The following is a 56,812-nucleotide window of genomic DNA, read 5'->3' on the forward strand; positions in this document are numbered from 1 at the left end:
TGATAAAGCGTTGTAAACTCTCACCTTCTTGTTTCATGAGGCGGTTCCAGTCAGCCAGTTGCAGGCGAACTTCCAGCACAAAGTCCCCCTCCTCGCTGAAACCTTCCTGCTCGATACCTTTCAGCCGATAGAGCGCACTGCGCAGTCTGGCGGCGGAAGGGGGCAGTTGCAGGGTGTGATGCACCATGGAGCCGGCCAGCAGTTCGGTCAGTGCCTGGAACAGGTATTCACTACCCTCGCCAGTCTGGGCCGACAACCAGACTCGCACCGGTCGTCCAGCCTCATCCCGTTCAAGACCAGCCGGACGATCTCCCAGCTTGTCGATCTTGTTGCAGATCATCAGCTGGGGACGGTCATCCGCCTCGATCTCGGCCAGCACACGCTGGACCGACTCGATATTCTCCTGCATCTGTTCATCGGCGCAGTCCACCACGTGCAGCAGCAGGTCCGCTTCGCGAGTCTCCTGCAGGGTCGCCTTGAAGGCCGCGACCAGATCATGGGGCAAGTGCCGAATAAATCCAACTGTATCCGCCAGGATCACATCACCCACATCCTGGATCACCAATTTGCGCAGGGTGGGGTCCAGGGTTGCGAACAATTGGTCGGCAGCATACACGCTGGCATCTGTAAGTTGGTTGAACAAAGTGGATTTTCCGGCGTTGGTATACCCCACCAGAGAAACGGTCGGCACTTCGTTGCGGTTGCGGGCACGGCGCCCCTGCTCCCGCTGCTTGGCCACCTTGTCGAGGCGGCGCAAAATGGCCTTGATGCGCTCACGCAGCAGGCGTCGGTCGGTTTCAAGCTGGGTTTCACCCGGGCCGCGCAGACCGATCCCCCCCTTTTGTCGCTCAAGGTGGGTCCAGCCTCGCACCAGACGAGTGGAAAGATGGCGCAACTGGGCCAGTTCGACCTGCAACTTGCCTTCGTGAGTGCGGGCGCGCTGGGCGAAGATATCGAGGATAAGGCCTGTCCTGTCCACGACCCTGCACTGGAACAGACGCTCCAGGTTGCGCTCCTGGGCGGGGGTCAGGGCATGGTTGAAGATGACCACATCGGCATCCAGCATCTGGACCTGGGACGCGATCTCTTCCGCCTTGCCGCTGCCGACAAAAAATTTGGCGCTGGGTGCGCTGCGACTGGTGGTGATCACCCCCAGTGCATTGACTCCGGCCGAGCTCACCAGCATCTTGAGCTCGTCCAGATCCTCCCGCTCGCCCTCATCGCTGAAGTTGACATGTACCAGAACGGCCTGTTCACCAGCTTCGTAACGGTCAAACAAGCGCTTGCTCCTTGACAGGTATCATGATGGATCTGAGTTGGCGAGTGAACTCGCCGCAGGATATCACGCCTCGGCGTCACCCTGCTCTTCACCGGCGGCGCCCGGGGCGTGCTGGTGATGGTTGACGGCACGGGCAGGCACCACGGTGGAAATGGCGTGCTTGTAGACCATCTGGCTCACGGTGTTCTTCAGCAGAATGACAAACTGGTCAAACGATTCGATCTGACCCTGCAGTTTGATGCCGTTCACCAAATAGATAGAAACAGGAATACGCTCACGGCGCAGCGCATTCAAAAACGGGTCTTGGAGAGATTGCCCCTTAGCCATCTTTCTTTTCCTTATAGTTTGTTGTTTTTAAACACCGGATATTCAATATAACAACCTGATTATACAGGAGTGTCAAGCCGGACCAGCTTGGGCGACGACCCTGGCCAGATTGCCAGACTCACCAGATTCCAACCAGGTCACATCAGGCCAACCGCGCAACCAGGTCATCTGACGCTTGGCCAACTGGCGGGTGGCAACAATGCCGCGATAACGCATCTCATCATACTCCACTTCCCCCGCCAGGTAGTCCCACATTTGGCGGTATCCCACGCAGCGAATGGAGGGAAGATCCGGGGTGAGATCCCCCCGCTCGTAAAGCGCCCTGACCTCCTGCTCGAAGCCGCTGCCCAGCATCTTGTCAAACCGCTGTTCGATGCGCTGGTGCAGCACGGCCCGATCCCTCGGCGCGATGGCAAACTGCAGCGCCCGGTAGGGCAGCCCCTCTCCCTGCACCTGGGTCAGCTCGGTGAGGGTCTTGCCGCTGATGCGGTAAACCTCGAGCGCCCGGCACAGGCGCTGGGGATCGTTGGGGTGGATGCGGGCACCGGCCACCGGGTCGATGCGCACCAGCTCGTCGTGCAGCGCCTGCCAGCCGAGGCGGGCAGCCTCTTCCTCGATGCCGGCCCGAATGGCGGGATCGGCGGAAGGCAGCGGAGAAAGCCCCTCCAGCAGCGCCTTGAAATAGAGCATGGTGCCGCCCACCAGCAGCGGAATGCGGCCACGGTCGGCGATCTCTTTCATCTCCCGCAGGGCATCCTTGCAAAAATCCGCCGCCGAATAGCTCATGGCGGGATCCAGGATGTCGATGAGCCGGTGCGGGGCCTGCGCCAGCTCGGCTGGCGTCGGCTTGGCGGTGCCTATGTCCATGCCGCGATAGATGAGCGCGGAGTCCACGCTGATAATGTCGCAGGGCAGGGCCTGGCACAGTTCAATGGCGAGATCCGTCTTGCCGGAGGCCGTCGGCCCCATCAGAAAAATTGCAGTCGGCAAGTCAGCCACGTTAAACACTCCCTTCGGCCGCCCCTTCACGGGCGAGCCGGCATAAAACTGGTCATATGGATGCAACAGACGACGAGACGCCGTCAGTTGCCATCGGCAAACTCGGCCAGCACGTTCGCCAGCGGCAACGGACGCACCATGCGAACGTCTGCCAGTTGGTCACTGAAATCGGCAACAAGTTCCGTCAGCAACCGGGTGGCAGTGGCAAAATCGTATATTTTTTCGCCACTTATGCCTTGTTCCACCAACCACTGGCATAGTACCCCAGCCTGCGCATCGGCATCACTGTCAGATCCGCTCTCGACCAGCTGCAACAATTCGGGTAAGAGACGGGCCAGATCGGTCTGGCGCAGCAGGGCGGGCACCCGAGTCAGGATCATGGTGTCGCGTCCCCCGCTTTTCAACTCCAGCCCCATGCGTTTGAGCAGACGTTCCCGCTCCTCCACCAGGGCGACCAGGTTTTTCGGCAGCTTGAAGGAAACCGGCAGCAACAGAGGCTGGGCCGCCAACCCCTGGCCCCAGGCATCCAGCAGCCAGTGGCGCAACAACAGACGCTCGGCGCGCACCAGGGAGAGCAGCGCCAGCTGCCCCTGACGTTCCATCAGCAGATAGGCCTGCTCGACCAGGCTCAGGGCACGCCACTCCCCCGTTCGGGCAGGCGTCTCGACGGCGTCGTTCTCGGCTACGGGCCGGGATGCCGGCGTCGCCACCTCGGGCAGGGTGGTGAGCAAGGCGCCCATGCCTCGCATGGCGGCCCGGCTCGGGGGTTCGGGAGGCTGGTAGTGTCCTCCCCTGCCACCACTGCCTTCCCGCACGCCGTCGCCATCTCGCGCAGGGGCAGGAGCCCGATAGCCGTGTTCGGCACCGTACCACTCGGTGCGCGGCGCCTGACCCGGATAGGTGACCTCCGGGCTGCCCGGCAGCTCGACCTGGGTCTCGGCCAGGGGGGCATCGGTGGCGCTCCCTGCCCCGTCCTGGCGCAGTGCGGTAAACAGCGCCTGGAAGATGAAATCGTGGATGAGACGCGCCTGATGGAAACGCACTTCGTGCTTGGCCGGATGGACGTTGACATCCACCTGGCGGGGATCAAGCTCGATATAGAGCACATAGGCCGCGAAGCGATCGGCGGGCAGCAGCTCGTCATAGGCCTGGCGAATGGCGTGATTGATGAGCTTGTCCCGCATCATGCGGCCATTGACATAGGTGTATTGCAGGTCGTTCTGCGGCCTGGCTCCTGCCGGGGTGGCCAGCCAGCCCCACAACCGCACGTCGCTGTGTTCGCTCGATACCGCCAGGGCATGGTGCATGAAGGGGGAACCGCAGACGGCGGCGAGGCGGCGCTCCTGCTCCGCCACCGTGTTGGCCGCCTTGTACTGGCGCACCACCTTGCCGTTGTGGCGCAGGATCAGGGTAGCGTCGAAGCGGGAGAGCGCGATGCGGCGCACCAGTTCGTCGATGTGGGCAAATTCGGTCTTTTCGCTGCGCATGAACTTGCGCCGCGCCGGGGTGTTGAAGAAGAGATCCACCACCTCCACCGTGGTGCCCACCGGGTGGGCTGCCGGCTTGACGGTGACGCTCATCTCACGCCCTTCCGCCTGGGCCTGCCAGGCCTCGCTCTGCTCTGCCGTGCGGGAGGTGAAGGTGAGGCGGGAGACGGAGCTGATGGAGGCGAGCGCCTCCCCGCGAAAGCCCAGGCTGTTGATCCCTTCCAGATCGTCCAGGGTCGCCACCTTGGAGGTGGCGTGGCGCGACAGCGCCAGCACCAGCTCATCCCTGGCGACACCGCAGCCGTTGTCACGAATGCGGATAAGCTTGGCGCCTCCCTTGTCGATCTCGATCTCGACCCGGTCAGCCCCCGCATCCAGGCTGTTTTCCACCAGTTCCTTCACCACGGAGGAGGGCCGCTCCACGACCTCACCGGCAGCAATCTGGTTGGCCAGAATCGGCGGCAATATACGGATTGGCATCGCTTGCTCCTGCAGATGAAAAAGGGGAAGAGGTGGACCTGGCGCCATCAATGCTCACCGCCCCTCCCTGCCATCGGCAGAGAAGGGCGGCGTCCTTCAGTCCGCGCTATTTTCGCGGAATATAGAGCACCTGCCCTATCTGGATGTCCCGTGACTTGAGCTTGTTGATCTCCACCAGTCGCGCCTGACTCACCCCATGTTTCTCGGCGAGACGGGAGAGACTCTGGCCGCGGGTGACCACGTGGCGGATCATGTTGGGCTTGTCGTTGCTCTGCACGCTGGCTACCGGCGCACTCGGCTCCTGGGCTGCGACCTTGTAAGGTTTGATCACGCCGGCACCGGAGGCGCTGCCGACGCTGCTGACCGGGGCGCCGCCCTCACCGACGCGATAGGGCTCGCTCGCCGGCATCCGGTTGGTCACGACCTGCTGCGTTGGCTGGGCAACCGGCTTGCTGACGGCGACCGGCTTGCTGGCGGGCGCCTGACGCGGCGGGGCAGCAACCTGGCCCTTGCCGGTGAGCATGGGCCCCTTGGTCGGATGGCTGCGGTAATAGTTGCGGATCCCCTCGAAGATGGCCCGGGCCAGCTGATCCTGATAGCTGGCGGTGGCCAGCAGCTTCTCCTCGGCGTGGTTCGAGATAAAGCCCGTCTCCACCAGTACCGAGGGGATGTCCGGCGCCTTCAGCACCGCCAGACTCGCATGTTCCGGCGCCTTCTTGTGCAATCTGGCCACCCGGCCGAGCGAGCGCAGGATCTGGCGGCTGACGTCATAGCCTTCGGCCCTGGACTTGTCCATGGAGAGATCCAGGAAGGTCTGCGCCAGATAGGGGTTGGGATCGGATTCGGCCAATACCTTGCCAACGCCCCCCAGCAGCTCCCCCTGTTTCTCCTGCTTCTCGAGCCAGCTACCCATCTCGCGGTTGGCGCGGTTGGTCGACAGCACCCAGACGGAGGCGCCGCGAGGAGTCGAGTTGTGGAAGCTGTCGGCATGCACCGACACCAGCAGGTCTGCCTTGGCCTTTCGGGCAATCTCGGAGCGTTTGTTGAGATCGACGAAGTAGTCGCCACGGCGGGTCAGCACGGCTCGCATGCCGGGCTCCCGGTCGATGAGGGCCGCCAGCTTCTGGGAGACCGCCAGGGTCACCCGTTTCTCGTAGGTGCGGCGCGGGCCGATGGAGCCCGGGTCTTCCCCACCGTGACCAGGATCGATGGCGATGACGATGGCCTTGCCGTGTCCCCCGACGGGAGCGGGCTGCGCCGCAGCGCTCCCCTTCTCTTCATAGGGAAGATCGATCACAAGACGGTGGCCATAGGGGCCTGCCGGCGCCAGCGGGAAGACCACCGGCTTGATGGCAGAGCCGAGATCCAGCACCAGTCGCAGGCCGCCCTTCTCCAGCGGCGTGCTCTCGCGGATCTTGCGCACCAGCTCGCTCTTGTTCTCGATGCGCGCCAGGTTGGTGGCGTTGCTCGCCCCTTTCAGGTCGATGACCAGACGGTTCGGACCGGTCAGGGTGAAGTAGTTGAAATTGGGGGCGCTGCTCATGTCGAGCACCACCCGGGTGTTGTCCGGTGATGGCCACACCCGCACACTCTTGAGCTGATTGGCCCAGGTGGGCAATGCCATCAGGGAGAGAACAAAGACAAGGATCACGCGCACTGAGATGACAACCGTTCCAGAATGGCTTCGCCGATAGCAGTGCGGGCATCAATCTGCACCTCGCGCTGCTCGTTTGCATAACTCAGGGTGATCTCGAGATCCGGGGCTGGCAGCCAGCCGTCGCCCTTCTCTGGCCACTCCACCAGGCAGAGGGTATCGGCGGCGAAATAGTCGCGAATGCCCATGAACTCCAGCTCTTCCGGGTCGGCCAGTCGATAGAGATCGAAGTGATAGACCTGCCACTGGGCAAGCTCATAGGGCTCCACCAGGGTATAGGTCGGACTCTTGACCTTGCCCTCATGACCCAGTCCCTGCACCCAGCCTCGGGTCAGGGTGGTTTTGCCGGCCCCGAGGGCACCGTGCAGAAATACCGTGGTGGCCTGTTGGCACGCCTTTGCCAGACGGCCACCCAGCGCCACTGTTGCTGCCTCGTCCGGCAGTGTCATCATCAAGGTTTTTGCCATGTTCTTCTTGTTACTTGTTACTGTGTCGGATTGACCAGACGACGGATCCAGGGCAGCAGATCCGATGCCAGCATGCCCCTCTCACCCTCGGCGGCGGCCAGATCGGCGGCCTCTGCGTGGATCACGGCACCGAGTCGGGTGGCCATGCCCGCAGACCAGCCCTGAGCCAGGAGGGCGGCGATTATACCAGACAAGAGGTCACCCATGCCGCCACTGGCCATGCCGGGGTTGCCCTCGTCGCACAGGGAAATGCGCCTGCCGTCGCAGATGAGCGACCCCGCCCCCTTGAGCAGCACCACACCACCGTAGCGCTGTTGCAGCCGCGAGACGGCCGCAAACCTGTCCTCTTCGACCTCGGCGATGGAGCAACCCAGCAGGCGAGCCGCCTCCCCGGGGTGGGGCGTGAGCACCCAATTATCCTGATGACGGGGGGCCTGCGCCAGCCAATTCAATCCATCGGCGTCCAATACCAGTGGCACGGCGGCTCCGATGCCCTGTTCGAACCGGGCCCGGCCCCACCCATCCTGACCGAGCCCGGGGCCCAGTACCTGCACCGATGCCCACCCTTCATCCATGTCCGCCGGGCATCCCATCAGCTCGGGTTGAATCAGGCTGGCCGCAGGGCAATCCGGGTGCTGGCGCAGGCGTACCAATCCCGCCCCCGCCCGCAGACAGGCCTGACCCGCCAGCAGGATGGCCCCCTGCATGCCGAGGTTCCCCCCCGTCAGCAGTACCTTGCCGCTGTGTCCCTTGTGAGCCGAGCGCCTGCGCGGGGTCAGCAACCCCTTGAGGCTGGGATAATCGATCCGCTCGGCAGCGGGAACCCGTTCCTCCCCCGGCGTCACTCCCAGGGGATCCCGGTCGAGGTGGCCGACTCCGTCCACCCCGTCGGCGGTGAGCATGCCCTGCTTGATGCCGATGAAAGTGAGGGTGCGGGTGGCACGCACCAGTGCGCCCATGGCGCGGCCGGTGTCGGCATTGAGACCGGAGGGGAGATCCACCGCCAGCACGGGCGCGTTCAAGCCATTGATTGTTGCGACGATCTTTGTCATTGACGAGGAGAGGGGAAGCTGGACGCCGGTACCGAGCAGTGCGTCTATGACCAGATCCGGCGGCGGCAGCGTGGCGGGCAGCAGATCCTCGGCCATGGTCACGCTCCCCCCCGATGCGAGCCACTCTTCGGCAGCCCGCCTGGCATCTCCCCTCAGCAGGCCGGGAGCCCGGGCGGCAATCACCAGAGGCTCGAGGCCGATGCGCCGGGCAAGGCGGGCCAACACGTAGCCATCCCCACCGTTGTTGCCAGGGCCGACGAAGATCCACCACTGACGGCTGTCGGGCCAGTGGTGACAGGCATAGTTGCACAGCGCACTCCCTGCCCGCTCCATCAGCACATAGAGGGGCAACCCCTCCTGCTCGGCCCAGCGCCGTTCCATGCTGCGGATCTGCTCGGCCCGCCACAGGGGTTGTGCTAGACTCTCCCACTCATTTTTGCGGATAGCGTCCCCGAACACCTCTACCATGACGGCCCCCACGTTTCATCATCCCATGACCCGGCAACTGGCACACCATATTGCCGCCCTGCGCCTGCCACACTCCTGCAGGCAGAGGGGGGATGCTGCATGACGGCTGCCGAACTTGCGCAACTGGCCCACGATATCAAGCTCTGGGCAAGGGAGCTAGGATTTGACCAGGTCGGCATCGCCGACACCGACCTCACCCTGGAAGAGCCGAAGTTGCAGGCCTGGCTGGATGCCGGTTATCACGGCACCATGGACTACATGGCGCGCCACGGCATGATGAGGGCCCGCCCCCACGAGCTGTTGCCGGGCACCTTGCGGGTCATCTCGGTGCGGATGAACTACCTCCCGTTCGAGGCGGGCTTTGCCGCCACCCTGCGCGATCCCACCCTCGGCTACATCAGCCGCTATGCCCTCGGCCGCGACTACCACAAGGTGCTGCGCAACCGGCTCAAACAGTTGGGGGAGCGCATCGAGCTGCGGTGCGACACCCTGTTGCAGGCAGCGGGACAAACCCTGGGCGAGTGGCGCCCCTTTGTCGACTCGGCCCCTATTCTGGAAAGGCCGCTGGCGGCCAAGGCCGGCCTTGGCTGGGTGGGAAAGCACTCGCTGCTGATCAACGAGTCCGCCGGCTCCTTCTTCTTTCTGGGAGAATTGCTCATCGCCCTGCCGCTGCCCGTGGATGCCCCGGTGGAGAAGGAGCTGTGTGGCAAGTGCGTGGCCTGCATCAACATCTGCCCCACCGGTGCCATCATCGCCCCCTATGTGGTGGACGGACGGCGCTGCATCTCCTATCTCACCATCGAGAATGACGGCCCCATTCCCGAGGAGTTCAGGCCGCTCATGGGCAATCGCATCTATGGCTGTGACGACTGCCAGCTCATCTGCCCATGGAACCGCTATGCCGATGCCAGCCCGGAGCCCGACTTCAGCCCGCGCCCCAATCTGCACCGCCCGCCCCTCTTGACCTTGTGGGGCTGGAGCGAGGCCGAATTTCTCAAACACACGGAAGGCAGCCCCATCCGCCGCATCGGCTATCAGCGCTGGCGCCGCAACCTGGCGGTGGCCCTTGGCAACGGACCGGCCAGCAGCGAGGTCCTGGCCGCCCTGCAACAGGCGCTGCCTGAGGCGGCGCCCATGGTGGCCGAGCATATCGAGTGGGCGCTGGCGACCCTGGCCAGGCGTCAGCAGGAAGAGAATAAAAAGACGCGATTGCTGATCCGCTGCATCGAAAAAGGTCTGCCGGATCACGCATAAGTGATCTGGCACTTGCCGGATCGCAGCCATTTTTTCATGCTCTGCCGACCATTGAACATCGGCACAATAAAAGGAAGATTCTGATGCAGATGCTGGGAGTAGATATTGGGGGGTCCGGGATCAAGGGCTGCCTGGTCGACACCGAAACCGGGGAGCTGATTGGCGAACGCCACCGCATCGCCACACCGCAACCGGCAACCCCGGCCGCCGTGGCACACACCCTCAAGGCGCTGGTCGAGCACTTCCAATGGAAGGGTCCCGTGGGGTGCGGGTTTCCCGCCACCATCCACAACGGCATCGCCAAGAATGCCTCCAACATCGACAAGAGCTGGATTGAGACCGATGCAGCCCACCTGTTTGCCGATGTGACCGGCCTGCCCTGCCATGTCCTGAACGACGCCGATGCGGCCGGTCTGGCGGAGATGCGCTTTGGCACCGGGCAGGATCGCCAGGGGGTCATCATTCTCATCACCGTCGGCACCGGCATCGGTACCGCCGTCTTCGTCAATGGCCAGTTGCTGCCCAATACCGAGCTGGGTCACCTGATGCTGGAAGGCATGGTGGCCGAACACTATTGCTCCGATGCGGTGCGCAAGCGCGAGGATCTTTCCTGGGGCCGCTGGGGCAAACGTTTCAACAAATACCTGGCTCGCCTGGAGTTTCTGTTCTCCCCCGACCTCTTCATCCTGGGGGGCGGCAGCGCCGCCAAGCTCGACAAGTTCATCGACAAGATTGAGACCCGGGCTCCCCTGGTGGCGGCCGCGAACCTCAACCAGGCCGGCATCATAGGCGCCGCCCTCTATGGCGCGGCCCGGCAAGGGGACTGACCGCCAGCAACATCAGAAGACCCGGCCCGTGCCGGGTCTCTCTCATCCGGGCTCAGAGATCGTCGAGGCGATGGGCACCGTGTACCAGACGGGTCAGGCGGGATTGGGCCATGGAGGCCAGGGCTTTCAGCAGCGCCGCCGTGTCGGGCGTGGGGCACTCCCGGGCCAGACGTTCCAGCTCGCCGATGAGCCTCTCCTCCTGGCGTGACACCAGGGCCACTATCTCCGCGGGCTGGGTTGTGGCGGGCAGCGCCAGACGATCCCCCTCGGCCAGCAGATCCTCGCCAAACCCCTGATCCAGCCAGGTCTCCTTCACCGCGCTTCCCATCTGCTCGCGATAATCGTGCAGATGAGCCGCCGCGGCATCCTCCCGCCCTTGCAAATAGGCCAGCAACATCCTGCTGCGCTCAGCATCCACCCGGGGGATCTGGCGCCCGTAAATGTGCCCTTGCCGATGATGAAGCTCCTCGAGATAGAGCATCAGGTCCTTGATCTGTTGGAATCGCATCTCGCCTCCCTCCTGGCATCCACCTGCAGCCAGTATAGGGAGCTGGCATGTCGACACGGCCACGAACTGGTCATTTATTGTTCTGCATCAAGGAGATGGAAAAGAAAGCAGAAAAAGAGACAGCAGGAGGAAGGGGAAACCGGCAGCGATGCTGCCCGGACAACCGGGCACCTTGCCCGAAGGGGAGACATCAAATCGACGACATAAAAGATATTTACCAGCTTATCTTCGGACCAATGTCACAAAATCGGAATCTAATATTGATGCTGGTGGTGATACCTCCACACCATAGTCAAATGGCGGGAATCCTTATCCATTTTTTAGACGTCTAGACGTAAAAACATGCGTTGACACAGCCATCCGGACATCTTAGCATCATCCTCCATGATGACAGAGCTACCCAGTGAAACCTCTGCCCAATTTACCCGCCTGTAGCGCCCTGTGCTTTAAGGCTGTTAGCACGGAAGAATCCATGATTAAGTTGATCGGTCTCAACAAAGTCTACGGTAAAGGCAGTGATGCCGTGCACGCCCTGCGTGACGTGAGCCTGCATGTGCCCCAAGGCAAGATCTTCGGGGTGATCGGTGCCTCCGGTGCCGGCAAGAGTACCCTCATCCGCTGCGTCAACCTGCTGGAGCGCCCCACCGAGGGGCAGGTCATCGTCGATGGCCAGGACCTGGTCGCCCTGAGCGAGCGGGATCTGACTCAGGCTCGCCGCCAGATTGGCATGATCTTCCAGCACTTCAACCTGCTGGCCTCTCGCACCGTCTCCGCCAACATCGCCTTCCCGCTGGAGCTGGCGGGCTGGAGCAAGGACAAGATCCAGAGCCGGGTCAGCGAACTGCTGGCCCTGGTCGGGCTGGAAGCCCGTGCCCACGCCTATCCGTCCGAGCTCTCCGGCGGGCAGAAGCAGCGCGTCGCCATCGCCCGTGCCCTGGCACCGGCTCCCAAGGTCCTGCTGTGTGACGAGGCCACCTCGGCCCTCGACCCCCAGACCACCCGCTCGATCCTGACCCTGCTCAAGGAGATCAACGTCAAGCTGGGGCTCACCATACTGCTCATCACCCACGAAATGGACGTGGTGAAGGGGATCTGTGACGAGGTGGCCATCATCAGCGACGGCCGTCTCATCGAGCAGGGGGAAGTGGCCTGGTTCTTCAGCAATGCCAAGACCCAGCTGGCCCGGGATTTCATCCACTCCACCATCCACCTGGAAGTGCCCCAGGAGTATCAGGATCGGATGAGTAGCGACCGGGTGCCCGGCAGCTATCCCCTGGTGAAGCTCGGCTTTACCGGGACCACGGTGGATTCACCGCTGATTTCCGAGGCGAGCCGCCGTTTCAACATCGACATCAGCATCCTGAGCGCAGACATCGAATACGCCGGTGGCGTCAAGTTCGGCTTCCTGCTGGCGGAACTGTTCGGGGACGAGGCCCAGTGCGAGGCCACCCAACAGTTCCTCATCGACAACCACATTCAGCTGGAGGTAATGGGTTATGTCCGAAGCAATGATTAATCTGCTGATTTCGGCTCTGGGCGACACCCTCATCATGGTGTTTGCCTCCGCCCTGTTCGGCTGCCTGCTCGGCCTGCCGCTCGGCGTGGCGCTGCACGTGACCAAGGCGGGCCAGATCCTGGCCAATCCGCTGCTCAACAAGGTCCTGGGCGTCATCGTCAACGTCGGTCGCTCGGTGCCCTTCATCATTCTGCTGGTCGCCATCATTCCGTTGACCCGCTTCATCGTCGGCACCAGCATCGGTACCATCGCCGCCATCGTGCCGCTGACCGTGGGCTGCATCCCCTTCATCGCCCGCCTGGTGGAAGGGGCCCTGATGGAAGTACCTGACGGCCTGCTGGAAGCGGCCAAGGCCATGGGGGCCAAGCCCCTGCAAATCATCGCCAAGGTGCTGCTGCCCGAGGCCCTGCCGGGGATCCTCAACAGCGTCATCATCACCCTCGTCACCCTGGTGAACTACTCCGCCATGGCAGGTGCCATCGGAGGTGGTGGTCTCGGTGATGTGGGTATTCGCTACGGCTACCAGCGTTTCGATCCCACCGTCATGCTGGTCACCGTGGTCATTCTGGTGGTGCTGGTTCAACTCATCCAGAGCGCGGGTGAGCGCCTGGTCAAACAATGTGATCATCGTTAATCGTCGATTTCTGACAGGAGGTTTTTATGAAATTGGGCATCAAATCCGCAGCCGCTGCGCTGCTGGCAACCCTGGTACTGGTCGGTTGCGGCCAGAAGGAAGAGAACAAGACCCTGAAGGTGGGCGCCATCGCCGGTCCCGAGACCGAGCTGGTTGAGACCGCGGCCAAGGTTGCCAAGGAAAAATACGGCCTGACCGTCGAAGTGGTCACCTTCTCCGACTACGTCACCCCGAACGTGGCCCTGAACGACGGCAGCGTCGACGTCAACGCCTTCCAGCACAAACCCTACCTGGATGCCCAGATCCGTGATCGCGGCTTCAAGCTGGTGCCGGTCGGCAACACCTTCGTCTACCCGATCGCCGGTTACTCCAAGAAGGTCAAGGCCCTGTCCGAGCTGAAAGACGGTGCCCAGATCGCGGTGCCGAACGATCCGACCAACCTGGGTCGTTCCCTGATCCTGCTGGAGAAGCAGGGCCTGCTGAAGCTGAAAGAGGGTGCCGGTCTGGAAGCGACCGTACTGGACATCGCCAGCAACCCGCGCAACTTCAAGATCGTCGAGCTGGAAGCCGCACAACTGCCGCGCTCCCTGGAAGACGTGGATCTGGCCATCATCAACAACACCTTCGCCGGTCAGATTGGTCTGACCCCGACCGAGAACGGCCTGTTTGTCGAAGACAAGGAGTCCCCCTACGTCAACCTGATCGTTGCTCGCGAGAACAACAAGGACGACGAGAAGGTCAAGGAGTTCGTCCAGTCCTTCCAGACCGACGAGGTCTTCAAGAAGGGGACCGAGCTGTTCAAGGGCGGTCTGGTGAAAGGTTGGTAATCACTCACTCTGGAAAAAAGGCCACGTCAAGCGTGGCCTTTTTTTTTACCCCCGTTATGATAGCCGCAAGCACGGCAACACGAAAAACAGAACAACAATGAAGAAATGGTATCTGGCCTACTGCAAACCCAAGGAAGAGGCCCGCGCCCGCGCCCATCTGGCAGCCCAGGGCGTTGAATCCTATTACCCCATGGTCGAGATTGAAAAACTGCGGCGAGGCAAGCGCGTACCCCAGCGCGAGCCCATGTTCCCCAACTATCTCTTCATCTACGTGGATCTGGAAGAGGTCACCCCGGTCACCCTGAAATCGACCCGGGGAATCAGTCGCATCATCCACTTCGGCAAGGAGTGGACCCCCGTCAGCAGCCAGCTGATCTACCGGCTCATGAGCCGGGACGACAGCGACGAGGCGCGCGCCAGCTATGCCCGTCTGCCGACCCAGGGAGACAAGGTACTTATCGAATCCGGTCCCCTCGCCGGGTTTGAAGCCATCTATCTGGAGCCGGATGGCGAAAAGCGGGCCATCCTGCTGGTCAACCTGCTCAACCAGGAGACCTGCAGCAGCTTCGAAAACCAGGCCTTCCGCCGCCTGGAGTGACCCGTCCTACCGGCAGAAAGAGCCACAGGGCAGTACACAAGGCGCCATCCCCCTGCTTCCGAACGGTCAGGACCGCACCTGCGTCGTGCATCCTTCCACCACCAGGTTTTCGGGCCGAAAAAAAACGGGACAGACCCAGAGGTCTGCCCCGTTTTTCTCTCCCTTGCGTCAGGCATCCAGTTCGAAGCGGCTGATGGCCGATGTCAGTCTCCCCGTCTCCCGGGTCAGGCGGGCGGCGATCTGCTCCCCCTGCTGGCCATGCTCGCTGGACTGATGGCTGAGCCCGGCAATCTCCTCCACCGTGCCCGCCACCTCCTGCGCCGCCCTTGACTGCTGCTCGGTGGCGGTGGCGATGGCGGCAAGCTGGCCGCTGAGATCCTGCACCAGCGTCGCCATCGACTCCAGGGTCTCGGTCACCGAGGCCACGGCGCCGCGCCCCTGCTCCACCAGCAGGGTACCGCTGCCCACGGTATCCGCGGTCTCCCGGGTCTGCTGCTGGATGCTGGCAATGGTCTGGTTGATCTCCATGGTCGATGCGCTGGTGCGGCTGGCCAACTGCCTCACTTCATCGGCCACCACGGCAAATCCCCGTCCCTGCTCACCGGCCCGCGCCGCCTCGATGGCCGCATTGAGTGCCAGCAGGTTGGTCTGCTCGGCGATGGTGGCGATCACTTCGGTGACCCTCCCCACCTGCTCGCTCTGGCTGCTGAGCTGCGTCATCGCCTGGTTTGCCTGGGCAATCATGGCACCAATCTGCGCCATGGTGGTCCCCATGCGGACGAGGGCCTGCTCCCCCTCCCTTGCCTGTTGCTCGGTCTGGCGAGCCGCTCCCGCCGCGTCCGCAATGTTGCCCGCCACATCCCGGGTACTGACCGACATCTGCTCGATGGCGGCTGCCACCGCATCGAGCCGCTGATTCTGGCTCGCCAGATCATCCACGATGGCATTGGTGGTCTGGCCCACCTCGCGGCCAGCCCCTTCCACCTGACCGACCGCCCCCTGGATCTCCCCCACCAGCTCGCGCAACTGTGCCGACATCCGGTTGATGGAGCCCGTGAGCCCTCCCAGCTCATCCTGACGAAGCACGGGCAAGGGGGTGACGGGGAGGCGGCCATCGGCCACCAGGCCCGCCCGTTTAACCAGGCTGGCGATGTCCCGGGTCAGGCGCCGGCTGAACAGCAGGGCCACCAGGGTGCCCAGCAGGATGACACTGGTGGTGGCCAGCAGCAGGGTGCGGTGAATGGTCTGACTGGCGGCCGCCATCTCCCCCGCCATCTTGTCCACCTCGGCACGGGTATGGGTCACCTGGGTCGCCAGCTGATCCGCCAGCCGGGTCAGGGCGGGCTCTATCTCGGTGGCCATCAGGTGGTTGGCCCTGTCCCAGTCCGGGGCCTGGCGCTTCTCGATCACCTGGCCGACCAGCTCGGCAAAGGGGGCTGACATCTCTTCAAAGAGCGTCCAGAGCCCCTTTTGTGCCTCGGTGAAGTTGGCCTCCTGCTGTTTCAGCTCGGCCACCCGCTGCTGGTGGAACTGGTAGTAGTCCCGGTACTTGTCCAGGTACTCCTTCTCCCCCGAGATGAGGAAATCCCGCAGGGCGGAGAGCGCATTGCCCAGGCTGTTGTAGGCATCCCCCACCTGCTTGAGCAGCAGGCGCCTGTCACCGGGCAACGTCGCCTGGGGCGTCGCCACCTCTTCATTGGCAAAAGACTGCAACTGATCGAGGGCCGACTCCGCCAGGGGGCCGGCCTCCAGCAGCATCAGGGTGTGGGCGGGCAGGTTCTCTTCGGTGTGAGCCAGGGCCCACACCTGTGACTGTGCCCCCTTGAAATCCTTGAGTGCCCGGGTCAGGTCGGGGGTGAAACGCTGGCGATCGATGGCGTGCCAGGCTTCTTCCCACTCCTGCTTGATGCGATCACCCTGTGCCGGATCCTTGCCGAGGATGAGATAGGCCCGCAGGGATGAAACGGTGGCAATCAGGGCTTTCTGGCTCGCCTCGTCCCGCTGCAGGGCGGGCAGGGCCTGGGCCAGCAAGGCATCTTGCGAGCCTTCGATCCGGCCGAGCTGATGATAGACAAGGGCGGAGGAGAGAATGATGAGCAGGTTGATAAAACAGAAGCTCAACAACAACTTGCTTGATATTTTCATGGCCATCCTTGGAATTCGTCGGGCATCCTGCCCGGGATTAGCGTCTGATGAGCGCGGGCAAACGAGCCTGCCAACCCTGATGCCATCCCATCAGCTCCTCGCGGGGCATGGGACGGGCGGAGAAGAAGCCCTGGCATTGATCGCACCCCAGTTTCGCCAGCAATTGCCAGGTCGCCTCATCTTCGACCCCCTCGGCCACCGATTTCAAGCCCAACTTGCGAGCCAGCTCGATGCTGGACTCGATGATGGCTAGGCGAGAGGGATCTTCATAGCAGCGATCCACGAAGGATCTGTCCAGTTTCAACTCGGTAAAGGGGAGCAGGGCGAGCTGCTGCATGGAGGAGTAGCCGGTCCCGAAATCATCGATGGAGAGACCAAAACCGTGCATCCGCAAGCGGGTCAGCACCTCCAGCGACTTGCCGAGATCCTTGACGAAGGCGCTCTCGGTCACTTCGAGGGTGATGAGCTCGGGGTTGATGCTCCAGCGCTGGCAGTGGCTGAGCAGGGTGTTGCACAGATCCCCCTCGATGAGGGAAGTGGTAGAGAGGTTCATCGACAGGTTCAGGGAAAGCCCTGTCTTCTCCCACAGGTGGCCGTCCCGCAGCGCCTTGCCGATGATCACCTCGGTGAGCGGGTCGATGAGCCCGTTGTGCTCCGCCAGCGGAATGAAACGGGCCGGCGAGATGAGGCCATATTCGGGGTGCTGCCAGCGGGCAAGTGCCTCCATGCCGAGCCACTCCCCGTTGTGAAAACCCACCTTGGGTTGATACCAGGGCAGCAACTGGTCCTGATCCAGCGCCCGGCGCAGCTCATCCAGGGTCAGGTGATAACCATCCTCTTCCTGGCTGCGCACCTGCTGGGGCCGCCAGGCACCGATGAGCTGCGCGATCTGCTGGGGAGACGCGGGTTTCTCGATGCGCCCCAGCACCTGCAGGCCATAGGCCCGGCTCATGCGCAGCACGGCATCGACCACGTCATCCTCCAGGGCGCTGCACAGCACAATGCCGCCGCGGAACCCGCCAAGGGAGAGGCGGCGCAGCAGCGCCATGCCATCCATGCCCGGCATGCGCAGATCGCAGAACAGGATGTCGACCCTGTGGTGCTGGCACTGTGCCAGCGCCTCCTCCCCGTCCTGCGCCTCCAGCAGGTTGCCGTAGCCCAGTCCGCGGATCTGGTGCATCAGGGCCTTGCGCTGGAAGTTGTGATCCTCCACCACCATGATCGCCAACTCATGCCGTGCGCTATTCATCGAGCCATAACCCCGTTTCACCTCTGATAGAGTCCATCAATGCCTGTACCGCCCTGGCCAGGTCATCGAGCTTGTCCAGTTGTTTCAATCTGGCCGCCGCCTCCAGCCGGGCCGCCTCCTCTGCCAATGCCTGCTGTCCTACCATGCGCGCGGCCCCCTTGATGCGATGTGCCGTCTCCACCAGCGCCTGGGTATCCTGGCTGGCCAGCGCCAGCCTCATGTCCTCGCCATCCTGCTCGTTGGCTTCCAGGTATTCGCTGGCCATGCTGCGAGCCACCGCCTCATCCCCGAACAGAGTCAACCAGCTTATGCCTGGCAGCTGAACCCTGGCTTGCCGGGGCGCCTCCGAGGCGAGCTGTTCTTCCTGAGTCGGCAACCAGCGCCCCAGGGTCTGGCTCAGGGCATCCAGGCTGTAGGGCTTGAACAGCATGTCGTTCATGCCGGCATCACGCATCTGCTGGCTCGCCTCCTCAGAGGTATCGGCCGTCACCCCGATAATGGGAGCACTGTCCCCGGCATCCCGCAAGGCTCGCGTGAGGGCATAGCCATCCATCACCGGCATGTGGCAGTCGGTCAGCAGCAGGGCGAAGTCCTGTCCCTGCCAGGCGCGCAGCGCCTCCTCGCCATCTTCCACTACCTCGGATTCGAGCCCCAGGATAGCGAGCTGCCTCGTCAGCAATGCCCGGTTGACGGGGTGATCATCCGCCACCAGCACCCGCCCCCTGAGCTTCTCTCCCTCCATCCCCATCGACTGGCTCGCCTGCTGGTTGAACAGTGACTGGCAGGTTTCCAGCAACAGATCGGGGTAGAGAGGCGATTGTCCCAGTCGCCACCAGGCGTCGCCCCCCATGCGCCCCCGCAGGGCCTCATGGGGAGAGAGTACTATGCCCTTGAGGTTCGAACGCTGCAAACAGGCCAGCCAGTCACTGCCAAGGGCCTGCTCCAGGTGATTCTCCTGCGCCAGCAGATGCCCCTCGAGGGGCTGCTGCCAATGGTGTGCCTCCATGCGAACCAGTCTGGCGCCCAGCCTGGCCATCACCGATTCCAGCCCCTCATCCTCCCCAAACCACCACCATACCTGACCGGTCAGGGGCGGCGCTTCCCACTGGCACTCGGCCAGGGGCAGCGTGAAGGTCACGCAGGTGCCCATTCCGGGGGTACTCTCCAGGGTCAGGCTCCCCCCCATTTTCTGGGTGAGTTGATGACAGATGGCAAGCCCGAGCCCGGTGCCGCCAAACCGGCGATTGGTGTCGGACTCCACCTGCTTGAACGGGATGAAGAGGGTGCGCTGCTGCTCCAGGGCGATGCCGATCCCGGTATCCCGGACCCGGAAGGCCAGCCGGTCGTCTTCATAATCCACCTGGATGGCGATCGCCCCTGCCTCGGTGAACTTCACCGCGTTGTTCAACAGATTGGAGATCACCTGCCCCACCCTTATCCCGTCAATGCAGGCCAGATCCGGCACCGTCTTCCCCCACCGCAGCGTCACGTTGAGCCCCTTGCCATAGGCCAGGGCCGCATGTCCCCGGATGACATCGCAAATCACCGAGGTCAGGCGGCAGTGATGGGGGTGCAGTTGCAACTGCCCGGCTTCCATCTTGGAGAAGTCCAGGATGTCGTTCACCAGATAGAGCAGGTGGTTGGTGGAGGTCGAGATATTGCGCAACATGTAGCGCTGATCGTCGTCCAGCGCGCTCATTTGCAGCAGCTCCAGCATGCCGTGCATGCCGGAGATGGGAGTGCGAAGCTCATGACTCATGGTGGCGAGGAAGCGGCTGCGCGCCTGGGTCGCCTCCTCCGCCACCCGCCTGGCCTGGCGCAGCTCCAGCTCTTGGCGCTTGAGCTTGGTGATGTCCTGCACCACGCCGTTCAATATGACCCCTTCAAGCCCCTCCTGGTGAACGAAGTGACCACGGATCTGCAAATAGCCCGCCTCCCCCTGGCGCCGGATCTCCACCTCGAGATCCAGCGGCTGCATGCTCAGGGCATGACGATCCACCGTGGCCACGAAGTCCTGGTGCGCCTTGCCTGTCAGCCCCAGGATGGAGGCACCGGTGACCGCCATGCCGGCCTGCTCCTCTTCGACCCCCACCATCTCCCTGACCCCTTGCGAGGTGTAGAGGAAGTGCCCCTTGCCCGGCCCAAGCCAGTGATACTGATAGACCAGACCCGGCATGCTGTCGGTGATCTGGGTCAGCCGGGTCTGCGCCTCCTGGGCCGCAAACCGCGCCTGCTCCAGCTCGGTCACGTCGGTCAGCACGGTCAGGATCCCGAGCCGCTTGTCATCGGGCCCCGCAAAGAGCCGCTTGGTGTAGATCATCTGGTGCAGGCGATCGTCATCAAACCGGATCTCGCCCCGGCCATGAAGCTCCTCTCCACTCTCCCAGACGCTGGCATCCTCCTCCATCACCCTGGCGCGGATCGACTCGGGCAATCGATCCTGGAGCAACCGCTCATAGGAGCCCGTCAGGTTCTCCCCGCCGAGGAACATCTGCCGATACGCCCGGTTCGTCATTGCCACTTCATAGCGCTCGTTGGTCAGCACCACCTGGTTGGGCAGGGCATCCAGCATCATCTGGACAAACATCAACTGCTCCTCGAGCCGCCGCTCGGCCTCCCGCCGCTGGCTGATCTGGCGGCGCAACGTCCGGTTCCAGCCCATGAACAGCAGGAGGCAGAGCAGGAAGATGCCGCCGCCGAGGGAGGACCAGAGCAGCACCGTCTTCGGATCCAGTCCCGTCTGTATGGTCAGGGAGAGCCACTTTTTCTCCAGGGCGGAGAGCTCGTCGGGGGGAATGGCGATCAACACCTTGGTGAGGATCTGCTGCAGCATGGGGTCCTGCAACTGGGTCGCCATGGCGATGGGTACCCGCAGGTCGCTGCCGGAGAAGACCACCTGGTAGCGGTCGCTGAATCCCTTTTGCAGCGACTGCTCCAGGGTGGTGGTGCTCATCAGCACATAGTCGACCTTCTGCTGGTCCAGCAGGGGCAGCAATTCGGCATCGCTGGCCACCGGCACGGCGATGGCCCCCACCTCGTTCAGCAAGACCTGCTCCACCGAGCCCCCCACCATGCCCACCCTGTGCCCTTTCAGGGCCCTGGCGGCGGTGAGCTCGGCCATCCCCTGCCTCGCCACGACCACCCGGTTGATCGACGCGTAGTTGGGGGTAAACCGGGCAAACTGCTGACGCTCCGCGGTGGGAGTCATGGCCGGGATGAGATCCAGCTTGCGATCCTGGAAGAGCGCCATGCTCTGGGCCCAGCTCCGGGTCGGCACCAGGGTGAACTGGAGCCCGGCACGCTGGCTCATCAATGTCAGCAGATCGGCAATGAGCCCCTTGAGCCGCCCCCTGTCGTCCACCTCGCTCATCCCTGGCCAATCCGGGGCAACCCCGTAGCGGATGACCGGATGTGCTTGCAACCACGCCTGCTCCTGCGGATTGAAGACGATCTCCCTGCTCCTTTTCACCAGGGCATAGTCGAGGATATCCCCCGCCTCCAGAATGGCGCGACGCTCGAGGGGAGAGATATCCTCGAGGGCCCGCTCCAGCAATCCCTGCAAGACATCATTCCCGGGCGCCACGGCCATGGCGAGGGAGGTATCCCTCATCCAGTCGATCCTGGCCAGCGCCATGCCCGCCATGGCTTGCAGCCGGTTCAGCATGGGCAGCTCGGCCAGATAGGCATCCGCCTTGCCCTCCTTGAGCATGAAGATCGCCTCGTCCCGGCTGTCGGCCGTGATCAGGTTCGAGATCCCCAGGCGCAGCAGCTCATCGCAGGCGCTGACACCGAAGACGCAGACCCAGCGCACCCCATAGGCCTCTTCCAGAGAGAGGCTCTCCCGCCCCCCCGTCAACAGCACGGCCCGGGGCAGTGCCATCAGCTCGGAGGTAAATTGCATCTGCAGGGTGCGGGTCGGGCTCGGAGCCACCCCGATCAACATGTCGACCTTGCCATCCAGCAAGGCCTGCTGGACCGCCGCATTGTTGGCATAGGCACGGTAGCGAAGGCTCACTCCCAGCCTGGCTGCAATCTGGGAGGCGAACTCATCCAGGGGGCCGGTGAAATTGCCGCGCCCATCGGTATAGACATAGGGTGGCCAGGCCGCCGAAGGCATGCCGACAACCAGTTCATCATGGGTGGCAAGCCAGTGCAGTTCGTCCAGGGTGAAGTTGCTCTGGTCCAGTTGCGCCGGCGCAGCCGCAACCATCAGGCTCCAGAAAGCCAGACCACATAGCAGGATGAGACGACAGCAGCGGCGGAACATTATCAACTCCCATACGAAACGGAGGGGGATCATAGAGTGTTTGGCGCAATGTGCGACAACTAAATTGAGACAATGCTCATCAGGAAAGAAAAATGGCAGGCCCAGGCCTGCCATCTACAAGGTTGGGGGCCGGGCCCCCTCCCCTCAGGTTATTCGGTTCCCGAGCCGGAAACCGGTTTGAAACTCCCGCTCACGGATGTGGGCGATCTGCACTTCCTTGCCTTCCAGCCCGATGTCTTTGAGCAGGGCAGGTGAAAGATGCAGGTAGCTGACGCGACGCTCCAGCCGGGTGATCCTTTTTTGAACCAGGGTCTCTACGTGGCGCAGCAGGGCGAGTTCGATAGACATAATATTCTCCAGTTGAACGTGCGGTTCCCCCGGAGAGAGGTGATCACCCTGCGGGACAACCGCGGGTGATGAAAAAAGCAGGTGTTACCTGTCCCCTCCACGCGGCAAATAAAGAGCACGAGTCTTCGCGCTGCCAGAGCAGCGATCGAACGCAACGTTGAACATGGAATGTTGCATGGTCGTCTCCTTACCGTGTGAAAGTTGAACAAGTTGCCGCAGTGTAAAAAAACACCGAATTTTACGCAATATCTCTCCCACCCATATGGGTGGAATGCGGCCAAAAAGAGGTTCAGTCAAATCCCTGACAACAGCCGGAACTCCTCCAGTGCATAGGTATCCGTCATGCCGCTCACATAATCGAGCAGCAGCCGCACCCGGTAGTACCACTCCTGCTCGCTCTCCTTTTCGAAACGGGGATCCCGGCTCGCCACCGCCAGCCGGTACGCCTTGAGGTGGCGGGCAGAGAGGCGGTGGAACAGCCGCCGGGCAAAGAAGAGCTCGCTCCCGCCCTTGCCTGCGAGCAGCCGCTCGAACTGGCTGGCGGGCAGGGCCAGCAGGCAGGCGTAGGTGGAGAGCACCCCGCGCAGGGCGGCATAGCCTTCCAGCTCCAGCGCCTCCACCTCCGGGCGCATGAACACCAGCTCGCGAGCCACCCGCTTGAGGGTATCGAGTACCCGGGCTGCCGGAGCCTGACCGTGCAGCAGCGCCTGGGGATAGGCCCCGCTCAGGATCTGATCGTGCTCGGCCACATAGGTATGGGCGGCCAGCGCCACCAGATCCCGGGTCAGATGCTGGCGAAAATGGGGGAAGAACCCCCGACCGGAGGCAAGCGCCTCATCGAGCAGGTCGGCCATGTAACCGCCCTCGTCCGCCTCGCGCAGGGCTGCCAGCAGCTCACTCTGGGTGAGGATGCGCCTGTCCACCGCATCCTCGAGATCGGCGATGCAGTAAGAGATGTCGTCCGCCGCCTCCATGATGTAGACCAGCGGATGACGGCACCCCTCGGCCAGCCCCAGGCTCTGGCCGAGGGCACGATAGAGGGGTTGTTCGCTGAAGAAGATGCCGCGCTTGCTGGTCCAGCCGTGGTGCTGACCATAGCCCTGGGGATGGTGCAATCCCGGCAGGGGCTGCTGCGGGTATTTGCACAGCGCCGCCAGCTGCCCCAAGGTGAGGTTCAGCTCATGCAGGCTGTGCACCAGTCGCAGGCTCTGGGCATTGCCGTCAAACACCAGCAGATCCTGGCGAAGGGTTGCCCACTGGGCGCTCGGCAACTGGTCGTGGGCACGGGAGAAGAGGCCGTCCAGCTCCTGGGCAAGCCACTGACTCATCACCTGCTCGCCGAAATGGCCAAACGGCGGGTTACCGACATCGTGCAACAGGCAGGACATCTCCACCAGATTGATGAAGGCCCCCTCGCACACCACTCCGGCCGGCAGCGCCGCCAGGATGCGGCGACTGATCTGGCGACCGGTCTCCTGCACCTCCAGCGAATGGGTGAGACGGCTGCGCACCGAGGCTTTCACATCGAGCGGGAAGACCTGGGTCTTCTGCTGCAACCGACGCACCGGCGCCGCCTGCACGATGCGGGTGCGGTCCTGCTCCGTCGCCTCCAGCAGGTCTTCGTCTCCCCAGGGGTGAATGCGCTCGGGGGGGATCAAACGGTCATACATGTCGTGGCTCCTTGCCTGAGGCGTCGTGTCTACGAGAGCAGCCAGCGCCGCAGGCGGGCGATGTCACCCGGGTATTCCCGGCGCAGGGTTTCAATCCAGTCTTCCACGTTCTCCCACCAGGCGGGGTGATCCGGGCTCTGGATAAGCTGGGCCGTCTGCTGCAACCGGCGCAGGCCGATGGAGCCCGCCGCCCCCTTGATCTTGTGGGCCTCCTCCACCACACCGGCCTGATCCCTGGCAATCATGTTGGAGTCGAGCACCGCCATGTAGTCCGGCATCATCTTCTCGAACAGCTCGACGCTGGAGAGCAGCACCGGCTTGCCGACCGTGCTGGCGTAATCGGTTAGGAAGGGCAGATCCAGCAGGGCATCCTGATGGTGGACATCGTCCTGCTCGTCCGCCTCGTCCCCGGCAAGATCCGCAAACAGGTGGCCTATCACCTCCCGCACCGCCTTGGAGCCCAACGGCTTGTTGATCACATCCTGCATGCCGTGATCCCGGTAGTACTGGCGATCGCCGGTGGCGTTGGCGGTGAGCGCCACCATGGGGGGCAGGCTGTCGCCGTAGCGCGCGAGCAGTTGCTCTGCCACATCGAACCCCGTCATGTCCGGCAGCTGGATGTCGAGCAGGATCAAGTCGAAATCATCCGGGTTGGCCATGGCCAGCGCCTCTGCACCATCCCGCGCCACCTTGACCTGATGGCCGAGCTTGTTCAGCAGGGCGCAGGCCACGGTGACGTTCAGCTCCACATCCTCCACCAGCAGGATGTCGAGGGAGGGCATCTCGGGCTCCGGGGCCGCAGCCCTGGGCTCGACGCAGTCCACCTCCAGCTCGGCGGTGAAGCAGGCGCCTTCGCCCGGGTCGCTGTCCACATAGAGTTGACCGCCCATGGCCTGCACCAGCTGGCGGGAGACCGCAAGGCCGATGCCGGTGCCGGTGGCGTGCTTCTTGCCCTGCACCTGATAGTACATGGCGAAGATCTTCTCCTGCTGGGCGCGGGGAATACCCACCCCGGTGTCTTCCACCTCGAAGTGCAGCGCCAGCTTGCCCGGTTCATCAGCGGCGTGGGCGAGACAGCGTATGGTGACGCCCCCTTCATCGGTGAACTTGACCGCATTGCCCACCAGGTTCCACAGCACCTGACGCAGCCGGGTGCCGTCCGCCATCACGAACTGGGGCATGTCGCCGTCCCGGTCGAAGTGCAGGTAGAGCCCCTTCTGCTCCGCCTGGATGCGCGACAGCGTCTCCAGCTCGTCGAGGAAGGCGGGCAAATCCAGCGGAGCCGGCGCAATCTCCAGCCGGCGACGGTCGAGCTTGTCCAGATCGATGATGTCGTTGAAGATGTTGCCGAGCGTCACCGCGCTCAGGTGGATGGTCTTGAGCTGCTGCTGCTGTCTGGCATCGAGGGGCGTATCCATCAGCATCCGGCTCAGGCCGACGATGCCATTGAGCGGGGTGCGCAGCTCGTGGCTGATGGTGGAGATGAAGGTGGTCTTGTCCCGACTCGCCTTCTCCAGCTTGTCCTGGTACTGCTTGCGCTCGGTGATGTCGCGACCAAAGCCGAGCAGGCCGAGCCGCTTGCCGAAGCGGTCGAAGAAGGGCACCTTGCGCAGCTCGAAGTAGGCCTTGCGGCCATCGGGATACTCCAGCCACTGCTCATAGGTGAGCGGCTCGTTCTGGGCGAAGACCTGCTTGTCGGTCTCCACCACCTTGCTGGCGATGTCGTGCTTGTAGACATCGAACGGGGTCAGGCCGATGAGTTCCGCTTCCACCTTGCCGGTGAGCTCCTCCATGGCGCGGTTGCAACCGGAGAACTGCTCGTCCTCGTTGCGGTAATAGACCAGATCGGGGGAGCAGTCGATGAAGGAGCGCAAGAGGGCGGTACGCTCCCCCAGATGCAGCTGGGCCTTCTCCCGCTGGAACACTTCGTTTTCGAGATCCTCGATGGCTTGCTGGCGCAGGGTCTCGGCCCGGTTGGTCTCGGCTATCTGGGCATTGAGGCGGCTGATGTTCTCCTGCAACTGGCTGTTGAGCTCGAGATCCCGCTCGCGCATGTCTTGCAGCTTTCGCACCATGCGGGTCAGCCGCTGGCGGGAGTCCTCCAGCTGATCCACCACGATGGAGAGAAAATAGACGGCCCAGGGGGTCACCAGCAGACCGAAGAAGACAGAGCGCACCAGGTCGACGATGTCCACGGTGCCGCGCAAAAACAGGGTCACCCCCATCTGGATCGACACGGCCAGCACTATGATGGCGGTGGCCAGGAACATGCTGAAGCGCACCAGTCCCAGCTTGGTCATCAGGTCGACGTAATATTGCGCCCAGGATTTGATCTGCTTCATCTCGTTGTTTTCTCCCCTTTTCTGCGCAAACAGGATACCAGTACGGCGCCATGAACTCTTGTCCGTCGCGTATTCAATTATTGATTAACGTCACACTCCGGCTGGGGTAGCATGCCTGCCATGCCTCAGTCAGCACCGGTTCCACCGGAATACCGAGGCACACTGTCACCCTTCTCATTCGTTATGTCAGGAGCATACCCGATGCGAAATCATGTTCTGTTGAGCCTTGGCCTGCTGGTCGCCACCACCGCCCACGCCGATTTGGGGGAGATCCCCCGCCAGACCGGCTGGTCCGGTTTTCTGCTGGGCGGAGTCAATGCCGGCAGCCACAAGTCCAACTTCTATGCCGGTGACGACAGCAACAGCCGTATCGATGATCTGGGCTCCCCCGGCCGCGAAAGCGGTCTGAGCCCGCTGCTCAATGCCGATATCCGCTACACCTTCGCCGATACCCGCACCCAGGTCTTTCTCGGCAACCTCATCCAGGACGCGGTGCGCTTCGACTTTACCCAGCAACTCGGTCTGCGCCAGGAGATGGGCGACAAGGGTATCGTCGCCACCTCCCTGGTGTTCAACCTCATGCCGGTGGAAGTGTGGAGCGATCCCTTCGCCACCGGCGTGGACCGCAGCGCCACCGATCTCACCTCGAAAGGGGTGCGCTTTGCCTGGGACAGGATCTGGGGCAGCAACGTCTACGCCACCCTGACCAGCCGGGAAGTGGAGCTCGACGAGGAGCGCAGCGGCCAGCAATATGACCTGACCCACGGCACCCACTACGCCTCCATGCTGAGCCGCAACGGCAAGGTCCACGACCTGGCTGTTTCCTACCAGTACCACTTCGGCGGCGACCAGTTGCTGGAGCCCGCCTTCCTCTACAAGGAGGCCCGCCTGGACGGGAGTGCGGAGAGCTTCAAGAACACCGGTCTGCAGCTGACCTATGCCAAGCGCGCCTCCCAGTGGTCCATCGTGAGCAACCTCTACGCCGGCAAGCGCAAGTATGACGAGGCGAATCCCCTGTTCGGCCAGCGCGCCGATGCCAGCGAGTTCGCCCTCAATGGCACCTTCTTCTGGCACAACCTGTTCGGCATCAAACCCCTTGCCGCCACCTTCACCGCGGCCTACTCCAGCGCCGACTCCGACATCGACTTCTACGATGCCGAGGCGCTTCGCTTCAGTACCGGGCTGCTTTACAACTTCTGACCCGCCCCAAGCAAGGAGGCCACCCCCGGGGTGGCCTCTTCATTTGCACAACCCTCGACCATCAGATGCCGAGGGAATCCAGCAGATCGTCGTGCTCGTTGCTCGCCGGCGCGGCCGCCGGTGCCGGTTTGGCTGACTGCTTGGCCTGGGCGATCAGCTCGTCGGGATCCACCTCCTCCTGCACGCCGCCATCATGGATCCGGATAAACTCCGTCTTGTCCATGGCCAGCTCCAGATAGAAGATGTTGTTGCTGGCGGTGAAGAAGGTCACCCGGCGGGTCTCGGGATTGTCGAGGTTGGTGTCGACGCTCAGCATCACCTGCTTGTTGAGCGCCAGCATCTTGGGCTGGTTCTGGGTGATGTGGGTCTGCAGCTCGCGCCCCACCTTGGTGGTGAAGCTGCCGACGATCTGGTTCATCAGCTCGCCCATGACGTTGCTCACCTCGTCCGAGGTGTGGGAGATGGCGAGATCCTCCTTGGAGAGCCCCATGCTCAGCATGTAGCTCTGGTAGAGCTCCATGGCCGCGGCGGCGGAGAAGTTGATCACCACCAGGCCGGAGAAGCCGCCGTCAAACAGCACGAAACAGCCGATGTCAGGCTTGAGGCAGGTCTTGCTGATCCGCTGCACCATGCCGGAGAAGCGCACCTGGGTCTGGGTCGCCGCACTCAATACGCTCGTCACCGAATTGCACAGGCTCAGCAGTACGTCCTCTGTGGTCAATACGGCATCATCCTCGGATCTTGTCACTATCATGGAACCTTCCTGCTGATCGAAATAATGGGGCTGTCACTCGTGTCGCCCATGTCACCATGCACCGACGCGATACGCTAACAGATTGCGTGATCCCGGTGCCCAAAGCGCGAGCCACCTCTCACTTGACTGGATTATCAGTCAGAAATGGCTGAAATCCATCCAGGGTAGCCAGACGGGTTTGCCAACTGGCAGCCGCCCCTTGCAAGGCCTGCTCCTCATAGGGAATGGCGGGACAGGCACCCCAGATGGGGCCGGGCCAGGCCGCATCCGAGCTGAAGCGGGCCACGTGGTGCAGGTGCAGCTGAGGCACCAGATTGCCGAGGGCCGCCACGTTGATCTTGTCCGGGCCGAGTGCCCGCTCCATCAGGGTGGCGACGGCGCAGGACTCCTGCATCAACTGCTGTTGCTGCTCGGGGGCCAGATGATGGATCTCCCGCAGGTTGGCGACCCGGGGCACCAGAATCAGCCAGGGATACTGGCTGTCTTTGGCCAGCAGGACGCGGCACAGGGGCAGATCCCCGAGTATCCGGGTATCCGCCTGAAGGCGGGGGTGCAATTCAAACATGGGGGCCTCGCTGATCAACATGGGCACATCGGGAATCAAAGATGTGCCCACGTTACTGCAACGGGGAGCAAACTTAAAGGCGCGGCACGGCCCAACCGATGAAGCGCTTGCGAAGCGCGGGGTCCGCCTGCAGGAAAAGCTGTTGCAACTGCCCTTCCAGGGCGCTGGCAGGCACGGAGGAGGCCCGGGGCGTCGCCACGGCGGCCGCAGCCACATCCGCCGCACCGGCGAGCACGGCAGGCCCCTCGCCACGGTTGTACTCCATCAGCCTCGCATGCCAGTCCATGCCGATCTGCATCCCCTGCACCATCAGCGTATCCTGGCGCACCTCGAGGGGCTGCCCCCCCGCCACCAGGCCCAGGACAGGGGCCCTGGCGTAGCGTTCCATCCCGGCCTCGTCCGCAGGCACGGGAGCCTGCAGGCGCACCGACTGCCCGCGGGCCTCATAGCGAAGCACCTGGGGCTCGGAGCGAACCTGGCGATCGTTGTCGCTGCTGTTGCGACTCGGGATCACCCCCTCGTAGCGCACCAGCAGTTGCTGCTCCCCGTCGGCCAGCACGGCATGCTGCTCGTCCTGCACCTTGCCGGCGCTCACCGCCAGGATCTGGAAATCCCGGGGCACCTCGACCCTGACCTCGGCCTGCACACCGCCGCAGCACAGCAGCGCAACCCCTGCCCAACCCTGATGACGCTTCATTCCCTGACTCTCCTTTCGCGATGAAGGGCGCAGGGTAGCAGCCCCAGATGACAGAAAAATAACGGGATGCAGGCTCACCCCAGCAGATAATGGGGCCGCTCGGCAAACCACTGGGCCAGCACCTGCTTGAACAGCCGGATCTTGCGCGGCACCCGGCGCTGCTGGGCGTGCAGCACATGGATCGGGTGCAGGCCGGTCTGCCACTCCGTCAGCACGGCCACCAGCTCCCCTCGGGCCAGGCTGGCCTCCACCAGCATCAGTGGGCACTTGGCAAAGCCCATGCCCGCCCGGGCCAGTTGCAGCAGGGTGCTGTAGTGGTTGGCCCGCACTCGCCCCTGCACCAGGATGTGCGCCTCCTCCTCCCCCTGGCGAAAGTGCCACTGCTCCCAGTCCGGGTTGTGGCCCTGCAGCAGGCAGGAGCGCCTCCCCAGCTCATAGGGAGTGGCGGGGATCCCCTCCCGGGCCAGCAGGGCGGGGCTTGCCACCACCACATCCTTGAGCCTGCCGAGCGGCAGGGCCACCAGGTTGTCGGGGATCAGCTCCATGGCCCGCAAGGCGATGTCATTCTCCCCCTGGCTCATGTCGATCATGGCATTGGTGAAGTTGAGCTCGACCTGGACGCGGGGGCAGAGCTCGGCAAAACGGGCGAGCAGCTCGCTCACCATGCGGTCCCCCGTGCTGACCGGGCAGGTGAAGCGCAGGCGGCCGCTGTCCTCCTCGGTCAGGGCGCGGATCCCCTCCTCCGCCTCCCGGGCCAGGGCGAAGATCTCGCCGGCCTGCTGGTGAAGCACCCTCCCCGCCTCGGTCAGGCTGAGTCTGCGGGTCGTGCGCTGGAGCAGCTGGGCATTGAGGGCGGACTCCAGGGCGCTGACATGGCGACTCAGCATCCCCTTGCTCACCCCCAGGGCATCGGCAGCGGCGGAGAAACTGCCCCGCTGCACCACTTCATAGAAACTGGCCAGGTGGGTGATATCCATCATTAGCACCAATATGGAAACAATGGGTTCATCATAAGCGCTTTTTCTCCCTTTTTATCCCGCTATCATCAACTCATCTCAACCAGGAGCGATAGATATGAAGATTGTGATTGTGGGTGCCTCCGGCACCATTGGCGCCGCCGTCAGCGAACTGCTTGCCCAGGATCACCAGGTGATCCGGGTCGGTCACAGCCAGGGGGATGCCAGAGTGGACATGCGCGACCCCGCCTCCATCCGGGCGCTCTTCGAGCAGATCGGATCCTTCGATGCCCTGGTGGTCGCCAGCGGCAGCGTCGCCTTCAATGCCCTGACCGAGATGACGGACGAGCAGTGGCAGGTGGGGCTTCAGAGCAAGCTGATGGGCCAAATCAACCTGACCCGGGCCGCCATTGCCCACCTGAGCGACCGTGGCTCCATCACCCTCATCAGCGGCATTCTGAGCGAGGAGCCCATCCACTGGGGGGTGAGCGCCACCACCATCAACGGTGCCATCGAGCACTTCGTGAAAGGGGCCGCCTGCGAGCTGCCAAGGGGCATTCGCATCAACGTGGTCAGCCCCACCGTGCTGGAAGAGTCCATGGGCAAGTATGCCGACTTCTTCCCGGGCTTCGTGCCGGTACCCGCCGCCCGGGTGGCCCAGGCCTACAAGAAATCGGTACTGGGGGTACAGACCGGCCAGATCTTCCGGGTCAATGGCTGAGCGCTCCGGACAACCCAATGAAAACGGGCCCCGTCATGGGGCCCGTTTTGTCATCTGCGTTGCAAGTGCCTCGCCTGCCACCGGCAAACGTTTGTTCGCCTGCGGCAAAAAAAGCGGTCGGCCTCAGTCGATCAGGCCGTACTGCTCCCGCAGTACCTCGATGATCTCCTGCTTCGGATTGGTACTGCGTACCAGCGGCTGACCGATGATCATCTCGGCGATCCCCACATAGGTGCGGGAGATATCCATCATCACCTCGGTGGGCAGCTTGTTGTCACGGGCCAGGGCGAAGCGCTCGGGCATGCGGTTCTTGTTGAGCAGGATGTCCGGATCCGGGAAGTGGTTCAGCAGCCACTGGCGGAAGCCCTCTTTGGACTTCTCGATGATCTCGCCGCCGCGAAGGGCTGCGCCGTCCCAGATGCGTGAGCTGTCGGGGGTGCCCACTTCATCCATGTAGATGAGCTTCTCGCGACCGGCGGCATCGGTCACGTAACCGAACTCGAACTTGGTGTCGACGAAGACCTGATCCAGGGCAGCCAGCGCCTCGCTGATGACGTTGAAGCCCTCTTTGAGCAGCGCCTCGTAGCGGTCGATGTCCGCCGGGGAGCGGAAGCCGAAGGCCTGATGGTGGCGCTCGATGTCGCCGCGGGAGACGTTGACGTCGTCCGCTTCCGGCACGCCATACAGCCCCTTGAGGATCCCCTTGGTGGACGGGGTGATGAGGATCTCGGGCAGCTTCTGATCCTTCTTGAGCCCTTCCGGCAGGGTGATGCCGCAGAATTCCCGCTCACCATCCTTGTAGGCACGCCACATGGAGCCGGTGATGTACTGGCGGGCAATGGCCTCGATCATCACGGGACGGGCTTTTTGCACGATCCAGACGAAGGGGTGCGGGATGTCCAGGATGTGGCTGTCCGCCAGCCCCTGCTCCTTGAACAGCTTGAACCAGTGGCTGGAGATGGCATTGAGCGCCGCGCCCTTGCCCGGCACGCCGTTCAGACCGTCCACCCCTTGCCAGATGCAGTCGAAAGCCGAGATGCGATCACTGATCACCATGAGGGCCAGGGGCGTATCGGCCGGCACATCATAGCCTTTCTCCCGAATGAGCCGGGCACTGTCTGCCGGGGTCAACCAGTAGACGCTGCGCACTTTGCCGGAATGGACAGGTTTATCGGTACGGATCGGCAAATCGTCGTTCACCGCCAATACTTGATCTGCAAGACTCATGGCTAATAACACTTCCTGTTGTGGGACTAGTTAGGCAGGGGCACCAGACCCCTGTCTGTGGGGGATTCACATCATCAGGTACTCAGGCCCGGGGCAACCGGCTCGGCACGCTGGCCCTGCGGCAACCCGGACATAACAAAACAGGGGCGCGAGGCCCCTGTTTTCATGCTTACTTCGCCCCCTGATCGGCCAAGCCCTTGGCAAAGGCCTCGGACAGGCTGATGTACATCTGGGAGATGACACCGGATGCGACAGGCTTCTTGTCCTTGTCGAACAGGGTGATGGAGGTCTTGCCGCCCGTCATCTCGCCGAGCTGGAAGCGATACTTGTCTTCCTCGAGCTTGAAGGGTTCCGCTCCCTTAGCCTTCCAGAACTCGCTGTCCGGCTCGTCGTACTCCACGTCGATCCAGCCCAGGGACTGCTGGGTATCCTTGATGGTGAAACCATAGGCAGGCAGCACCTGATTGAGGCGGCGCCACACCTGGTCAAACGACCCTTCGGCAATCCAGGCGCTCAGCTCGTTGTTGTCCAGACCCAGCTCCAGCCCCATGCCATCGCTGGACTTGTGCTGTTCACGGGCCTTGAGCTGCTTGTCGTAATAGAGGGAGAACTGGTTCAGGGCGCGGGTAGCATAACGCTGGGCGTCCGCCGGCGTCAGCACAGTGCTGGTCTCGCCGTCGATGGTCTCTTCGTGATCCAGCACCCGTACCGACATCTTGATGGCGTGACGCTGCACATCGTTGCGCAGGGTGAACTGGTAACGCTGACGGATCTTGAAGTCATCGTCATCTTCCGCCCAGCCATCGAGCACCGCTGAGTTGTCAAACCAGCCGGTCTGCAAGACGCCGTCCTGCTGGTCCAGCTTCTCGGTGGTGACCTTGTGTTCGGCCAGGAAGTTCATCAGGAAGGCCCAGGTATCGCGCTCCACACTCTGGGAGGTGCTGAGGGCATAGAAGGCGACGGTTGGCTCGCTGGCATTGGCCACCACCTGGCTGCCGGGCACCACGGTGAGCAACTGGGCGGGCGGACGCACGTCCACCTTGGCCCCGAGGGCGCCCTCACGGCTGCTCTCGGGCAGAGCCGGAATGTCGAAATTGCTGTTAAAGGCGGGGGTACTCAACCCGGCGGGCACAAGGAAGGCGCGGCCTTCGAGGCGGCTCTCTTCATACTCGAAGCCACGGTTGGCCATTTTGCGTTCCTGGGGTGAGCTGCAGGCAGCCAGCACGGCCACCGTCGCGACACTCAGTACCAGGCGCACTGCATTTCCCTTTCCATTTGCTTTAAACACTCGCCATCAACTCCGCAGTCGTCAGTGCTCGCGCCATCGCCGCTTCCCCCTCGGGGGTGAGATCGGTCAGGGGCAGACGCAAGGTCGCCGTCGCCATCAATCCCAGCCGGGCACAGGCCCATTTCACCGGGATGGGACTCGGTTCACAGAACAGAGTCTGATGCAACGGCATCAATCGATTGTTGATGTCATGAGCCTGCCCGGCATCACCGGCCAGGGCAGCACGACACATGTCGGCCATCTGGGGCGCCGCAATATTGGTGGTGACCGAAATGACACCATCGCCCCCTTGCAGCATAAAATCACATCCGCTGGCGTCATCGCCACTATAAAGCGCAAAATCCGGCCCGCACAGTTCGCGCAGCAGCGGGGTACGGCCAAGATCGCCAGTCGCTTCTTTCAAACCTATGATGCCGGGCACCTTGGCCAGACGGGCCACCGTCTCGGGTTTGAGGTCACAGCAGGTGCGACCGGGCACATTATAGAGAATTTGAGGCAGACCACTAGCCTCGGCGATCGCACAATAGTGACGATAGAGGCCTTCCTGGGTGGGTTTGTTGTAATAGGGGGTAACCGAGAGACCCGCCACCACGCCCATGGTGGCGAAACGCCGGGAGAGGGCGATGGCGTGAGCAGTATTGTTGGATCCGCAGCCCGCGATGACGGGAATGCGTCCGGCGGCGTATTCCACCGTCTTCTCAACCACGGCGATATGTTCCTGCTCGCTCAGGGTGACCGACTCTCCCGTGGTTCCCACGGCGACAATGGCGCTGGTCCCGGCATCCACATGATATTCCACCAGCGCTGCCAGACTGACCCAATCGATGTCGCCCGAAGGCAGCATGGGGGTAACGAGCGCAACAATACTACCGCGTAACATGGATAATTCTCCCGATTTTCAGGGGCGTAATGGTAAAGCTGCCCCTTTTGAAAAACAAGGGAGGCACGGGACAAGCCGTGTTACCATCCGGCACAAAACGTATGAATGCACGAGCGCACAAGAGGCCTCCCGGCAGGGTGCCGGCACCCGCGGTCAACGCATTCTCAATAATGGACGAGAGACGATTTATGACTCACTACCTGGTCGTAACGGCCATCGGCACGGACAGGCCTGGCATCGTCAATGAGGTGACCCGTCACGTCAGTGGCTGCGGTTGCAACATTGTCGACAGCCGTCTTGGCATCTTCGGCAACGAATTCACCTTCATCATGCTGCTGTCCGGTGACTGGAACAGCCTGATGCAACTGGAAATCAGCCTCCCACTGCGCAGCCAGGAGTGGGATCTCATCACCATGATGAAACGCACCGAGCGCCACCACTCCCTGCAATATGACATCAGCGCCAGCGCAGAGGTGCTGATCCGGGATCAGCCGGGCATCGTAAGTCAGTGCACCCAGTTCTTCAGCGATCACGGCTGGGACATCCAGGCCATGCAGACCATCACCCTGGAACAGCAACCCTTCAACCTGCTCAAGGCGAACTTTCAGTTGAATCTCTCCAAGCAGGGAGAAGAGCCTGGCTCGAAGACAGCCTTCGCCGATTTCTGTCGTGGACTGGGCGCCGAGTCGTTCGAATTCATCGTCAATCACAAGTACGCCTGACGGCGTTTATCCGAGGAGACCCCATGTCACCACTAGAAGCTGGTACCCAGGCCCCCGATTTCTCCCTCTCCGATCAGGACGGCAATCAGGTTCGCCTCGCCGACCTGCGCGGCAAGAAGGTGCTGATCTATTTCTACCCCAAGGCGATGACCCCGGGTTGCACCACCCAGGCCTGCGGTCTGCGCGACGTCAATAGCGAGCTGGCTGCCCTCAATGTGGTGGTGCTCGGCATCAGCCCGGACAGCGCCAAGCGCCTGAAAAAGTTCGAGGAGCGCGACAACCTCAACTTCCGCCTGCTGGCCGATGAGGATCACGCGGTGGCCGATGCCTTTGGCGTCTGGGGCCCGAAGAAGTTCATGGGCAAGGAGTATGACGGCATCCATCGCCTGAGTTTCCTCATCGATGAAGAGGGCAAGGTTGCCCATCGCTTCGACAAGTTCAAGACCAGCGATCACCATCAGGTGGTGCTCGACCTCGTCAAGGGCTAAGCCACCAGCGGCATTGTTGCAGGGCTCGCCATGGCGGGCCCTGCTCGTTTCACCACGGCATCAGCCCCCACTCTCTGGCGGCTCACCAGGGCGCCTCTTACCCCTTTTTCTCGCCAACCTCCCCTCTCAGATCAAAAAATTCATCCTGGATATGGGTTAACGTGACCCCAGATTCATTTTCCAGCGAGACAGCCCATGAACATGAGCCACACCGAACGCCTGATCCTGAGCAACCAGTACGAGATCCTGGCCAAACTCAATCCGGAAAAGACGGCGTTTTACCAGCGTGCCAGCACCATCGTCGAGCGCGGCTACTGCCTGCAGATCCTCGAGCTGGAGAAGAGCTTCGGCCATCTGGACCTCGCCACCTGCCAGGAGGTGCTGGACACCCTGGAGCTGCACCATGCACTGGCCATCTCCTGGGGCAACCTGGATGCCAGCGCCCGGGCCGATGTCAACGAGAGCCGCCTTGCCTTCAACGGCTACAGCCGCAGCCAGGAGCGGGAACTGGCGGATTACGTCTGCTTCCTGCTGGAAGTGGACAAGCGCTTCCCCGAACTGCCCTGCCCCTGTGACGAGCTCTCCAGCGACATCGCCATGCGGGACAAGTACCAGCGCATGCTGGCGGTCTGGCGTCAGTGCCCCCGTCAGTACAAGCTCTCCATCCAGGAGATCAGCAAGGTGCTGGCCGCCTGAGAATGTGAAAAAGGCGCCTGAGGGCGCCTTTGTCGTCAGTCTGACTCCGGAAAGTCATTCGTAGAGGAAGGATTTGTCCAGCTGCTTGAAGGCGGCGTTGAGGGTATCGGCCAGCTCTTCGTAGCGGGGACGGGCCACCAGCTGACGTTGACCGCCCTGCTCGTTCATCTTGCCGTTTATCTCCCGATACCAGGTGGCGAGGGAGGGGGGCAGCCGGGTATCGGCGCGCTGGCCGAGCCAGTAGTACCCTTGCAGCGGCAGGCTGAGCAGGAAGAGCACGGACGCCATCACGGAGGGCCAGTAATGAAGCTCGCCAAACTGGAACTGCACCATGACGCTGAGCACCGCCAGTGCCGGGATCACCTTGAGGGCGAATTCGGTGGCCTTGATCACCCGATTCTCCGGGAACATGGAATTAAGCTCGGGACGGCGCGGCCAAAGAGTCATATAATGACGGCCTTGCTGTAATTTAGTTCCAAAAATGTTCATGCTCATGCTACCTCCGAGCTCTTTTCGAACGCATTAACGGCAAAACCTCGACAATATTTGAGAGGCAATAACAAAGGTTGAGGATGACTTTGTTATTTTTCAACAATCAGGTTATCCTTTGTACGCCCATTTTTACGCTGGGGCACGGCCACTGACCAGTCAGGGACGTCTGAATTTCGGGTCTTGTATCACTATACAAGGGGCAAGCAACAGATTGCCAACCCTCATAAGGATAAGTTGATAGTTTTTGGACGCACCGCGTCCGGCGCATCCTCCAACCCAACCCAATCTGCGATAGGATTTATTCATGAGTAAGCTGGTTCTTGTTCTTAACTGTGGCAGCTCGTCCCTGAAGTTTGCTGTCATTGACGCAACCACCGGTGATGACCTGCTGTCCGGCCTGGCCGAATGCTTCAACCTCGACGACGCCCGCATCAAGTGGAAGCTGAACGGCGAGAAAGGCAACGCTGATCTGGGTGCCGGTGCCGCTCACCAGGAAGCGCTGGACTTCATCGTTCACAAGATCCTGCCGCTCAACCCGGAACTGTCCAAGAACCTGATCGCCATCGGCCACCGCGTGGTACACGGCGGCGAGCGTTTCACCTCCTCCGTTCGCATCTGTGATGACGTCATTGCCGGCATCGAAGCCGCCATTCCTTACGCACCGCTGCACAACCCGGCTCACCTGATCGGTATCCGTGCCGCCCTGAAGGTCTTCCCGGAACTGGCCGAGAAGAACGTCGCCGTGTTCGACACCGCCTTCCACCAGACCATGCCGGAAGAAGCCTTCCTGTACGCCCTGCCGTACAAGCTCTACAAAGAGAACGGCATCCGTCGCTACGGCGCCCACGGCACCAGCCACTACTACATCAGCCTGGAAGCGGCCAAGCAGCTGAACAAGCCGGTGGAAGAGCTCAACATCATCAACTGCCACCTGGGCAACGGCGGCTCCGTCTGCGCCATCAAGAACGGCCAGTCCGTCGACACCTCCATGGGCCTGACCCCGCTGGAAGGCCTGGTGATGGGTACCCGTTCCGGTGACATCGATCCGGCTATCATCTTCTTCCTGCACGACAAGCTGGGCATGAGCGTTGCCGAGATCAACACCATGCTGACCAAGGAATCCGGCCTGCAGGGTCTGACCGAAGTCACCTCCGACTGCCGTTTCGTTGAAGACAACTACGACAGCAAGGAAGAAGCCAAGCGCGCCATGGACGTGTACTGCTACCGTCTGGCCAAGTACATCGGTGCCTACGCCGCCGCCATGGACGGTCGTCTGGATGCCGTGGTCTTCACCGGCGGCATCGGCGAGAACTCCGCCCCGATCCGTGAGATCACCCTGAACAAGCTGGGCCTGCTGGGCTTTGACGTCGACCACGACGCCAACCTGAAGGCTCGCTTCGGCAAGGGCGGCGAGATCACCAAGGCTGGTTCCACCAAGGCCCTGGTTATCCCGACCAACGAAGAGTGGGTCATCGCCCACGACGCGCTGGAACTGGTCGGCGCATAAATTAGCTGTAGAGCAAGGCCGCCCCAGGGCGGCCTTTTCCTGATCCCAAAAAATGAACAAGGGGTAATAAGTGGCACGCACTATTATGCTCATCCCGGTCGGCACTGGTGTCGGCGTAACCTCCGTGAGTCTTGGCGTCGTTCGCGCCATGGAACGTCACGGTGTCAATGTCAGCTTCTTCAAACCGGTCGCCCAGCCGCGTCCGGGTGAAACCGGTACCGAGCGCTCCACCGCCGTGATCCGCGCCGCTGCCAACATCAACCCGCCCGAGCCGTTCGCCCTCTCCTACGCCGAGAACATGATCACCTCCAGCAACACCGACATCCTGCTGGAAGAGATCGTGGCCCGCTTCGAAGAGCACGTGAAGACCAGCGGTGCCGAAGTGGTGGTGATCGAGGGCCTGGTTCCGACCGACAAGCAACCCTTTGCCAACAAGCTGAACTACGACGTCGCCAAGGCGCTGGACGCCGACATGGTGTTCGTGACCCATCCGGGCAACGACTCCAGCCAGAAGCTCAAAGAGCGCATCGAGCTGGCCTGCTCCAACTTCGGTGGCGTCAACAACCCGCGCATCGTGGGCTGCGTCATCAACAAGGTAGGTGCCCCGGTTGACGAGCACGGCGTGACCCGTCCCGACCTGACCGAGATGTTCGAAGCGCACCACCACGGCGCCGACACCGGCCACAACCTGGAAGTGCTGCAGGTCTTCGGCAAGAGTCCGCTGCGCATCCTCGGCTGCATTCCCTGGAACACCCAGCTGATCGCCCCACGCGCCAAGGATCTCGCCAAGCACCTGGCCGCCAAGATCATCAACAAGGGTGAGCTGGAAAGCCGCCGCCTGCAGACCGTGACCTTCTGCGCCCGCTCCATCCACAACATGATCGAGCACTTCCGTCCGGGCAGCCTGCTGGTGACCTCCGGCGACCGCTCCGACGTCATCGTCTCCGCCTGCCTGTCCGCCATGAACGGCGTCAAGCTGGGTGCCCTGCTGCTGACCGGCAACTACCACCCGGAACCGCAGGTGATGGCACTGTGCCAACAGGCCATGGCCACCGGTCTGCCGATCATGATCACCGGCACCAACACCTGGCAGACCGCCGTCAGCCTGCAGAACTTCAACGTCGACATCCCGGAAGATGACCGCGAGCGTATCGAGCTGGTGCAGGACTACGTTGCTGGTCACATCGACAAGCACTGGATCGAGTCTCTCTCCGCCAAGTCCACCCGTTCCCGTCGCCTGAGCCCGCCGGCTTTCCGCTACCAGCTGACCGAACTGGCCCGTCAGGCCAACAAGCGCGTCGTGCTGCCGGAAGGGGAAGAGCCGCGCACCATCAAGGCTGCCGCCATCTGTGCCGAGCGTGGCATCGCCCGTCCGGTCCTGCTGGGCAACCCGGAAGAGATCCGTCGTGTTGCCGAACAGCAGGGCGTGGTACTGACCGACCGCGTCGAGATCATCGATCCGGTTGCCGTACGCGAGCGCTATGTGGCTCGTCTGGTCGAGCTGCGCAAGAACAAGGGCATGACCGAAGTGGTTGCCCGCGAACAGCTGGAAGACAACGTGGTACTGGGTACCATGATGCTGGAGCGCAACGAGGTCGACGGTCTGGTATCCGGCGCCGTGCACACCACTGCCAACACCATCCGTCCGCCGATGCAGATCATCAAGACCGCCCCGGGCTCTTCCCTGATCTCCTCCATCTTCTTCATGCTGCTGCCGGATCAGGTGCTGGTCTACGGTGACTGCGCCATCAACCCGGATCCCACCGCCGAGCAGCTGGCCGAGATCGCCATCCAGTCCGCCGACTCCGCTGCCGCCTTCGGCATCGAGCCGCGCGTGGCCATGATCTCCTACTCCACCGGCACCTCTGGCGCCGGCGCGGACGTGGAGAAGGTGCGTGAAGCGACCGAGCTGGCCAAGGCCAAGCGTCCCGACCTCATCATCGACGGCCCGCTGCAGTACGATGCGGCCATCATGGAGAACGTCGCCAAGTCCAAGGCACCGAACTCCCCGGTTGCCGGCAAGGCCACCGTGTTCGTCTTCCCGGATCTCAACACCGGCAACACCACCTACAAGGCGGTACAGCGCTCCGCCGAGCTGGTCTCCATCGGCCCCATGCTGCAAGGCATGCGCAAGCCGGTCAACGACCTCTCCCGTGGCGCCCTGGTGGACGACATCGTCTACACCATCGCCCTGACCGGCATCCAGGCAGCACAGGCCGAGTAATCGACCCGCAGTCCGATACAATGAAAAACCCGCCGAGAGGCGGGTTTTTTTTATGGCTCGCGCCCAGAAATGTTGATCCGCAAGATCAGGTCGGGATCCCGTCCGGATCTACAGACAGATCCGCGTTCCGCCCTTGGCAAGGCACGAGGGATAAGCAAACGCTCACACCCTCGCCAGGGGATTGCACAAATGCGATCCAGCCAGGATCAAATTGAAATATCCCTTTAAGATCATGCGACTAACGCCAGACACACCGCTAATCTACAGAGTTTTCCACAGCTTTTGTGGATAGTTTACCGATCATTTGAAAGAAAATGACAGGTGAAGACCCTCCCTTCCCCCTTCTCTTTCACCCCCTCGATAACCTCCTGATGCTGTGGCCTGCATCCCTACCGGCCCCCCCACTTGCCCGCAACGCTGCCAGACACGAAAAAGGGCTCCGAAGAGCCCTTGAACAGCTATTTTCACATCCGGCCACATCAGGGACGCAGGGATTTGTCCGCCCGGGAGATGCCACAGACACCGGAGCGCACCACTTCGATGATTTCGTTGGTCTGGGCAGCCGTCTTGATGAAGGCGTCCAGCTTTTCGCTGGTCCCGACGAGCTGCACCGTGTAGAGCTCGGGGGTGACGTCGACGATCTGGCCACGGAAGATGTCCGCCAGCCGCTTCAGTTCGTCACGGGCACCACCGGCGGCGCGCGCCTTGACCAGCGCGATCTCCCGCTCGATGTGCTCACCCTCGCTCAGGTCACACACCTTGAGCACGTCCACCAGCTTGTGCAGCTGCTTCTGGATCTGCTCCAGCACCCGCTCATCCCCCATGGTGACGATGGTCATGCGGGACAGGGTGGGATCCTCGGTGGGGGCCACCGTCAGGGTCTCGATGTTGTAGCCGCGCTGGGAGAAGAGACCTACCACACGGCTCAGGGCACCGGATTCGTTCTCCAGCAGAACGGAAATTATATGTCTCATCAGGTTCTCTCCGTCTTGCTCAGCCACATCTCGTCCATGGCGCCAAATTTGATCTGCATCGGATAGACGTGCTCGTCCGGATCGACCGAGATGTCCATGAACACCAGTCTGTCCTTCATGGCAAAGGCCTTCTCCATGGCGCTCTCCAGCTCCGCCGGATCGCTCACCGCAATGCCGACGTGGCCATAGGCTTCTGCCAGCTTGACGAAGTCAGGCAGGGATTCCATGTAGGAGTGGCTGTGACGGCCGCCGTAGAACATCTTCTGCCACTGCTTGACCATGCCCAGCGCACGGTTGTTGATGGAGATGATCTTGATGGGCACCCCGTACTGCATGCAGGTGGAGAGCTCCTGGATGTTCATCTGCACCGAGCCGTCGCCGGTGACGCAGCAGACCACGGCTTCCGGGTTGGCGAACTGGGCCCCCATGGCGGCGGGAATGCCAAAGCCCATGGTGCCGAGGCCACCGGAGTTGATCCACTGGCGCGGTTTGGCAAACGGGTAGTAGAGGGCGGCAAACATCTGGTGCTGGCCGACGTCGGAGGCGACGAAGGCCTCCCCCTTGGTCACCTTGTAGAGAGTCTCGATGACCTGCTGCGGCTTGATCAGGGTGGGATGGGTCTCGTAAGCCAGGCAGTTGCGTGAGCGCCACTGGTTGATCTGCTCCCACCAGTCCGCCAACGCCTGCTTGTCGTTGTCAAAGCCGCATTCGCGGATCACTTCCAGCATCTGTTCCAGCACGGTTTCCACCGAGCCGACGATGGGCACATGGGCCTGTACCGTCTTGGAGATGGAGGTGGGGTCGATGTCGATGTGGACTATGGTAGCGTTGGGGCAGAACTTGGCTACGTTGTTGGTCACGCGATCATCGAAGCGGGCACCCACAGCGAAGATGAGATCCGCGTTGTGCATGCTCTTGTTCGCTTCGAAGGTGCCGTGCATGCCGAGCATGCCGATGAACTGCGGATGGGTGCCGGAGAAGGCGCCCAGCCCCATGAGCGTGGTGGTCACCGGCAGGTTCAGCAGCTCCGCCAACTTGGTCACCAGGTGATCCGCATTGGCGTTGATGGCGCCGCCACCCACGTACATGACCGGGCGGCTCGCCTCGGTCAGCAGCTTGGCAGCCCGCTTGATCTGGCCCTTGTGTCCCGCCTTAGTCGGATTGTAGGAGCGCAGGGAAACGGACTCGGGATACTGATAGGGGAACTTCTCTTTCGGATTCTGCACGTCTTTGGGCAGATCCACCACCACGGGCCCCGGGCGGCCACTGGCGGCAATATAATAGGCCTTCTTGATGGCCTCGGGAATGTCGCTGGCTTTCTTGCACAGGAAGCTGTGCTTCACCACCGGGCGGGAGATGCCGATCATGTCGGTCTCCTGGAACGCATCCTCCCCGATCATGCTGGTCGGCACCTGGCCGGACAGGATCACCAGGGGAATGGAATCCATGTAGGCGGTGGCGATCCCCGTGATGCAGTTGGTGGCGCCGGGACCCGAGGTCACCAGCACAGTGCCCACCTTGCCGGTGGAGCGGGCGTAACCGTCCGCCATGTGCACTGCGGCCTGCTCGTGCCGCACCAGGACATGCTCCATCTTGCCGTTTTCGAAGAGAGCGTCATAGATGTCGAGCACTGAGCCACCAGGGTAGCCGAAAACGTGTTCCACTCCCTGATCTTCCAGCGCTCTAACCACCATCTGGGCGCCTGATAACATCTCCATGATAAAGCCCTCCAGGCTTTGCTCCGTTAAGCGAAAGCTATCGACAGTCCGCTGCTTCCCGGCAGCGCCGATCCGAGTCTTGTTGTTGTCTGCAGGCAGATCAGGCGAGTTCGGAGCCGTCGATAGTAGAAAAATAGGGGTTTTCCATCATTCACCCGAAAAGCGGGTGAAAAACCAACTTAACCCGCCCGTGAACGCTTGTCCACGGCTTTGTCTGGTCATAACAGTCATAAATTTCAAACAGCTATTAACATTCAGTGACTTGGCCACCAGACGGGCAACAAAGAGGGGCCCTGGGGGGAACAACCAGCGGATCATGCTGCCCGCGTCGGTCAGGAACAAAATAAACGGCCCACCCCGAGGGGGTGAGCCGTCAAAAACTGGCTGGTTTCACTGCTCGTCTTCGGGTTCTGCCAGCCAGATCTGCTGATCCGGATCCGTCTCTTCGCAGACCGAAATGCTGACACCCATGTCGAGCAGCTCATGCAGGGTGAGATTGTCTGCCAGAGTCATGGTGTCGCCGTTTTCATTGGTAAAGCGCATGGTCTCCGTCCTCTCCGTGGTGGGATCGACTCAGTTTAGTCAAAGGCGCTGAGTTGGGATAACCAGGGACGCTCCTGGCCGGTGCGGCTGGCAAGCTCCCCCAGGCTGTCACACACCTCCTCCGGAAAGAGGGTCCTGCCCCAGAGGCGGCGGGAGAGCGCCCCCACCTCCTCCCCTGCCCCGGCCAGCAACCAGTCGGCCAGCTCTCCTGCCACATCGGGATAGCGTACCCTGCCAGGAGAAGGGGCCTCCAGCCAGCTTCGCACCGCATTGGCATCCAGGCTGTCCATCAACTGGGCCAGCCCCATCAGCTCCAGGGTCCTGCCGTTGGTCAACTGCTCGAACTGGCCACCCAGGGGTTTGACCAGCAGCTTCTTGCCAAGGGAGAGCGCCTCGGAGGCAAGCTCGAATCCCGCATTGCTGATGACCCCGCGACAACCGGCCAGCGCCAGCTTGAACCCCTCTCTGGCCTGAGGTTCAAAGCGGATGTTGCGCCACTCGCTGCGCTTGCGCACCTCGGGATGGAAGCAGATGAACGACTGCGGGCTGAAACGCGACAACAGGGCCGCGATCGTCTCTGTCTGCTCGAATGGCAGATAGACCAGGATCTGCTGGTTGTCCGGCACAAGCTCGAGGGGATCGACGATGGGAGGCAGCAGGGGCTGGCCGAAATGGAACCAGTGCAGCCCCAGGGACTGGCGTACCGGCGCAAAATGGCGCATCAGCTGGCGGTTGAAGCCGCTCTCTCCCCAGCGCGGGATCGGCCAGTCGAAGCTCGCCTGATGGCTGATGGTGAGGCTGGGTTTGCCCCAGCGGCGAGCAGCATGGGCAGTGAGCGGCTCGAAGTCGCTGATGACCAGATCGTACTCGCGACAATCGAGGGCACGCAGATCTTGCCAGAAACGCAGGGGAGAGAGTCCCTTGAGGGTGCGCCAGCCCGAGATTCGCCCCTGATGGCTGGCGAAAGTGATACCGGGGAAGGTGCGATAATCCCCGAACTCCCCCATCTCGAAGTAGCCGTCGGCGGCGCGCCCGCTGAACAGATAGTCCACCGCCACGCCCCTGCTCTTCAATGCGCGCGCCAGGGTCCGGCTACGACTGATATGACCGTTGCCGGTCCCCTGAACGCCGAACAGTATCCTCATCCCTGGCTCCAACCCAGCGCCCAGAGGGCGCAACCACCGCCAAGCAGCACCCCGGCCACCAGATCACTCAGATAATGCACCCCGAGCAGCAGGCGGGACGCCCCCACCAGCGCGGCCCAGACAAACAGCAGCGGTGCCCAGAGCGGGAAACTGGCGGCCAGTACGGTCGCCATCAGAAAGGCGGCCGCGGTGTGGCCCGAGGGCAGGCTGTAACGATCCGACGGGGTGATGAAGACAGGTAGCCCTGCCGGGCGCTGGCGTTTGAGGGCATTCTTGAGCAGCAGGTAGAGCGGCAACTCGAGGGCAAACGCCCAGAGCGCCACCCTGACCGCCTCCTGCCCGGCGCTCCCCTGCCACCAGAGCAGGCAGGCCGCCACGGCATAGAGGGGGCCGTCACCGGTACGGGAGACAAGCCGGCTTATCCTGGCCTGCGGCTGATTGTAGGGGTGGAGCAGGCAGACACGGCACACCCGCAGGTCCCATTGCTGGATCTTGTTCATCACGGCCCTCCCTTGCATCCTGAGTGCAGACTAGGAGGGCGGCATGACACTTCGTTGACGCCCAGATAACAGATTGATGAAAAAAAGGGCCCAGGGGCCCTTTTTCATCCGTCATCCCGAAAAAGTCAGTTCAGGGCACCGCGCAGGCCGTTTTCCATCAGGCGGCAGTTGTGGGCGGCGAGGCGGCTCATGAAGTGCTCGTCCACCGTCAGACCAAACACCTGCTCGTAGAGATCCTTCATCACGAAAGGCTGCCACATCATGCTGAGGAAGGAGATCTTCAGCATCTCGGGGTCCAGGTTGTCCGCCAGCTGGCCGTTGGACCGCATGGATTCGAGCAGGGCATCGAACTGGGGAAGTTGGCGATCCAGCAGGCGGCTCAGCACAAAATCACGCCCCGGGCTCTTTTCAGTGGACAATGCGCTGGAGATGGCAGAGGTCAGCTCGCTGTTGGGCGCCATCACCTGATAGTAGGTGTTGAGCAGATCGGTCAGGCTGCGGTTGCTGCTCTCGTCGTGCCAGGCTTGCTCGAGGGGCTCGGCCACATCCCCCAGCACCGCCTTGTAGAGGCCTTCCTTGCTGCCGAAGTAGTAGTGGATCATCGCCAGATTGGAGCCTGCCAGCTCGGCAATCTCGCGGGTCGTCACCTTGCTGTAGGGGGTGTTGAGAAAACGTTCGCGTGCGGCGGCAAGCAGCTTGTCACGAATGTCGGAACGTCCGACTGGACGGCCAGGTCTGCGTTTTTCCATGGAATACCTCAGATAATTCAGCAAGGGCTGATAAGTCGATCTGATTGTGCGGGTGATCGAGTACAGCAGGAATGACCAGATAATCAGGCATGAACCGAATATGGGACAAGAGAATTTGCACTCCTTTACAATCCGATTAAATAAACCAGTGGATTGAACCTGTCCATTCCGGTTGACACAGCATAAAAATCTCGTTATTGGTAGTAGCGTTATCGACTGGAAGGATTGAGACATCATGCGTATTGCCGCTCCGCTACTACTGCTCTCCCTAATCGCGACTCCTCGCGCGGGATCCTTGTAGCCGGGCTAAGGCATAGCCGGAATTTACAGAAACCCGTGCACCCCGCACGGGTTTTTTTATGCCATGCAGGATGCACGCAGCGAACTTAGGAAGAGGGAAGTCACATGTCAGATCGGGTCATCATATTCGACACCACCTTGCGTGATGGTGAGCAGGCGCTGTCGGCCAGCTTGACGGTCAAGGAGAAGCTGCAGATCGCCCAGGCGCTGGAGCGGCTCGGTGTCGATATCATGGAAGTGGGTTTCCCCGTCTCCTCCCCCGGCGATTTTCAATCGGTTCAGACCATCGCCCGCCACATCAAGAACAGCCGGGTCTGCGCCCTGGCTCGCGCCCTGCAAAAAGACATCGATGCCGCCGGCGAAGCCTTGAAAGTGGCAGAGGCGTTTCGCATCCATACCTTCATCTCCACCTCCTCCATCCACGTGGAGAGCAAGCTGAAAAAGAGCTTCGAAGACGTGCTGGAGATGGGGGTCGGCGCCATCAAGCACGCCTTGCGCTACACCGATGACGTGGAGTTCTCCTGCGAGGATGCCGGCCGCACCCCGATAGACAACCTGTGCCGCATGGTGGAAGCCGCCATCAAGGCCGGCGCCCGCACCATCAACATTCCTGACACCGTGGGCTACACGGTGCCGACCGAATTCTCCGGCATCATCCACACCCTGTTCAACCGGGTACCCAACATCGACAAGGCCATCATCTCGGTGCACTGCCACGACGATCTGGGCCTCTCGGTGGCCAACTCCATCAGTGCCGTGCAGATGGGGGCCCGCCAGATCGAGTGCACCATCAACGGCATCGGCGAGCGTGCTGGCAACTGCTCTCTGGAAGAGGTCGCGATGATCCTGAAAACCCGCGCCGACCTGCTCGGGGTACACACCAACATCCGCCACAGCGAGATCCATCGCACCAGCACCCTCGTCAGTCAAATCTGCAACATGCCGGTGCAGCCCAACAAGGCCATCGTCGGCGCCAACGCCTTCTCCCACAGCTCAGGCATCCATCAGGATGGCGTGCTCAAGGCGAAGAACACCTATGAAATCATCACCCCCGAGAGCATCGGTCTCACCCAGAACAACCTCAACATGACCTCCCGCTCCGGCCGCCACGTCATCAAGCACCGGATGGAGTCCATGGGCTACGCCGAGAGCAGCTACGACCTCGACGATCTCTACGCCAAGTTCCTCACCCTGGCCGACAAGAAGGGCCAGGTATTCGACTACGACCTGGAAGCCCTCGCCTTCTTCAGCCAGATCCACGAGGAGCCCGAGCACTTCAAGCTGGAGTACCTTGGCGTGCAGAGCGGCAGCTCGGTGCTCGCCACCGCCTCGGTCAAGCTCAAGGTAGGCCAGGATCTGGTGTGCGAGGCCGCCACCGGCAACGGCCCGGTGGATGCGGTCTACCAGTGCATCAACCGCATCACCGGTTACGAGATCCGCATCGATAAATACGAACTCAAGGGCAAGGGCGAGGGCAAGAACGCCCTCGGCCAGGTGGACATCGTCGCCGAGTACAAGGGGCGCAAGTTCCACGGCATGGGGCTGGCCACCGACATCATCGAATCCTCGGCCCAGGCCCTGGTCCACGTGATCAACAGCATCTGGCGCGCGGACCAGGTGGCCGAGCAGATGGAGCGCAACCACACCATCAAATCGGAAACCGTCTGAGCCCGCCGCCGGACAAGATGACAGCATGACATGGGGAGGACCGGGGCCAGGGCAGTGGCCCGGACCGGCCTCCCGGATGAAACGGAATCACACTATCAAGACGGAGAGAGTATGAGCAGTTATCGGATCGCAGTATTGCCGGGTGACGGCATTGGCCCGGAAGTGATGGCTGAGGCCATCAAGGTACTGGAAAAGGTGCAGACCAAATTCGGCTTCTCCCTCGACTATGACCGTCACGACGTCGGCGGCATCGCCATCGACAACCACGGCACACCGCTGCCCCAGAGCACGATCAAAGGCTGCGAAGCGGCCGATGCGGTGCTGTTCGGATCGGTAGGTGGCCCCAAGTGGGAGCACCTGCCGCCCAACGATCAGCCGGAGCGCGGTGCCCTGCTGCCCCTGCGTGCCCACTTCAAACTGTTCTGCAACCTGCGCCCGGCCCGCATCTACACCGGTCTGGAGCAGTTCTCCCCGCTGCGTGCCGACATCTCCGATCGCGGCTTCGACATCGCCTGCGTGCGCGAGCTGACCGGCGGCATCTATTTCGGCCAGCCCAAGGGGCGTGAAGGGGAAGGCGCCACCGAGAAGGCCTTCGACACCGAGGTGTACCACCGCTTCGAGATCGAGCGCATCGCCAAGATAGCGTTTGAATCGGCCCGAGTGCGCAAGGCCAGGGTCACCTCCATCGACAAGGCCAACGTTCTCGCCTCCTCCATCCTGTGGCGCGAGGTGGTGACCGAGGTCGCCAAGTCCTACCCGGATGTGGCCCTGAACCACATGTACATCGACAACGCCACCATGCAGCTCATCAAGGATCCGTCCCAGTTCGACGTGCTGCTCTGCTCCAACCTGTTCGGTGACATCCTCTCCGACGAGTGCGCCATGATCACCGGCTCCATGGGCCTGCTCCCCTCAGCCAGCCTCAACGAATCCGGCTTCGGCCTGTTCGAGCCGGCCGGTGGCTCGGCCCCGGATATCGCCGGCAAGGGGATTGCGAATCCCATCGCCCAGATCCTCTCCGCCGCCCTGATGCTGCGTTACAGTCTCGGCCAGGAAGCCGCCGCCCAGGCCATCGAGCAGGCCGTGGCCCAGACCCTGGCAGAAGGCTATTTCACCGCCGACCTGCATCAGGCCAGCGCCACGCACCCGGTGCAGAGCACGGCCGACATGGGCAGCCAGATCGCCGCGCGCATCTGATCCCACGGCATCGATAACAAGGAAACCGAGCAATGTCCAAGACCCTCTATCAGAAAGTGTTCGACGCCCACGTGGTGCGGGAAGTGGAAGGGGAAACCCCTCTCATCTACATCGACCGTCATCTGGTGCATGAAGTGACCAGCCCCCAGGCATTCGACGGCCTGCGCGCCATGAACCGCCAGCTGCGTCGCCCGGATCTGACCTGGGCCACCATGGATCACAACGTCTCCACCACCACCAAGGACATCGCCGCCTCCGGCGAGATGGCCCGCATCCAGATGGAGACACTCGCCGCCAACTGCAAGGCGTTCGGGGTTCGTCTCTATGACTTGAACCACAAGTACCAGGGCATCGTCCACGTGATGGGCCCCGAGCTCGGCATCACATTGCCCGGCACCACCATCGTCTGCGGTGACTCCCACACCGCCACCCACGGCGCCTTCGGCTCGCTCGCATTCGGTATCGGCACCTCCGAAGTGGAACACGTGATGGCCACCCAGACCCTGAAACAGGGCCGCGCAAGGACCATGCGTATCTCTGTCAACGGCAAGCTGGCCGCAGGCATCAGCGCCAAAGACGTGGTGCTCGCCATCATTGGCAAGGTGGGTCATGCAGGCGGGACCGGCTACGTGGTGGAGTTCGCCGGTGAAGCCATCGAGGGGCTCACCATGGAAGGGCGCATGACGGTGTGCAACATGGCCATCGAGCTCGGCGCCAAAGCGGGCATGATTGCCCCCGACCAGGCCACCATCGACTACATCCGTGGCAAGGAGTTCGCTCCCAAGGGGGAGGCGCTGGAACAGGCCATCGCCTACTGGCTGACCCTCAAGAGCGACGAAGGTGCCCACTTCGACGCCGAAGTGGTGCTCGACGCCGCCGACATCGCCCCGCAAGTGACCTGGGGCACCAACCCGGGCCAGGTGATCGCCGTCAATGAGCCCATCCCTGCACCGGAATCCTTCACCGATCCGGTGGAGCAGCAGTCCGCCCGCAAGGCCCTCGCCTACATGGACCTGCAACCGGGCCAGAAGCTCTCCGACGTCGCCATCGACAAGGTGTTCATCGGTTCGTGCACCAACAGCCGCATCGAGGATCTGCGCGCTGCCGCAGCAATCGCCCGCGGTCGCAAGGTCGCCGCAGGGGTACAGGCCCTGGTGGTGCCGGGCTCCGAGCAGGTGAAGGCCCAGGCCGAGGCCGAGGGGCTGGACAAGATCTTCATCGAGGCAGGCTTTGAGTGGCGCTTGCCCGGCTGCTCCATGTGTCTGGCCATGAACAACGACCGGCTGCAACCGGGGGAGCGCTGCGCCTCCACCAGCAACCGCAACTTCGAGGGGCGTCAGGGTCGTGCCGGTCGCACCCACCTGGTGAGCCCGGCCATGGCCGCCGCCGCCGCCGTCACCGGCCGCTTCGCCGACATTCGCGCGCTGTAAGAGGGGTTGAGGATGAAAGCATTCAAACAACACGGACGGCCCTTCGCCGTCACCGACATCATCTTCGCCGACATTCGTGCACTGTAAGAGGGAACGTACATGACAGGTTTCAAACAGCATAAAGGGATCGTCGTTCCCCTCGACAGCGCCAACGTCGACACCGACGCCATCATTCCCAAGCAGTTCCTGCAGAAAGTGAACCGCATCGGCTTTGGCAAGCACCTGTTCCACGACTGGCGCTTCCTGGACGATGCAGGGGAGCAGCCCAACCCGGAGTTCGTACTGAACAAGCCGCAATTCGCCGGTGCCAGCATCCTGTTGGCCCGCGAGAACTTCGGCTGCGGCTCGAGTCGCGAGCACGCCCCCTGGGCGCTGGCGGACTACGGCTTCAAGACCATGATCGCCCCGAGCTTTGCCGACATCTTCTACGGCAACGCCATCAACAACGGCATGGTGCCGGTTCGTCTGAAGGAGGAGGAGGTCGACGCCCTGTTCCAGCTGGTCGCCGCCCAGCCGGGCATCGAGATCGAAGTGGATCTGGAGGCCAACCAGGTGCGTGCAGGCAGCCTCACGTTCGGCTTCGAAATCGACGAGTTCCGTCGCTACTGTCTGCTCAACGGGCTGGATGCCATCGGTCTGACCCTGCAGCATGAGGCCGCCATCAGCGCCTTCGAGGCGAAGCAGCCAAGCTGGATTTGACGAGCCTGCGACAAGAAAGCGAGTAGAATCAACAGGGAGCCGAGGCTCCCTGTTTTATTGTCGGGTCGCTGTACAAAGCCCGCCACCTCTGCATGTCCGACAGGAGACACCTATGTCCGCAAGGGGCGCCCTTTCATTGCTCTGCCTGCTGCTCAGCCTCCCGGCCCTGGGCGGGCAGACCTCTTTCACCAACAGTGGCGGTCAGCTCAACGTTGGCTGGCAGGACAGAGAGGGCAAGGCGCAGCAGCTCAGCTACCGGCTGGAGGCGGGCAAGTTGCCCCCTCTCATCGCTTACCGTCCGGCCAGGATGCAGGAAGACGTACTGCAAAGCCTGCTGCAACAGGCCCCCCTGGCGTTCCCCGAGGTGCAGTTCTCCCTCGTGCGCCCCGCCATGAGCCTCAGCATCAAGAGCCGCAACGCCGACAAGGCGCGGGAAGCCTCCCAATGGGTCAAGCCCGAGCAGGCCAAACTGGAGGCTGCCTGGCTCACGCAACACTACTTCCAGCCCTTCACTGCCCCCGACGGCGCTCCCGCCATCAAGCAGGATCATGTGCGCATCGCCCTGGAGAGCCGGGACGAACTGGCCCCGTTGATGGAGCAGCTCAAGCAGGAAGGGGCCACCGAGACCGAGGCGCGCCAGAAGACGGTGGCCCACATGCTCGACTTCATCCAGGCCATCCCCTATCAACTGCTCGACAGCCAGTCGGGCCGCTCTGGCAAGGGGTTTCTGAGCCCGCGCCAGGTGCTGGAGCAGAACCGGGGGGATTGCGATAGCAAGGTGACCCTGATGGCCGCCCTGCTGGCCCAGGGGTATCCCGATCTCAAGCAGGCCATGGTGTTCGTGCCGGGACATGCCCTGCTGGGGGTGGCCCTGCCAGCCAAACCGGGGGACGCCACCTTGAGCCGGGCGGGGGAGATCTACCTCCTGATGGAGCCGACCGGCCCGGCCCAGCTGCCCATGGGCCAGCTCGCGCCCACCAGCAAGACGCTGGTCGACAGCGGCCAGTTGAGCGTGCAACCGGTGCAGGATGAGGGGAAATGAGACAGGCCAGCCCATGGCTGGCCTGTCTCGAGGAGGACGGGCGCCCGGGTCTCAGGTGAGGGAGAGAAACTCCAGCGCCAGCAGGAGACCGTCTTCTTCCTCCAGCACCCGCACGATGCGGGCCTGGGCCTCGAAGGGAGGCAGAAGATTGCTGCTGGTCGCCAGGCTCACCCGGATGGGCTGGGCCAGATCGAACTCGTGCTTGTTCACCTCGACGCCCATGCCGTTGGCGCTGAGATCCCGGCAGACCCCCTCCAGCACCTGCTGATGCTGGAACAGGGTGACGGGGGCATTGATGACCATGCGCTGGAAGGCACGTCTTTCCTTGGTGCTGGTGATCACTGGGGACTTCCTCCTTGGTGGTGGCTCGCACGATGCGGCCCGTGAAACATAGTGCTGGCCTCCCCCCAGGAACGCCAATACAATGCGATGCGTTGCTCAAACGGGGTGCGGTTTACCGCTGAGATTATACCCGTGAACCTGATCCAGATAATGCTGGCGGAGGAATTTGAGGCATGGCGCGCGTTTTTTGTGCCCTCATCCGCCGGCGCTCACCACACGCGAGGTGCCATTGATGAGCACCCCGACATCCACAGGAGTGCCATTGATGAAGACCCTGCTGCTGATCGCCACCAGCCTGCTCTCTGCCCAGGCGTTTGCCGCCGACACCCTCACCGTCTACACCTACGGCTCCTTCGCCGCCGAATGGGGGCCGGGCCCCAAGATCAAGCAGGCCTTCGAGAAGGAGTGCGGCTGCACCCTCAATCTGGTACCCCTCGAGGATGGCGTCGCCATCCTCAACCGGCTGCGGCTGGAAGGCCAGCACAGCAAGGCCGACATGGTGCTGGGGCTGGACGATGCCCTCATCAGCGAGGCCAAGCAGAGCGGCCTGTTCGCCCCCCATGCCACCAGGCTCGATGGCCTCAAAGTACCGGGTGGCTGGCAGGACGACACCTTTGTCCCCTATGACTACGGCTACTTCGCCTTCGTCTATGACAGCAACAAGCTCAAGCAGCCCCCCAAGAGCCTGAAGGAGCTGGTGGCACGTCCCGATATCAAGGTGATCTATCAGGATCCCCGCACCTCCACCCCGGGTCAGGGCCTGATGCTCTGGATGAAGTCGGTCTACGGGGATGAGGCACCGACCGCCTGGGCGCAACTGGCCAAAAAGACGGTCACCGTCACCAAGGGGTGGTCAGAGGCCTACGGCATGTTCCTCGACGGCGAGGCGGACATGGTGCTCTCCTACACCACCTCCCCCGCCTATCACCTGGTTGCCGAGAGCAAGCCCCAGTACCGGGCGGCCGCGTTCGAGGAGGGTCACTACCGCCAGGTGGAAGTGGCGGCCAAGCTCAAGGGCGCCACACAGGGCAAACTGGCTGACCAGTTCCTGCAATTCATGGTGAGCCCCGCCTTCCAGAACGAGATCCCCGGCGGCAACTGGATGTATCCGGTGACAGACGTGGCGCTGCCCAAGGGGTTCGAACAGATGATCACTGTAGCTAAGCCCCTCACCTTCAGCTCTGACGAGGTGGCCGCCAACCGCAAGGGGTGGATCCGCGAATGGCTGCAAGCCGTCACCCAGTGAGTTCAGGTCGTCGCACCCTCTGGTGGCTGCCCGGCAGTGCAGCCACCCTGGTCATCCTGCTGCTCTCCATTGGGCCGCTGGTCGCCCTGTTGTGGCAGGCGGGGACCCTCTCCCCCCGCGCCCTGCTAGGCGATCCCTACCTGCGCCACGTGCTGGGTTTCAGCCTCTGGCAGGCACTGCTCTCCACCCTGCTGAGCCTGGGGCTTGCCATCCCGGTGGCCAGGGCCCTGGCGCGACGCCGTTTCACCGGACGCCGCCTGCTGCTCAAGCTCTTCGGCCTCTCCCTGGTGTTGCCGGTCATCATCGCCATCTTCGGCATGGTGGCGGTGCACGGTCGCCAGGGCTGGCTGCCGCAACTGCTGCACGGCCTGGGGATGGATCCCGGCAACTACCTCTATGGCCTGTTCGGCATCCTGCTGGCCCATGTCTTCTTCAACATGCCGCTGGCCGCCCGCCTCATTCTGCAGAGCATAGAGAGCATCCCCGAGTCCTCCTGGCGCCTCGCCAGCCAGCTCGGCATGCGCTCCTCCCACATCTTCCGGCTGCTGGAGTGGCCGCTCATCCGCGGCATCTTGCCGGGGCTCGCCAGCCTCATCTTCATGCTCTGCTTCACCAGCTTCACCACAGTGCTGGCGCTCGGGGGCGGCCCCAAGTCCACCACACTGGAGGTAGCCGTCTACCAGGCGCTGCGCTTTGACTTCGATCTCGCCACCGCTGGCGGGCTCGCCCTGGTGCAACTGCTGCTGACCCTGGCCCTGCTCCTGCTGCAACACAAGCTGCAGACCACCCCGGCCAGTCGCCTCACCAGCCGTCGCCCCTGCCTGCGTCCCGACAGACACCAGAAGGGCAGCGCTCTGGTGGATGGCCTGGCCCTGACCATGGGGCTCGCCATCTTCCTGCCGCCCCTGCTGGCCATCGTGGTCGCCGGGTTCAACCCCGGTCTGCTGGCGGCGCTCGGCTCACCCCGGCTGTGGCAGGCAGGGGGGCAGTCCCTGGGCATAGCCCTGGCGGCAGGCTCCCTGGCCACTTTGCTCGGCGCCGGGCTGCTGCTCACCAGCCGGCATCTGAGGGTACGGGATCGCAAACGGCGGGCCGCCGCCCTGTGGGAGGCCAGCGGCTCCATGATCCTGATGATCCCGGCGGTGGTGCTCTCCACCGGCCTCTTCATCCTGTTCATGCCCTTCACCGACGTCTTTGCCCTGGGCCCCTGGCTGGTGGTGCTGGTCAACGCCCTGATGGCGCTGCCCTATGTGCTGCGCACTCTCTCGGCCCCCATGCAACTGGTGGTGCGCCAGTACGATCGGCTGGCGGACAGCCTGGGGGTGCGCGGCCTGCATCGCCTGCGCCTGGTGGAGTGGCCCCTGCTGCGCCGTCCGCTGGCCCTGGCCATGGCGCTCTCGATGATATTGTCCCTCGGGGATCTCGGGGCCATCGCCATGTTCGGCAGCCAGACCCTCACTACCCTACCCTGGCTGCTCTATCAGCAGCTCGGCAGCTACCGGCTGACCGAGGCGGCCGCCACCGCCCTGCTGCTGCTCACCCTCTGCTTCTCCCTGTTCTGGCTGGTGGAACGGGGACTGGGAGGCAGGCATGTGGATCACTGATCCCCGGCGGCATTGCCGCCTCCCTGCCCCCCGGATCCGGCCGGGCACGCCCCTGAGGCGCCCCTTGGGGCAGTCACTCACGCTGCCTTTCATCAATTTTTCTTACTTGTTGTTCTATAAAACGACATTCAGGAGCCAAACATGCTGGTAATTGAGGAACTGGTCACCAGTTATCCCGACTGGCAGGTGACCTTCAGTGCGACCTTGCCCAAGGGGGAGATCACCGCCCTCATCGGTCCGAGCGGCGCCGGCAAGTCCACCCTGCTCGGCATGATCGCGGGCTTCGTGCCGGTGGAGTCGGGCACCCTCACCTTCGACGGCCAGGATCTGCTGTCACTGGGCCCCGCCGAGCGCCCGGTCACCACCCTGTTCCAGGATCACAACCTCTTCCTGCACCTGTCGGTGTTCGACAACATCGCCATCGGCCTGCATCCCGGCCTGCGCTTGAATCCGGCCCAGAAAAGGCAGGTGCAGGAGGCCGCTGACAAGGTGGGCCTGGGGGAGATGCTGACGCGCCTGCCGGAGCAGCTCTCCGGCGGCCAGCAGCAGCGGGTGGGGCTGGCCCGCGCCCTGGTGCGGGGCAGGCCGCTGCTGCTGCTGGACGAGCCCTTCTCGGCCCTCGATCCGGCCCTGCGCCGGGAGATGCTGGCGGAGGTCGCCCGCCTCGCCTGCGAGCAGGGCATCACCGTGCTGATGGTCTCTCACAACCCCGAGGATGCCCAGCTCATCGCCGATCAGGTGCTCTTCATCGACGCGGGACGCATCGCCTTGCAGGGCAAGCCGGATATTCTGCACAGCAGCGATCACCCCGGGCTGCTGCGCTACCTGGGCCGCGCTCTG

At 62.7% G+C, this 56,812-nt stretch carries 50 protein-coding genes and 1 riboswitch (2 of these 51 cut by a window edge); of the genes, 21 read left to right on the top strand and 29 right to left on the bottom strand.

Going from position 1 to position 56,812, the window contains the following annotated elements:
- The 7 genes from hflX to AB5Y53_RS19600 all read right to left on the bottom strand — a co-directional run.
- Positions 1-1,279, bottom strand: partial view of a ribosome rescue GTPase HflX gene (gene hflX / locus AB5Y53_RS19570; protein ID WP_010673194.1) — the 5' portion only. The gene continues 8 nt to the left of window position 1, outside the view; the window shows 1,279 of its 1,287 coding nt (coding positions 1-1,279); its start codon is at positions 1,277-1,279; its stop codon lies beyond the left edge, outside the window.
- A 63-nt stretch (positions 1,280-1,342) separates the two neighbouring features.
- Positions 1,343-1,606, bottom strand: a complete 264-nt coding sequence (gene hfq, locus AB5Y53_RS19575; protein WP_319859138.1) for an RNA chaperone Hfq — start codon at positions 1,604-1,606, stop codon at positions 1,343-1,345.
- Between the two features lie 72 nt (positions 1,607-1,678).
- Positions 1,679-2,596, bottom strand: coding sequence for a tRNA (adenosine(37)-N6)-dimethylallyltransferase MiaA (miaA, locus tag AB5Y53_RS19580; protein WP_080770083.1), 918 nt, complete (start codon positions 2,594-2,596; stop codon positions 1,679-1,681).
- A 92-nt stretch (positions 2,597-2,688) separates the two neighbouring features.
- The gene (gene mutL / locus AB5Y53_RS19585; RefSeq protein WP_368182978.1) at positions 2,689-4,572 is read right to left on the bottom strand and encodes a DNA mismatch repair endonuclease MutL; all 1,884 of its coding nucleotides are present in this window, start codon (positions 4,570-4,572) and stop codon (positions 2,689-2,691) included.
- A gap of 106 nt (positions 4,573-4,678) precedes the next feature.
- Positions 4,679-6,229, bottom strand: a complete 1,551-nt coding sequence (locus AB5Y53_RS19590) for an N-acetylmuramoyl-L-alanine amidase (protein ID WP_368182980.1) — start codon at positions 6,227-6,229, stop codon at positions 4,679-4,681.
- Positions 6,220-6,693 (bottom strand): tRNA (adenosine(37)-N6)-threonylcarbamoyltransferase complex ATPase subunit type 1 TsaE, encoded by a 474-nt coding sequence (gene tsaE, locus AB5Y53_RS19595; RefSeq protein ID WP_029313846.1) that lies wholly within the window; start codon positions 6,691-6,693, stop codon positions 6,220-6,222. Before tsaE ends, AB5Y53_RS19590 begins: the two co-directional genes overlap by 10 nt.
- A 17-nt stretch (positions 6,694-6,710) precedes the next feature.
- Positions 6,711-8,213, bottom strand: a complete 1,503-nt coding sequence (locus AB5Y53_RS19600) for an NAD(P)H-hydrate dehydratase (protein WP_368182982.1) — start codon at positions 8,211-8,213, stop codon at positions 6,711-6,713.
- Positions 8,214-8,312: 99 nt separating this feature from the next.
- On the opposite strand from AB5Y53_RS19600, the gene queG reads away from it, so the two are divergent.
- Both queG and ppgK read left to right on the top strand, forming a co-directional pair.
- The gene (gene queG, locus AB5Y53_RS19605; RefSeq protein ID WP_368182983.1) at positions 8,313-9,467 is read left to right on the top strand and encodes a tRNA epoxyqueuosine(34) reductase QueG; all 1,155 of its coding nucleotides are present in this window, start codon (positions 8,313-8,315) and stop codon (positions 9,465-9,467) included.
- An 83-nt stretch (positions 9,468-9,550) separates the two neighbouring features.
- Positions 9,551-10,294, top strand: coding sequence for a polyphosphate--glucose phosphotransferase (gene ppgK / locus AB5Y53_RS19610; RefSeq protein ID WP_368182986.1), 744 nt, complete (start codon positions 9,551-9,553; stop codon positions 10,292-10,294).
- 52 nt (positions 10,295-10,346) lie between these two features.
- Here the strand turns inward: ppgK and AB5Y53_RS19615 are convergent, their stop codons facing one another.
- Complete coding sequence (locus AB5Y53_RS19615; protein WP_010673186.1) at positions 10,347-10,802, bottom strand: hypothetical protein; 456 nt, start codon at positions 10,800-10,802, stop codon at positions 10,347-10,349.
- Between the two features lie 472 nt (positions 10,803-11,274).
- Between AB5Y53_RS19615 and metN the strand changes: the two genes are divergently transcribed.
- The 4 genes from metN (at position 11,275) to rfaH (ending at position 14,377) form a co-directional block, all read left to right on the top strand.
- Positions 11,275-12,318, top strand: coding sequence for a methionine ABC transporter ATP-binding protein MetN (metN, locus tag AB5Y53_RS19620; RefSeq protein WP_039040957.1), 1,044 nt, complete (start codon positions 11,275-11,277; stop codon positions 12,316-12,318).
- Positions 12,299-12,952 carry a methionine ABC transporter permease gene (locus AB5Y53_RS19625; protein ID WP_029313844.1) on the top strand — a complete coding sequence of 218 codons (654 nt, stop codon included), beginning with the start codon at positions 12,299-12,301 and terminating at the stop codon, positions 12,950-12,952. Before metN ends, AB5Y53_RS19625 begins: the two co-directional genes overlap by 20 nt.
- 26 nt (positions 12,953-12,978) lie before the next feature.
- Positions 12,979-13,779: a methionine ABC transporter substrate-binding lipoprotein MetQ gene (gene metQ / locus AB5Y53_RS19630; protein WP_010673183.1), complete on the top strand. Its 801-nt coding sequence runs from the start codon at positions 12,979-12,981 to the stop codon at positions 13,777-13,779.
- Between the two features lie 97 nt (positions 13,780-13,876).
- The gene (rfaH, locus tag AB5Y53_RS19635) at positions 13,877-14,377 is read left to right on the top strand and encodes a transcription/translation regulatory transformer protein RfaH (RefSeq protein ID WP_010673182.1); all 501 of its coding nucleotides are present in this window, start codon (positions 13,877-13,879) and stop codon (positions 14,375-14,377) included.
- A 168-nt stretch (positions 14,378-14,545) separates the two neighbouring features.
- Here the strand turns inward: rfaH and AB5Y53_RS19640 are convergent, their stop codons facing one another.
- The 6 genes from AB5Y53_RS19640 to arcB all read right to left on the bottom strand — a co-directional run bounded on the left by AB5Y53_RS19640 (position 14,546) and on the right by arcB (position 26,398).
- Positions 14,546-16,522, bottom strand: a complete 1,977-nt coding sequence (locus tag AB5Y53_RS19640; protein ID WP_309563311.1) for a methyl-accepting chemotaxis protein — start codon at positions 16,520-16,522, stop codon at positions 14,546-14,548.
- A 37-nt stretch (positions 16,523-16,559) separates the two neighbouring features.
- Complete coding sequence (locus AB5Y53_RS19645) at positions 16,560-17,771, bottom strand: EAL domain-containing protein (RefSeq protein WP_041214588.1); 1,212 nt, start codon at positions 17,769-17,771, stop codon at positions 16,560-16,562.
- Positions 17,764-22,038, bottom strand: coding sequence for a transporter substrate-binding domain-containing protein (locus AB5Y53_RS19650; protein WP_368182988.1), 4,275 nt, complete (start codon positions 22,036-22,038; stop codon positions 17,764-17,766). Before AB5Y53_RS19650 ends, AB5Y53_RS19645 begins: the two co-directional genes overlap by 8 nt.
- Positions 22,039-22,182: 144 nt before the next feature.
- Positions 22,183-22,386 carry a hypothetical protein gene (locus AB5Y53_RS19655; protein WP_041211124.1) on the bottom strand — a complete coding sequence of 68 codons (204 nt, stop codon included), beginning with the start codon at positions 22,384-22,386 and terminating at the stop codon, positions 22,183-22,185.
- Between the two features lie 293 nt (positions 22,387-22,679).
- The gene (gene dgt, locus AB5Y53_RS19660; RefSeq protein ID WP_368182989.1) at positions 22,680-24,056 is read right to left on the bottom strand and encodes a dGTPase; all 1,377 of its coding nucleotides are present in this window, start codon (positions 24,054-24,056) and stop codon (positions 22,680-22,682) included.
- Positions 24,057-24,085: 29 nt separating this feature from the next.
- Positions 24,086-26,398 carry an aerobic respiration two-component sensor histidine kinase ArcB gene (gene arcB, locus AB5Y53_RS19665; protein ID WP_069784566.1) on the bottom strand — a complete coding sequence of 771 codons (2,313 nt, stop codon included), beginning with the start codon at positions 26,396-26,398 and terminating at the stop codon, positions 24,086-24,088.
- Between the two features lie 201 nt (positions 26,399-26,599).
- On the opposite strand from arcB, the gene AB5Y53_RS19670 reads away from it, so the two are divergent.
- Positions 26,600-27,598 carry a DUF2860 family protein gene (locus tag AB5Y53_RS19670; RefSeq protein WP_042881204.1) on the top strand — a complete coding sequence of 333 codons (999 nt, stop codon included), beginning with the start codon at positions 26,600-26,602 and terminating at the stop codon, positions 27,596-27,598.
- Between the two features lie 61 nt (positions 27,599-27,659).
- On the opposite strand, the gene AB5Y53_RS19675 is transcribed toward AB5Y53_RS19670, so the two are convergent.
- The 4 genes from AB5Y53_RS19675 to AB5Y53_RS19690 all read right to left on the bottom strand — a co-directional run bounded on the left by AB5Y53_RS19675 (position 27,660) and on the right by AB5Y53_RS19690 (position 30,591).
- Positions 27,660-28,352, bottom strand: a complete 693-nt coding sequence (locus tag AB5Y53_RS19675; protein WP_029313837.1) for a DUF3334 family protein — start codon at positions 28,350-28,352, stop codon at positions 27,660-27,662.
- A 118-nt stretch (positions 28,353-28,470) separates the two neighbouring features.
- Positions 28,471-28,917 carry an HIT domain-containing protein gene (locus AB5Y53_RS19680; protein WP_039040966.1) on the bottom strand — a complete coding sequence of 149 codons (447 nt, stop codon included), beginning with the start codon at positions 28,915-28,917 and terminating at the stop codon, positions 28,471-28,473.
- A gap of 73 nt (positions 28,918-28,990) precedes the next feature.
- Entirely contained in the window at positions 28,991-29,614 is a 624-nt protein-coding gene (locus AB5Y53_RS19685; RefSeq protein ID WP_119197349.1) for a DUF2057 domain-containing protein, read from the bottom strand.
- 74 nt (positions 29,615-29,688) lie between these two features.
- Positions 29,689-30,591, bottom strand: coding sequence for a LysR family transcriptional regulator (locus tag AB5Y53_RS19690; RefSeq protein WP_368182990.1), 903 nt, complete (start codon positions 30,589-30,591; stop codon positions 29,689-29,691).
- 97 nt (positions 30,592-30,688) lie between these two features.
- Between AB5Y53_RS19690 and AB5Y53_RS19695 the strand changes: the two genes are divergently transcribed.
- Positions 30,689-31,291: a short chain dehydrogenase gene (locus AB5Y53_RS19695; RefSeq protein ID WP_043152536.1), complete on the top strand. Its 603-nt coding sequence runs from the start codon at positions 30,689-30,691 to the stop codon at positions 31,289-31,291.
- Positions 31,292-31,414: 123 nt separating this feature from the next.
- Here AB5Y53_RS19695 and AB5Y53_RS19700 read toward each other — a convergent pair whose 3' ends face one another.
- The 3 genes from AB5Y53_RS19700 to dapA all read right to left on the bottom strand — a co-directional run bounded on the left by AB5Y53_RS19700 (position 31,415) and on the right by dapA (position 34,686).
- The gene (locus tag AB5Y53_RS19700) at positions 31,415-32,518 is read right to left on the bottom strand and encodes a phosphoribosylaminoimidazolesuccinocarboxamide synthase (RefSeq protein WP_368182991.1); all 1,104 of its coding nucleotides are present in this window, start codon (positions 32,516-32,518) and stop codon (positions 31,415-31,417) included.
- A gap of 169 nt (positions 32,519-32,687) precedes the next feature.
- Positions 32,688-33,806 carry an outer membrane protein assembly factor BamC gene (gene bamC / locus AB5Y53_RS19705; RefSeq protein WP_029313833.1) on the bottom strand — a complete coding sequence of 373 codons (1,119 nt, stop codon included), beginning with the start codon at positions 33,804-33,806 and terminating at the stop codon, positions 32,688-32,690.
- The gene (dapA, locus tag AB5Y53_RS19710; protein ID WP_029313831.1) at positions 33,799-34,686 is read right to left on the bottom strand and encodes a 4-hydroxy-tetrahydrodipicolinate synthase; all 888 of its coding nucleotides are present in this window, start codon (positions 34,684-34,686) and stop codon (positions 33,799-33,801) included. The genes bamC and dapA overlap by 8 nt, the downstream gene beginning before the upstream one ends.
- A 188-nt stretch (positions 34,687-34,874) precedes the next feature.
- Between dapA and AB5Y53_RS19715 the strand changes: the two genes are divergently transcribed.
- The 3 genes from AB5Y53_RS19715 (at position 34,875) to AB5Y53_RS19725 (ending at position 36,592) form a co-directional block, all read left to right on the top strand.
- On the top strand, positions 34,875-35,408 hold the full coding sequence (locus AB5Y53_RS19715) for a glycine cleavage system protein R (RefSeq protein ID WP_010673166.1): 534 nt from the start codon (positions 34,875-34,877) through the stop codon (positions 35,406-35,408).
- Between the two features lie 23 nt (positions 35,409-35,431).
- Positions 35,432-35,896, top strand: a complete 465-nt coding sequence (gene bcp, locus AB5Y53_RS19720) for a thioredoxin-dependent thiol peroxidase (RefSeq protein ID WP_010673165.1) — start codon at positions 35,432-35,434, stop codon at positions 35,894-35,896.
- A 195-nt stretch (positions 35,897-36,091) separates the two neighbouring features.
- Positions 36,092-36,592 (top strand): YfbU family protein, encoded by a 501-nt coding sequence (locus AB5Y53_RS19725; RefSeq protein WP_368182992.1) that lies wholly within the window; start codon positions 36,092-36,094, stop codon positions 36,590-36,592.
- Between the two features lie 54 nt (positions 36,593-36,646).
- On the opposite strand, the gene yfbV is transcribed toward AB5Y53_RS19725, so the two are convergent.
- Positions 36,647-37,087 (bottom strand): terminus macrodomain insulation protein YfbV, encoded by a 441-nt coding sequence (yfbV, locus tag AB5Y53_RS19730; protein WP_029313829.1) that lies wholly within the window; start codon positions 37,085-37,087, stop codon positions 36,647-36,649.
- Between the two features lie 301 nt (positions 37,088-37,388).
- Between yfbV and AB5Y53_RS19735 the strand changes: the two genes are divergently transcribed.
- Positions 37,389-38,591, top strand: a complete 1,203-nt coding sequence (locus AB5Y53_RS19735; RefSeq protein WP_010673162.1) for an acetate kinase — start codon at positions 37,389-37,391, stop codon at positions 38,589-38,591.
- A 70-nt stretch (positions 38,592-38,661) separates the two neighbouring features.
- Positions 38,662-40,815: a phosphate acetyltransferase gene (pta, locus tag AB5Y53_RS19740; RefSeq protein ID WP_010673161.1), complete on the top strand. Its 2,154-nt coding sequence runs from the start codon at positions 38,662-38,664 to the stop codon at positions 40,813-40,815.
- 479 nt (positions 40,816-41,294) lie between these two features.
- On the opposite strand, the gene ilvN is transcribed toward pta, so the two are convergent.
- The 6 genes from ilvN to AB5Y53_RS19770 form a co-directional block, all read right to left on the bottom strand.
- Complete coding sequence (gene ilvN / locus AB5Y53_RS19745) at positions 41,295-41,789, bottom strand: acetolactate synthase small subunit (protein ID WP_010673160.1); 495 nt, start codon at positions 41,787-41,789, stop codon at positions 41,295-41,297.
- Positions 41,789-43,507, bottom strand: a complete 1,719-nt coding sequence (locus AB5Y53_RS19750) for an acetolactate synthase 3 large subunit (RefSeq protein ID WP_010673159.1) — start codon at positions 43,505-43,507, stop codon at positions 41,789-41,791. The genes ilvN and AB5Y53_RS19750 overlap by 1 nt, the downstream gene beginning before the upstream one ends.
- A gap of 390 nt (positions 43,508-43,897) precedes the next feature.
- On the bottom strand, positions 43,898-44,050 hold the full coding sequence (locus tag AB5Y53_RS19755) for a hypothetical protein (protein WP_010673158.1): 153 nt from the start codon (positions 44,048-44,050) through the stop codon (positions 43,898-43,900).
- A 35-nt stretch (positions 44,051-44,085) separates the two neighbouring features.
- Positions 44,086-45,195: an MJ1255/VC2487 family glycosyltransferase gene (locus tag AB5Y53_RS19760; RefSeq protein WP_368182993.1), complete on the bottom strand. Its 1,110-nt coding sequence runs from the start codon at positions 45,193-45,195 to the stop codon at positions 44,086-44,088.
- Positions 45,192-45,695 (bottom strand): phosphatase PAP2 family protein, encoded by a 504-nt coding sequence (locus tag AB5Y53_RS19765; RefSeq protein WP_368182995.1) that lies wholly within the window; start codon positions 45,693-45,695, stop codon positions 45,192-45,194. The genes AB5Y53_RS19760 and AB5Y53_RS19765 overlap by 4 nt, the downstream gene beginning before the upstream one ends.
- Positions 45,696-45,820: 125 nt before the next feature.
- Positions 45,821-46,444: a TetR/AcrR family transcriptional regulator gene (locus AB5Y53_RS19770; RefSeq protein WP_010673155.1), complete on the bottom strand. Its 624-nt coding sequence runs from the start codon at positions 46,442-46,444 to the stop codon at positions 45,821-45,823.
- Between the two features lie 405 nt (positions 46,445-46,849).
- On the opposite strand from AB5Y53_RS19770, the gene leuA reads away from it, so the two are divergent.
- From leuA to AB5Y53_RS19795, 5 genes are all read left to right on the top strand, one after another.
- A complete protein-coding gene (gene leuA, locus AB5Y53_RS19775) occupies positions 46,850-48,412 on the top strand; it encodes a 2-isopropylmalate synthase (protein WP_010673154.1) in 1,563 nt (520 codons plus the stop codon).
- Between the two features lie 111 nt (positions 48,413-48,523).
- A complete protein-coding gene (leuB, locus tag AB5Y53_RS19780) occupies positions 48,524-49,609 on the top strand; it encodes a 3-isopropylmalate dehydrogenase (protein ID WP_041211114.1) in 1,086 nt (361 codons plus the stop codon).
- 32 nt (positions 49,610-49,641) lie between these two features.
- Positions 49,642-51,039: a 3-isopropylmalate dehydratase large subunit gene (gene leuC, locus AB5Y53_RS19785; RefSeq protein ID WP_368182997.1), complete on the top strand. Its 1,398-nt coding sequence runs from the start codon at positions 49,642-49,644 to the stop codon at positions 51,037-51,039.
- A 99-nt stretch (positions 51,040-51,138) separates the two neighbouring features.
- Entirely contained in the window at positions 51,139-51,738 is a 600-nt protein-coding gene (gene leuD, locus AB5Y53_RS19790; protein ID WP_039041180.1) for a 3-isopropylmalate dehydratase small subunit, read from the top strand.
- A gap of 112 nt (positions 51,739-51,850) precedes the next feature.
- Positions 51,851-52,780, top strand: a complete 930-nt coding sequence (locus AB5Y53_RS19795) for a transglutaminase domain-containing protein (protein ID WP_167825205.1) — start codon at positions 51,851-51,853, stop codon at positions 52,778-52,780.
- Between the two features lie 51 nt (positions 52,781-52,831).
- Here AB5Y53_RS19795 and AB5Y53_RS19800 read toward each other — a convergent pair whose 3' ends face one another.
- Positions 52,832-53,122 carry a PilZ domain-containing protein gene (locus AB5Y53_RS19800; RefSeq protein WP_010673149.1) on the bottom strand — a complete coding sequence of 97 codons (291 nt, stop codon included), beginning with the start codon at positions 53,120-53,122 and terminating at the stop codon, positions 52,832-52,834.
- A gap of 91 nt (positions 53,123-53,213) precedes the next feature.
- A riboswitch (TPP riboswitch) is annotated at positions 53,214-53,304 on the top strand.
- Between the two features lie 83 nt (positions 53,305-53,387).
- On the opposite strand from AB5Y53_RS19800, the gene thiB reads away from it, so the two are divergent.
- The 3 genes from thiB to thiQ form a co-directional block, all read left to right on the top strand.
- Complete coding sequence (thiB, locus tag AB5Y53_RS19805; protein ID WP_368182998.1) at positions 53,388-54,368, top strand: thiamine ABC transporter substrate binding subunit; 981 nt, start codon at positions 53,388-53,390, stop codon at positions 54,366-54,368.
- On the top strand, positions 54,344-55,972 hold the full coding sequence (gene thiP / locus AB5Y53_RS19810) for a thiamine/thiamine pyrophosphate ABC transporter permease (RefSeq protein ID WP_319911864.1): 1,629 nt from the start codon (positions 54,344-54,346) through the stop codon (positions 55,970-55,972). Before thiB ends, thiP begins: the two co-directional genes overlap by 25 nt.
- Before the next feature lie 141 nt (positions 55,973-56,113).
- A protein-coding gene (gene thiQ, locus AB5Y53_RS19815; protein ID WP_049637131.1) for a thiamine ABC transporter ATP-binding protein crosses the window boundary here: on the top strand, positions 56,114-56,812 show its 5' portion. It continues 12 nt past the right edge of the window; 699 of the gene's 711 nt are visible here — the first part of the coding sequence; its start codon is at positions 56,114-56,116; its stop codon lies beyond the right edge, outside the window.

Origin of the sequence: Aeromonas sp. R7-5 (genome assembly GCF_040908015.1) — a bacterium.
GTDB lineage: Bacteria > Pseudomonadota > Gammaproteobacteria > Enterobacterales > Aeromonadaceae > Aeromonas > Aeromonas caviae.

Bases quoted from the DNA above. Each gene is read 5' to 3' on its own strand.
- AB5Y53_RS19615 (WP_010673186.1), bottom strand. From the start codon at position 10,802: ATGCGATTCCAACAGATCAAGGACCTGATGCTCTATCTCGAGGAGCTT.
- ilvN (WP_010673160.1), bottom strand. From the start codon at position 41,789: ATGAGACATATAATTTCCGTTCTGCTGGAGAACGAATCCGGTGCCCTG.
- AB5Y53_RS19795 (WP_167825205.1), top strand. From the start codon at position 51,851: ATGTCCGCAAGGGGCGCCCTTTCATTGCTCTGCCTGCTGCTCAGCCTC.
- AB5Y53_RS19650 (WP_368182988.1), bottom strand. From the start codon at position 22,038: ATGTTCCGCCGCTGCTGTCGTCTCATCCTGCTATGTGGTCTGGCTTTC.
- queG (WP_368182983.1), top strand. From the start codon at position 8,313: ATGACGGCTGCCGAACTTGCGCAACTGGCCCACGATATCAAGCTCTGG.
- leuB (WP_041211114.1), top strand. From the start codon at position 48,524: ATGAGCAGTTATCGGATCGCAGTATTGCCGGGTGACGGCATTGGCCCG.
- leuC (WP_368182997.1), top strand. From the start codon at position 49,642: ATGTCCAAGACCCTCTATCAGAAAGTGTTCGACGCCCACGTGGTGCGG.
- metQ (WP_010673183.1), top strand. From the start codon at position 12,979: ATGAAATTGGGCATCAAATCCGCAGCCGCTGCGCTGCTGGCAACCCTG.
- AB5Y53_RS19760 (WP_368182993.1), bottom strand. From the start codon at position 45,195: ATGAGGATACTGTTCGGCGTTCAGGGGACCGGCAACGGTCATATCAGT.
- leuD (WP_039041180.1), top strand. From the start codon at position 51,139: ATGACAGGTTTCAAACAGCATAAAGGGATCGTCGTTCCCCTCGACAGC.
- AB5Y53_RS19670 (WP_042881204.1), top strand. From the start codon at position 26,600: ATGCGAAATCATGTTCTGTTGAGCCTTGGCCTGCTGGTCGCCACCACC.
- arcB (WP_069784566.1), bottom strand. From the start codon at position 26,398: ATGAAGCAGATCAAATCCTGGGCGCAATATTACGTCGACCTGATGACC.
- AB5Y53_RS19725 (WP_368182992.1), top strand. From the start codon at position 36,092: ATGAACATGAGCCACACCGAACGCCTGATCCTGAGCAACCAGTACGAG.
- AB5Y53_RS19690 (WP_368182990.1), bottom strand. From the start codon at position 30,591: ATGGATATCACCCACCTGGCCAGTTTCTATGAAGTGGTGCAGCGGGGC.
- yfbV (WP_029313829.1), bottom strand. From the start codon at position 37,087: ATGAGCATGAACATTTTTGGAACTAAATTACAGCAAGGCCGTCATTAT.
- mutL (WP_368182978.1), bottom strand. From the start codon at position 4,572: ATGCCAATCCGTATATTGCCGCCGATTCTGGCCAACCAGATTGCTGCC.
- AB5Y53_RS19765 (WP_368182995.1), bottom strand. From the start codon at position 45,695: ATGAACAAGATCCAGCAATGGGACCTGCGGGTGTGCCGTGTCTGCCTG.
- AB5Y53_RS19680 (WP_039040966.1), bottom strand. From the start codon at position 28,917: ATGTTTGAATTGCACCCCCGCCTTCAGGCGGATACCCGGATACTCGGG.
- ppgK (WP_368182986.1), top strand. From the start codon at position 9,551: ATGCAGATGCTGGGAGTAGATATTGGGGGGTCCGGGATCAAGGGCTGC.
- AB5Y53_RS19675 (WP_029313837.1), bottom strand. From the start codon at position 28,352: ATGATAGTGACAAGATCCGAGGATGATGCCGTATTGACCACAGAGGAC.
- AB5Y53_RS19755 (WP_010673158.1), bottom strand. From the start codon at position 44,050: ATGCGCTTTACCAATGAAAACGGCGACACCATGACTCTGGCAGACAAT.
- thiB (WP_368182998.1), top strand. From the start codon at position 53,388: ATGAAGACCCTGCTGCTGATCGCCACCAGCCTGCTCTCTGCCCAGGCG.
- AB5Y53_RS19655 (WP_041211124.1), bottom strand. From the start codon at position 22,386: ATGTCTATCGAACTCGCCCTGCTGCGCCACGTAGAGACCCTGGTTCAA.
- dgt (WP_368182989.1), bottom strand. From the start codon at position 24,056: ATGTATGACCGTTTGATCCCCCCCGAGCGCATTCACCCCTGGGGAGAC.
- bcp (WP_010673165.1), top strand. From the start codon at position 35,432: ATGTCACCACTAGAAGCTGGTACCCAGGCCCCCGATTTCTCCCTCTCC.
- AB5Y53_RS19600 (WP_368182982.1), bottom strand. From the start codon at position 8,213: ATGGTAGAGGTGTTCGGGGACGCTATCCGCAAAAATGAGTGGGAGAGT.
- AB5Y53_RS19640 (WP_309563311.1), bottom strand. From the start codon at position 16,522: ATGAAAATATCAAGCAAGTTGTTGTTGAGCTTCTGTTTTATCAACCTG.
- AB5Y53_RS19770 (WP_010673155.1), bottom strand. From the start codon at position 46,444: ATGGAAAAACGCAGACCTGGCCGTCCAGTCGGACGTTCCGACATTCGT.
- dapA (WP_029313831.1), bottom strand. From the start codon at position 34,686: ATGTTACGCGGTAGTATTGTTGCGCTCGTTACCCCCATGCTGCCTTCG.
- AB5Y53_RS19750 (WP_010673159.1), bottom strand. From the start codon at position 43,507: ATGGAGATGTTATCAGGCGCCCAGATGGTGGTTAGAGCGCTGGAAGAT.
- AB5Y53_RS19685 (WP_119197349.1), bottom strand. From the start codon at position 29,614: ATGAAGCGTCATCAGGGTTGGGCAGGGGTTGCGCTGCTGTGCTGCGGC.
- AB5Y53_RS19735 (WP_010673162.1), top strand. From the start codon at position 37,389: ATGAGTAAGCTGGTTCTTGTTCTTAACTGTGGCAGCTCGTCCCTGAAG.
- leuA (WP_010673154.1), top strand. From the start codon at position 46,850: ATGTCAGATCGGGTCATCATATTCGACACCACCTTGCGTGATGGTGAG.
- AB5Y53_RS19715 (WP_010673166.1), top strand. From the start codon at position 34,875: ATGACTCACTACCTGGTCGTAACGGCCATCGGCACGGACAGGCCTGGC.
- tsaE (WP_029313846.1), bottom strand. From the start codon at position 6,693: ATGGCAAAAACCTTGATGATGACACTGCCGGACGAGGCAGCAACAGTG.
- thiP (WP_319911864.1), top strand. From the start codon at position 54,344: ATGGCTGCAAGCCGTCACCCAGTGAGTTCAGGTCGTCGCACCCTCTGG.
- AB5Y53_RS19695 (WP_043152536.1), top strand. From the start codon at position 30,689: ATGAAGATTGTGATTGTGGGTGCCTCCGGCACCATTGGCGCCGCCGTC.
- AB5Y53_RS19700 (WP_368182991.1), bottom strand. From the start codon at position 32,518: ATGAGTCTTGCAGATCAAGTATTGGCGGTGAACGACGATTTGCCGATC.
- AB5Y53_RS19645 (WP_041214588.1), bottom strand. From the start codon at position 17,771: ATGAATAGCGCACGGCATGAGTTGGCGATCATGGTGGTGGAGGATCAC.
- AB5Y53_RS19625 (WP_029313844.1), top strand. From the start codon at position 12,299: ATGTCCGAAGCAATGATTAATCTGCTGATTTCGGCTCTGGGCGACACC.
- rfaH (WP_010673182.1), top strand. From the start codon at position 13,877: ATGAAGAAATGGTATCTGGCCTACTGCAAACCCAAGGAAGAGGCCCGC.
- metN (WP_039040957.1), top strand. From the start codon at position 11,275: ATGATTAAGTTGATCGGTCTCAACAAAGTCTACGGTAAAGGCAGTGAT.
- hfq (WP_319859138.1), bottom strand. From the start codon at position 1,606: ATGGCTAAGGGGCAATCTCTCCAAGACCCGTTTTTGAATGCGCTGCGC.